At 71.7% G+C, this 54,672-nt stretch carries 54 protein-coding genes (1 of these 54 only partly in view); 24 read left to right on the forward strand and 30 right to left on the reverse strand.

The annotated features are described in order from the left end of the window. Positions 1-461: 461 nt before the first annotated feature. The gene (locus tag CRP50_RS21375) at positions 462-1,349 is read left to right on the forward strand and encodes a DUF72 domain-containing protein (RefSeq protein ID WP_097281235.1); all 888 of its coding nucleotides are present in this window, start codon (positions 462-464) and stop codon (positions 1,347-1,349) included. Between the two features lie 112 nt (positions 1,350-1,461). Continuing rightward, positions 1,462-1,791, forward strand: coding sequence for a hypothetical protein (locus CRP50_RS21380; protein WP_097281236.1), 330 nt, complete (start codon positions 1,462-1,464; stop codon positions 1,789-1,791). On the opposite strand, the gene CRP50_RS21385 is transcribed toward CRP50_RS21380, so the two are convergent. The 3 genes from CRP50_RS21385 to CRP50_RS21395 all read right to left on the reverse strand — a co-directional run bounded on the left by CRP50_RS21385 (position 1,788) and on the right by CRP50_RS21395 (position 4,604). Next, on the reverse strand, positions 1,788-2,180 hold the full coding sequence (locus CRP50_RS21385) for a hypothetical protein (RefSeq protein ID WP_097281237.1): 393 nt from the start codon (positions 2,178-2,180) through the stop codon (positions 1,788-1,790). The genes CRP50_RS21380 and CRP50_RS21385 overlap by 4 nt on opposite strands. 41 nt (positions 2,181-2,221) lie before the next feature. Further along, positions 2,222-2,446 carry a DUF3126 family protein gene (locus CRP50_RS21390; RefSeq protein ID WP_097281238.1) on the reverse strand — a complete coding sequence of 75 codons (225 nt, stop codon included), beginning with the start codon at positions 2,444-2,446 and terminating at the stop codon, positions 2,222-2,224. A 169-nt stretch (positions 2,447-2,615) separates the two neighbouring features. Further along, positions 2,616-4,604, reverse strand: coding sequence for an acetyl/propionyl/methylcrotonyl-CoA carboxylase subunit alpha (locus CRP50_RS21395; protein WP_097281239.1), 1,989 nt, complete (start codon positions 4,602-4,604; stop codon positions 2,616-2,618). A gap of 47 nt (positions 4,605-4,651) precedes the next feature. Here CRP50_RS21395 and CRP50_RS21400 point away from each other — a divergent pair, with 47 nt between their 5' ends. Next, positions 4,652-5,065: a GxxExxY protein gene (locus CRP50_RS21400; protein WP_097281240.1), complete on the forward strand. Its 414-nt coding sequence runs from the start codon at positions 4,652-4,654 to the stop codon at positions 5,063-5,065. Between the two features lie 80 nt (positions 5,066-5,145). On the opposite strand, the gene CRP50_RS21405 is transcribed toward CRP50_RS21400, so the two are convergent. From CRP50_RS21405 to CRP50_RS21425, 5 genes are all read right to left on the reverse strand, one after another. Beyond that, positions 5,146-6,678: an acyl-CoA carboxylase subunit beta gene (locus tag CRP50_RS21405; protein ID WP_097281241.1), complete on the reverse strand. Its 1,533-nt coding sequence runs from the start codon at positions 6,676-6,678 to the stop codon at positions 5,146-5,148. Positions 6,679-6,820: 142 nt separating this feature from the next. Continuing rightward, positions 6,821-7,546 (reverse strand): ATP12 family chaperone protein, encoded by a 726-nt coding sequence (locus tag CRP50_RS21410; protein WP_097281242.1) that lies wholly within the window; start codon positions 7,544-7,546, stop codon positions 6,821-6,823. A gap of 22 nt (positions 7,547-7,568) precedes the next feature. Continuing rightward, a complete protein-coding gene (locus CRP50_RS21415; protein ID WP_097281243.1) occupies positions 7,569-9,626 on the reverse strand; it encodes an AsmA family protein in 2,058 nt (685 codons plus the stop codon). Then, positions 9,626-10,324, reverse strand: coding sequence for an HAD-IA family hydrolase (locus CRP50_RS21420; protein ID WP_097281244.1), 699 nt, complete (start codon positions 10,322-10,324; stop codon positions 9,626-9,628). The genes CRP50_RS21415 and CRP50_RS21420 overlap by 1 nt, the downstream gene beginning before the upstream one ends. 120 nt (positions 10,325-10,444) lie before the next feature. Next, entirely contained in the window at positions 10,445-11,185 is a 741-nt protein-coding gene (locus tag CRP50_RS21425) for a response regulator (RefSeq protein ID WP_097281245.1), read from the reverse strand. A 213-nt stretch (positions 11,186-11,398) separates the two neighbouring features. On the opposite strand from CRP50_RS21425, the gene CRP50_RS21430 reads away from it, so the two are divergent. Further along, a complete protein-coding gene (locus tag CRP50_RS21430) occupies positions 11,399-12,295 on the forward strand; it encodes an alpha/beta fold hydrolase (protein WP_176525294.1) in 897 nt (298 codons plus the stop codon). A 51-nt stretch (positions 12,296-12,346) separates the two neighbouring features. Here CRP50_RS21430 and CRP50_RS21435 read toward each other — a convergent pair whose 3' ends face one another. The 3 genes from CRP50_RS21435 to CRP50_RS21445 form a co-directional block, all read right to left on the reverse strand. Continuing rightward, on the reverse strand, positions 12,347-13,180 hold the full coding sequence (locus CRP50_RS21435) for a helix-turn-helix transcriptional regulator (protein WP_141415219.1): 834 nt from the start codon (positions 13,178-13,180) through the stop codon (positions 12,347-12,349). Beyond that, complete coding sequence (locus CRP50_RS21440; protein WP_097281248.1) at positions 13,177-13,602, reverse strand: hypothetical protein; 426 nt, start codon at positions 13,600-13,602, stop codon at positions 13,177-13,179. Before CRP50_RS21440 ends, CRP50_RS21435 begins: the two co-directional genes overlap by 4 nt. A 153-nt stretch (positions 13,603-13,755) precedes the next feature. Next, the gene (locus CRP50_RS21445; protein ID WP_097281249.1) at positions 13,756-14,382 is read right to left on the reverse strand and encodes a hypothetical protein; all 627 of its coding nucleotides are present in this window, start codon (positions 14,380-14,382) and stop codon (positions 13,756-13,758) included. Positions 14,383-14,644: 262 nt separating this feature from the next. Between CRP50_RS21445 and rimO the strand changes: the two genes are divergently transcribed. The 4 genes from rimO (at position 14,645) to CRP50_RS21465 (ending at position 18,973) form a co-directional block, all read left to right on the forward strand. Further along, positions 14,645-16,012 (forward strand): 30S ribosomal protein S12 methylthiotransferase RimO, encoded by a 1,368-nt coding sequence (rimO, locus tag CRP50_RS21450; protein ID WP_097281250.1) that lies wholly within the window; start codon positions 14,645-14,647, stop codon positions 16,010-16,012. 59 nt (positions 16,013-16,071) lie between these two features. After that, entirely contained in the window at positions 16,072-16,596 is a 525-nt protein-coding gene (locus tag CRP50_RS21455; RefSeq protein ID WP_097281251.1) for a hypothetical protein, read from the forward strand. Between the two features lie 107 nt (positions 16,597-16,703). After that, positions 16,704-18,551, forward strand: a complete 1,848-nt coding sequence (locus tag CRP50_RS21460; RefSeq protein WP_097281252.1) for an ATP-binding protein — start codon at positions 16,704-16,706, stop codon at positions 18,549-18,551. Then, positions 18,551-18,973 carry a response regulator gene (locus tag CRP50_RS21465; protein WP_097281253.1) on the forward strand — a complete coding sequence of 141 codons (423 nt, stop codon included), beginning with the start codon at positions 18,551-18,553 and terminating at the stop codon, positions 18,971-18,973. Before CRP50_RS21460 ends, CRP50_RS21465 begins: the two co-directional genes overlap by 1 nt. On the opposite strand, the gene CRP50_RS21470 is transcribed toward CRP50_RS21465, so the two are convergent. The 4 genes from CRP50_RS21470 to CRP50_RS21485 form a co-directional block, all read right to left on the reverse strand. Continuing rightward, positions 18,970-19,443, reverse strand: a complete 474-nt coding sequence (locus tag CRP50_RS21470; RefSeq protein WP_245913606.1) for a DUF2141 domain-containing protein — start codon at positions 19,441-19,443, stop codon at positions 18,970-18,972. The genes CRP50_RS21465 and CRP50_RS21470 overlap by 4 nt on opposite strands. Before the next feature lie 7 nt (positions 19,444-19,450). After that, positions 19,451-19,873: a type II toxin-antitoxin system VapC family toxin gene (locus CRP50_RS21475; protein ID WP_097281254.1), complete on the reverse strand. Its 423-nt coding sequence runs from the start codon at positions 19,871-19,873 to the stop codon at positions 19,451-19,453. Beyond that, complete coding sequence (locus tag CRP50_RS21480; RefSeq protein WP_097281255.1) at positions 19,870-20,124, reverse strand: FitA-like ribbon-helix-helix domain-containing protein; 255 nt, start codon at positions 20,122-20,124, stop codon at positions 19,870-19,872. Before CRP50_RS21480 ends, CRP50_RS21475 begins: the two co-directional genes overlap by 4 nt. A gap of 69 nt (positions 20,125-20,193) precedes the next feature. Further along, positions 20,194-21,630: an aldehyde dehydrogenase family protein gene (locus tag CRP50_RS21485; RefSeq protein ID WP_097281256.1), complete on the reverse strand. Its 1,437-nt coding sequence runs from the start codon at positions 21,628-21,630 to the stop codon at positions 20,194-20,196. A gap of 141 nt (positions 21,631-21,771) precedes the next feature. On the opposite strand from CRP50_RS21485, the gene crtI reads away from it, so the two are divergent. The 5 genes from crtI to CRP50_RS21510 all read left to right on the forward strand — a co-directional run bounded on the left by crtI (position 21,772) and on the right by CRP50_RS21510 (position 28,749). Further along, positions 21,772-23,301 carry a phytoene desaturase family protein gene (crtI, locus tag CRP50_RS21490; protein WP_097281257.1) on the forward strand — a complete coding sequence of 510 codons (1,530 nt, stop codon included), beginning with the start codon at positions 21,772-21,774 and terminating at the stop codon, positions 23,299-23,301. A gap of 20 nt (positions 23,302-23,321) precedes the next feature. Beyond that, positions 23,322-24,887, forward strand: a complete 1,566-nt coding sequence (locus CRP50_RS21495) for a phytoene desaturase family protein (protein WP_245913609.1) — start codon at positions 23,322-23,324, stop codon at positions 24,885-24,887. Between the two features lies 1 nt (position 24,888). Next, a complete protein-coding gene (locus CRP50_RS21500; RefSeq protein WP_097281258.1) occupies positions 24,889-25,701 on the forward strand; it encodes a lysophospholipid acyltransferase family protein in 813 nt (270 codons plus the stop codon). Continuing rightward, positions 25,698-26,798 (forward strand): glycosyltransferase, encoded by a 1,101-nt coding sequence (locus CRP50_RS21505; RefSeq protein WP_097281259.1) that lies wholly within the window; start codon positions 25,698-25,700, stop codon positions 26,796-26,798. The genes CRP50_RS21500 and CRP50_RS21505 overlap by 4 nt, the downstream gene beginning before the upstream one ends. A gap of 85 nt (positions 26,799-26,883) precedes the next feature. Next, positions 26,884-28,749 carry a cation:proton antiporter gene (locus CRP50_RS21510; protein WP_097281260.1) on the forward strand — a complete coding sequence of 622 codons (1,866 nt, stop codon included), beginning with the start codon at positions 26,884-26,886 and terminating at the stop codon, positions 28,747-28,749. A 3-nt stretch (positions 28,750-28,752) separates the two neighbouring features. Here CRP50_RS21510 and CRP50_RS21515 read toward each other — a convergent pair whose 3' ends face one another. From CRP50_RS21515 to CRP50_RS21525, 3 genes are all read right to left on the reverse strand, one after another. Next, positions 28,753-28,950 carry a hypothetical protein gene (locus CRP50_RS21515; protein WP_097281261.1) on the reverse strand — a complete coding sequence of 66 codons (198 nt, stop codon included), beginning with the start codon at positions 28,948-28,950 and terminating at the stop codon, positions 28,753-28,755. 79 nt (positions 28,951-29,029) lie between these two features. Next, a complete protein-coding gene (locus CRP50_RS21520) occupies positions 29,030-29,758 on the reverse strand; it encodes a hypothetical protein (protein ID WP_097281262.1) in 729 nt (242 codons plus the stop codon). A gap of 10 nt (positions 29,759-29,768) precedes the next feature. Further along, entirely contained in the window at positions 29,769-31,586 is a 1,818-nt protein-coding gene (locus CRP50_RS21525; RefSeq protein WP_097281263.1) for an aminopeptidase P family protein, read from the reverse strand. A 246-nt stretch (positions 31,587-31,832) separates the two neighbouring features. Here CRP50_RS21525 and CRP50_RS21530 point away from each other — a divergent pair, with 246 nt between their 5' ends. Together CRP50_RS21530 and CRP50_RS24890 are read left to right on the forward strand one after the other, a co-directional pair. Then, positions 31,833-32,228, forward strand: coding sequence for a DUF1127 domain-containing protein (locus CRP50_RS21530; protein WP_097281264.1), 396 nt, complete (start codon positions 31,833-31,835; stop codon positions 32,226-32,228). 241 nt (positions 32,229-32,469) lie between these two features. Next, on the forward strand, positions 32,470-32,655 hold the full coding sequence (locus tag CRP50_RS24890; protein WP_101614038.1) for a DUF1127 domain-containing protein: 186 nt from the start codon (positions 32,470-32,472) through the stop codon (positions 32,653-32,655). 50 nt (positions 32,656-32,705) lie between these two features. On the opposite strand, the gene CRP50_RS21540 is transcribed toward CRP50_RS24890, so the two are convergent. Beyond that, positions 32,706-33,602, reverse strand: coding sequence for a 50S ribosomal protein L11 methyltransferase (locus CRP50_RS21540; RefSeq protein WP_097281266.1), 897 nt, complete (start codon positions 33,600-33,602; stop codon positions 32,706-32,708). Positions 33,603-33,801: 199 nt separating this feature from the next. Between CRP50_RS21540 and CRP50_RS21545 the strand changes: the two genes are divergently transcribed. Next, the gene (locus tag CRP50_RS21545; protein WP_097281267.1) at positions 33,802-33,984 is read left to right on the forward strand and encodes an RSP_7527 family protein; all 183 of its coding nucleotides are present in this window, start codon (positions 33,802-33,804) and stop codon (positions 33,982-33,984) included. 151 nt (positions 33,985-34,135) lie between these two features. Here the strand turns inward: CRP50_RS21545 and CRP50_RS21550 are convergent, their stop codons facing one another. Both CRP50_RS21550 and CRP50_RS21555 read right to left on the reverse strand, forming a co-directional pair. Further along, complete coding sequence (locus CRP50_RS21550; RefSeq protein WP_097281268.1) at positions 34,136-35,371, reverse strand: MFS transporter; 1,236 nt, start codon at positions 35,369-35,371, stop codon at positions 34,136-34,138. 32 nt (positions 35,372-35,403) lie between these two features. After that, a complete protein-coding gene (locus tag CRP50_RS21555) occupies positions 35,404-35,640 on the reverse strand; it encodes a glutathione S-transferase (RefSeq protein ID WP_097281269.1) in 237 nt (78 codons plus the stop codon). A 160-nt stretch (positions 35,641-35,800) separates the two neighbouring features. On the opposite strand from CRP50_RS21555, the gene CRP50_RS21560 reads away from it, so the two are divergent. Then, a complete protein-coding gene (locus tag CRP50_RS21560; RefSeq protein ID WP_097281270.1) occupies positions 35,801-36,826 on the forward strand; it encodes a GlxA family transcriptional regulator in 1,026 nt (341 codons plus the stop codon). Here CRP50_RS21560 and CRP50_RS21565 read toward each other — a convergent pair. Together CRP50_RS21565 and CRP50_RS21570 are read right to left on the reverse strand one after the other, a co-directional pair. After that, entirely contained in the window at positions 36,823-37,605 is a 783-nt protein-coding gene (locus CRP50_RS21565) for a DNA alkylation repair protein (RefSeq protein ID WP_097281271.1), read from the reverse strand. The two genes, CRP50_RS21560 and CRP50_RS21565, sit on opposite strands and share 4 nt — an antisense overlap. 178 nt (positions 37,606-37,783) lie before the next feature. Next, positions 37,784-38,812: an aspartate-semialdehyde dehydrogenase gene (locus CRP50_RS21570; RefSeq protein WP_097281272.1), complete on the reverse strand. Its 1,029-nt coding sequence runs from the start codon at positions 38,810-38,812 to the stop codon at positions 37,784-37,786. Between the two features lie 244 nt (positions 38,813-39,056). Here CRP50_RS21570 and CRP50_RS21575 point away from each other — a divergent pair, with 244 nt between their 5' ends. Continuing rightward, entirely contained in the window at positions 39,057-39,278 is a 222-nt protein-coding gene (locus CRP50_RS21575) for a hypothetical protein (RefSeq protein ID WP_097281273.1), read from the forward strand. Positions 39,279-39,353: 75 nt separating this feature from the next. Then, positions 39,354-39,704: a zinc ribbon domain-containing protein YjdM gene (locus CRP50_RS21580; RefSeq protein WP_097281274.1), complete on the forward strand. Its 351-nt coding sequence runs from the start codon at positions 39,354-39,356 to the stop codon at positions 39,702-39,704. A 32-nt stretch (positions 39,705-39,736) separates the two neighbouring features. Here the strand turns inward: CRP50_RS21580 and CRP50_RS21585 are convergent, their stop codons facing one another. Both CRP50_RS21585 and CRP50_RS21590 read right to left on the reverse strand, forming a co-directional pair. Beyond that, the gene (locus tag CRP50_RS21585; RefSeq protein ID WP_097281275.1) at positions 39,737-40,369 is read right to left on the reverse strand and encodes a LysE family translocator; all 633 of its coding nucleotides are present in this window, start codon (positions 40,367-40,369) and stop codon (positions 39,737-39,739) included. A gap of 80 nt (positions 40,370-40,449) precedes the next feature. Then, positions 40,450-40,911 carry a glyoxalase superfamily protein gene (locus CRP50_RS21590; protein WP_097281276.1) on the reverse strand — a complete coding sequence of 154 codons (462 nt, stop codon included), beginning with the start codon at positions 40,909-40,911 and terminating at the stop codon, positions 40,450-40,452. A gap of 324 nt (positions 40,912-41,235) precedes the next feature. Here CRP50_RS21590 and CRP50_RS21595 point away from each other — a divergent pair, with 324 nt between their 5' ends. Beyond that, positions 41,236-41,472: a hypothetical protein gene (locus tag CRP50_RS21595; protein WP_097281277.1), complete on the forward strand. Its 237-nt coding sequence runs from the start codon at positions 41,236-41,238 to the stop codon at positions 41,470-41,472. Between the two features lie 16 nt (positions 41,473-41,488). On the opposite strand, the gene CRP50_RS21600 is transcribed toward CRP50_RS21595, so the two are convergent. The 4 genes from CRP50_RS21600 to CRP50_RS21615 form a co-directional block, all read right to left on the reverse strand. Then, positions 41,489-41,767 carry an acylphosphatase gene (locus CRP50_RS21600; protein ID WP_097281278.1) on the reverse strand — a complete coding sequence of 93 codons (279 nt, stop codon included), beginning with the start codon at positions 41,765-41,767 and terminating at the stop codon, positions 41,489-41,491. Between the two features lie 55 nt (positions 41,768-41,822). Continuing rightward, complete coding sequence (locus CRP50_RS21605) at positions 41,823-44,147, reverse strand: NADP-dependent malic enzyme (RefSeq protein WP_097281279.1); 2,325 nt, start codon at positions 44,145-44,147, stop codon at positions 41,823-41,825. A 121-nt stretch (positions 44,148-44,268) separates the two neighbouring features. After that, positions 44,269-46,608 carry a xanthine dehydrogenase family protein molybdopterin-binding subunit gene (locus tag CRP50_RS21610; RefSeq protein ID WP_097281280.1) on the reverse strand — a complete coding sequence of 780 codons (2,340 nt, stop codon included), beginning with the start codon at positions 46,606-46,608 and terminating at the stop codon, positions 44,269-44,271. A gap of 85 nt (positions 46,609-46,693) precedes the next feature. Further along, the gene (locus tag CRP50_RS21615) at positions 46,694-47,386 is read right to left on the reverse strand and encodes a GntR family transcriptional regulator (RefSeq protein WP_097281281.1); all 693 of its coding nucleotides are present in this window, start codon (positions 47,384-47,386) and stop codon (positions 46,694-46,696) included. 72 nt (positions 47,387-47,458) lie between these two features. On the opposite strand from CRP50_RS21615, the gene CRP50_RS21620 reads away from it, so the two are divergent. The 4 genes from CRP50_RS21620 (at position 47,459) to CRP50_RS21635 (ending at position 52,398) form a co-directional block, all read left to right on the forward strand. Next, complete coding sequence (locus CRP50_RS21620; protein ID WP_097281282.1) at positions 47,459-48,676, forward strand: benzoate/H(+) symporter BenE family transporter; 1,218 nt, start codon at positions 47,459-47,461, stop codon at positions 48,674-48,676. A 59-nt stretch (positions 48,677-48,735) separates the two neighbouring features. Then, positions 48,736-49,209, forward strand: coding sequence for a VOC family protein (locus CRP50_RS21625; protein ID WP_097281283.1), 474 nt, complete (start codon positions 48,736-48,738; stop codon positions 49,207-49,209). A gap of 194 nt (positions 49,210-49,403) precedes the next feature. Further along, positions 49,404-50,636, forward strand: coding sequence for a multidrug effflux MFS transporter (locus CRP50_RS21630; protein ID WP_097281284.1), 1,233 nt, complete (start codon positions 49,404-49,406; stop codon positions 50,634-50,636). Between the two features lie 145 nt (positions 50,637-50,781). Continuing rightward, positions 50,782-52,398: a sensor histidine kinase gene (locus CRP50_RS21635; RefSeq protein ID WP_176525295.1), complete on the forward strand. Its 1,617-nt coding sequence runs from the start codon at positions 50,782-50,784 to the stop codon at positions 52,396-52,398. A gap of 27 nt (positions 52,399-52,425) precedes the next feature. Here CRP50_RS21635 and CRP50_RS21640 read toward each other — a convergent pair whose 3' ends face one another. Next, a protein-coding gene (locus CRP50_RS21640) for a matrixin family metalloprotease (RefSeq protein ID WP_097281286.1) crosses the window boundary here: on the reverse strand, positions 52,426-54,672 show its 3' portion. It continues 807 nt past the right edge of the window; 2,247 of the gene's 3,054 nt are visible here — the last part of the coding sequence; its start codon lies off the right edge, out of view; the stop codon is at positions 52,426-52,428.

Consider the following 54,672-nt stretch of genomic DNA (forward strand, 5'->3'; position numbering starts at 1 on the left):
GCCGCGATGGCTTCCTCGCTGTTCGGCAGTCGCGCGCCTGAGCCGCCGAGGTGGTCGGAAACGTCGATCCAGTCCTTCGAGACGTCGACACCGTAATAGAGCTTGTCCGTCATTTCGACCTCCCGCACCATAGGGGAAGGGTCCGCACGCCGGATTGTATGCGGGTTATGCCCAGACTTCCGTTCGCGTGTAAGACCGTGATGCCGGCGGCTTTCGAGATGCCCTCGGTCGCAAGACCAATCCACGTCCGAAATGCCGCCGGCATCCTACTCTCTCATCTCAGAGAGCGACGCCAACATACAATCCGCGGCGTGCACGACGCTGGCCGTGGAGGGCGGTGTGGACAGGCGGCAGAAGCCAGTGGAGCCGTGGATGGCCGGATCAAGTCCGGCCACGACAATGCAGGGGAAGGGGGCCCCCTCGCCCTGCATCCCCGCCGGCCGCTCCGGCATTCTCCCGGCATGATCCACCACGGCGACATCCGCATCGGCGTGTCCGGCTGGCGCTATGCCGGGTGGCGCGGCGTGTTCTACCCGCCCAAGCTCGCCCAGCGGCGGGAGCTGGAGTTCGCCTCGCGCGCCTTCCGCACGCTGGAGATCAACGGCACCCACTACAGCCTGCAGCGACCGGACTCCTTCGCCGCCTGGGCCGACGCGACGCCCGACGATTTCGTCTTCACCGTGAAGGCGTCGCGCTACCTCACCCACATGCTGCGCCTGAAAGGGATCGAGGAAGCCGCCGCCAACTTCTGGGCGCAGGGGCTGCTGCGCCTCGGCCCCAAGCTCGGCCCCGTGCTGTGGCAGTTTCCGCCCAGCTTCCGCTACGACCCTGCGCGCCTGGAGACCTTCTTCGCCAGCCTGCCGCGAGACACCGAGGCCGCCGCCGCCCTCGCCGCCCGCCACGACCAGCGCCTGGAGGGCCGCGCCTGGACCACCACCGACGCCCGCCGCCGCATCCGCCACGTCATGGAAATCCGCCACGACAGCTTCCGCACGCCCGACTTCGTCGCCCGGTTGCGCCGCCACGACGTCGGGCTGGTGGTGTCGGATTCCGTGGACTGGCCCTGCCTGATGGACGTGACGTCAGACCTCGTCTACCTGCGCCTGCACGGCTCGGAAGAGCTTTACGCCAGCGGCTACGACGATGCGGCGCTCGACCGCTGGGCGGCGCGGGTGGCGGCCTGGGCGACGGGCGCCGAGCCCGACGACGCCGTGCGCCTGTCGCCGGACCCGCCGCCGGCGGCGCGCAGCCGCGACGTCTTCGTGTTCTTCGACAACGACCGCAAGGTCCGTGCCCCCTTCGACGCCCAGGCGCTGGAAGCCCGTCTGCAGGCCCGCTTCACCGGGTGAACTTTCGGACATTGCTCGTCCTGAGGGAGCAGTCGGAAAAGCTTCGCTTTTCTCGCACGGCGTAAGCGGAGAGACTTGCGGCCAAAGCACCCTAAAGAGAGGAGCACGCCGCATGTCGCAGCCGCACATCGTCCCGCAGGAGATCATCGCCCACCTGCGCGCGCGCTTCATCGACCAGGGGATCGACGCCAAGCCGGTGTTCGTCATCGGCCCCGACCGCGAGGACGGCCAGATCGAGTTCTTCACCGGCGACGGCCGCCTGTGGCCGGTGGTGATGCGCGTCGGCGCCGACGGACTGGTGCCGGTGGCCGACCGCGCCGCGGCCGACGATGCCCGTCCGGCGGCCTCGCTGACCGAGGCCGTGGACGGCGTGCTCGCCCTGCTCGGGGCTTCGGCGCCGCAGCCGCTGCGCGATCGCTCCGCCGAACTGGCCGACGCCTAAGGAGTCGCTTCCGGCGGGGGCGGCAGGGTGACCGGGCAGTCCTCGCCGTCGCCGGTGGTTTCGGCGTGGATCATCAGGGCCGCCACGGTCTCCATGGACGTGTCGATGACCCAGCGCACCTGGCGCTCGCCCACCGCATTGCCGGCGGCCACCACCTCCGGCAGGATCTGCTGCTGCAGGAAGCCCGCCAGCCCGGCCAACGCCCGCGCTGTGACGCGCAGGCGTTTGGCCGGCACGACGTAGCTGCCGCGGCCGGCCGCGATGCCGTCGGCGACGCGGTTCAGCTGGTCCATCATCACCGCCACCACGGTGTCGCCGTGGGCGGCGGTGCGCGCCATGAAGCGCAGATGGCGGACGTAGAAGTCGTACGAGCCGGCGGCGGTGGCCATGGCTGGCTCCCCTTGCTTCCCCTGTTCCCTGGTTCGGCCGATCAGCCGCGCGGGGCCGGCGGCAGGTCCATGTCGAGGATGGTCATGTGCAGGTCGAAGGAGACCTCGCCGTCTTCCTCGTCGCGGTGCAGGACGCCGATGAATTCCTCGCCGCAGAACACTTCCACCGGCTGGCCGGCCTTCTTCGGCGCGTTGACGGAGATCTTGGCATTGCCGAAGGTGCGGCGCAGGTATTCCTGAACCTGGGCGATTTCGGTCTTGGTCATGGGCGGCGCCTCCTCTTCGGTGTCCGTGTCTGGGTATCGTTCAGGCAAAACAGGAAAGCCCCGTCAGGACCAACCCGACAGGGCTTTCTCCGTTTCCGTCATTCCGGATCCTGACTTACGGCGGGATTCCCCTCAGGTCAACCCGCCGCACGCCCGGACCGGCCTGCCGTCACTCGAACTCGATGATGATCTGGTCCACCGAGAGCGAGGCGCCCGGCTGGGCGTGGATCTTCTTCACCGTGCCGTCCTGCTCGGCCTTCAGCACGTTTTCCATCTTCATGGCCTCGACGACCGCCAGGGTTTCGCCCGACTTCACGTCCTGGCCCTCGGCCACCGCCACCGAGACCAGCAGGCCCGGCATGGGGGACAGCAGGAACTTGGACAGGTCCGGCGGCTCCTTCTTCGGCATGACGCGGGCGAGGTCGGCCCCGCGCGGGGTATAGACCACCGCCACCGCCTGGGCGCCGTTGTGGAACAGGCGGAAGCCGGTGCCGAGCGCGTCGACCTGCACGGTCACCTCCTCGCCCTTCACCGTGCCGCGGAACAGCGGCTCGCCGAAGGTCCAGTCGGAGACGACGCCGTAGGCGGTGCCGTCGATGGTGACCTCGTAGTGCTCGCCGTCGGCGGCGCGTTCCACGTGGACCGGGGTGTACTCGTCGTTGAGACGGACCACCCAGTCGGTGCGGATCTCCATGCCGTGGCCGGCCAGCTGGCCCGAGACCATGGCGGCGCGGTCGGCGTGCAAGCGGTTGATGACCGCGGCCACCGCCACCAGCACGGTCGGGTCGTCGGCCGGCAGGTCGTCGGCGGAGAAGCCGTCGGGGTATTCCTCGGCGATGAAGTTGGTGGTCAGCCGGCCGTCCACGAAGCGCTGCTTGCTCATCAGCGAGGCGAGGAACGGAATGTTGTGGCTGACGCCGCGGATGTAGAACTCGTCCAGCGCCCGGCGCATGTGCGCGATGGCCTCGTCACGCGTCGCCCCGTAAGTGCAGAGCTTGGCGATCATGGGGTCGTAGAACATGCTGATCTCGCCGCCGTCGTAGACGCCGGTGTCGACGCGCACCGTGTCGCTCTCGGCCGGCGGCAGGTAGCGCACGAGGCGGCCCGTCGACGGCAGGAAGTTGCGGTACGGGTCTTCGGCGTAGATGCGGCTTTCCAGCGCCCAGCCGTTCAGCTTGATGTCCGACTGCTGCACGGTGAGCTTTTCGCCGGCGGCGATGCGGATCATCCACTCCACCAGATCGAGGCCGGTCACCAGTTCGGTCACCGGATGCTCCACCTGCAGGCGGGTGTTCATCTCTAGGAAGTAGAAGTTGCGGTTGGCGTCGACGATGAACTCGACGGTGCCGGCCGAGCGGTAGTTCACCGCCTTGGACAGCGCCACCGCCTGCTCGCCCATGGCCTTGCGCGTCGCCTCGTCGAGGAAGGGCGACGGCGCCTCCTCGATCACCTTCTGGTGGCGGCGCTGGATGGAGCACTCGCGCTCGCCGACGTAGAGGCAATTCTCGCCGTCGGACAGCACCTGGATCTCGATGTGGCGCGGCTGCTCGATGAACTTCTCGACGAACACGCGGTCGTCGCCGAAGGACGCGCGCGCCTCGTTGGTGGCCGAGGTGAAGCCGTCGGCGGCTTCCTTGGCGTTCCAGGCCAGACGCATGCCCTTGCCGCCGCCGCCGGCGGAGGCCTTGATCATGACCGGGAAGCCGATTTCCTCGGCGATCTTCACGGCTTCGGCCGAGTCCTTGATGACGCCCATGTAGCCGGGAACGGTGGAGACACCGGCTTCCTTGGCGAGCTTCTTGGACTCGATCTTGTCGCCCATGGCGTAGATGGCGTGGGCGTCGGGGCCGATGAAGGTGATGCCCTTCTCCGCCAGCGCCTTCTGGAAGGCCTGGTTCTCCGACAGGAAGCCGTAGCCCGGATGGACGGCCTCGGCGCCGGTGTCGACGCAGGCCTGCACGATCTTGTCGATCAGCAGGTAGGACTGGGCGGACGGCGGCGGCCCGATGTGCACCGCCTCGTCGGCCATCTGCACGTGCAGGGCTTCGCGGTCGGCGTCCGAGTAAACGGCCACCGTCTTGATGCCCATCTTCTTCGCCGTCTTCATGACGCGGCAGGCGATCTCGCCGCGGTTGGCGATCAGGATCTTCTTGAACATGATATTGCCTATCCCCTCATCAGCTCGCGGCGGGAGGTCGTGCTGTTGTGAACCACCAAGACACCAAGACACCAAGGGATCCGTTGCACCCCGACCTCGATCGGCTCGCCCGGGCGGTGGTGGATGCGGCGTATCGCGTGCATTCCACGCTCGGTCCGGGCCTGCTCGAATCGGTCTACGAGGCCTGCCTGTGCCACGAGTTGACCAAGCGCCGCATTCCCTTCGCGCGGCAGGTGGTCTACCCGGTGCTCTACGACGGCATCAGGATCGAAGGCGGGATGCGGCTCGACCTGCTGGTCGATGGCCGGCTCATCGTCGAACTGAAGACCGCCGAGCGGCACAATCCGGTGTTCGATGCCCAACTTCTCACCTACCTCAAGCTGACCGGGTGCCGCCTCGGCCTCCTGATCAACTTCAACGTACCGCAAATCAAGCAGGGTATCCGTCGCCTGGTTCTCTAGGTGCGCCAGGCGACGCCCTCTTGGTGTCTTGGTGTCTTGGTGGTTCCTCACTCTCCCGCCAATCCGTCGGACGCTCGCGCTTACAGCGGAATGTTGCCGTGCTTGCGCCACGGGTTCTCCAGCTGCTTGTCGCGCAGCATGGCGAGCGAGCGGCAGATGCGCTTGCGGGTGTTGTGCGGCATGATGACGTCGTCGATGTAGCCGCGCGAGCCCGCGACGAACGGGTTGGCGAACTTCTGGCGGTATTCCTCGGTCCGCTCGGCGATCTTCTTCTCGTCGCCGATGTCGCCGCGGAAGATGATCTCCACCGCGCCCTTCGGACCCATGACGGCGATTTCCGCCGTCGGCCAGGCGTAGTTCACGTCGCCGCGCAGGTGCTTGGAGCTCATGACGTCGTAGGCGCCGCCGTAGGCCTTGCGGGTGATGACGGTCACCTTCGGCACGGTCGCCTCGGCATAGGCGTACAGCAGCTTGGCGCCGTGCTTGATGATGCCGCCGTATTCCTGCGTGGTGCCCGGCATGAAGCCCGGCACGTCCACGAAGGTCACCAGCGGGATGTTGAAGGCGTCGCAGAACCGCACGAAGCGGGCGGCCTTGCGCGAGCTGTCGATGTCCAGGCACCCGGCCAGCACCATCGGCTGGTTCGCCACGATGCCGACGGTGCGGCCCTCGAAGCGGCCGAAGCCGATGAGGATGTTCTTGGCGAACTCGGGCTGGATCTCGAAGAAGTCGCCTTCGTCGACGACCTTCGTGATCAGCTCCTTCATGTCGTAGGGCTTGTTCGGGTTGTCCGGGATCAGCGTGTCGAGTGACCAGTCGGGGCGGTCGCTGGGGTCGCTGGTCGGACGCACCGGCGGCTCTTCGCGGTTGGAGGCCGGCACGAAGTCCATGAAGCGGCGCAGCTGCAGGAGGGCCTGCACGTCGTCCTCGAACGCAAGGTCGGCGACGCCGGACTTGCTGGTGTGGGTGACGGCACCGCCCAGTTCCTCGGCGGTCACCACTTCATGCGTCACCGTCTTCACCACGTCGGGGCCGGTGACGAACATGTAGGAGCTGTCCTTCACCATGAAGATGAAGTCCGTCATGGCCGGCGAGTACACCGCGCCGCCGGCGCAGGGGCCCATGATCATGGAGATCTGCGGCACCACGCCCGAGGCCATGACGTTGCGCTGGAACACCTCGGCATAGCCGCCGAGGGAGGCGACGCCTTCCTGGATGCGCGCCCCGCCGGAGTCGTTGAGGCCGATCACGGGCGCGCCGACCTTCATGGCCTGGTCCATGATCTTGCAGATCTTCTCGGCATGGGCTTCCGACAGGGAGCCGCCGAACACCGTGAAGTCCTGGCTGAACACGAAGACGAGGCGGCCGTTGATGGTGCCGTAGCCGGTCACCACGCCGTCACCCGGGGTCTTGCTGTCCTGCATGCCGAAGTCGGCGCAGCGGTGCTCGACGAACATGTCCCATTCTTCGAAGGACCCTTCGTCGAGCAGCAGCTCGAGACGTTCGCGCGCGGTCAGCTTCCCCTTCCCGTGCTGGGCGTCGATGCGCTTCTGGCCGCCACCCAGGCGGGCCTGCGCACGTTTTTCCTCGAGCAGACGAATGATCTCTTGCATTGGCTCCCTCAACTTGGCGGAGGTCCCACCCGATTTGGCGGGAAATCGGGATAGCACCTTCGCCGTCGGGACGCCACTGAAAAGAGCCCAAAAGCCGCAGGTTTCTGCGGCTTTCAGCAACTTGTTTGCTCGTTTGTCGGACTTACGAACCGACCAGCGCCAAAAATTCCACCGCGTCCGAAATATCCTTGCGCAGGCGGTCCAGACGGGCCTTCGCCTCGGCGTCCTCGCCCCATTGCTCGATCTGGTAGGCTTCGTCCAGGAAGGCTACGTCGGCGGCCTGGTCCGCCGTCACCCGCCCCTCGACCAGCGCCAGCGCCAGCACCAGCGAGCCGAGCGGCGCGGCGGCGGCCTGCAGGGCGGTCAGGCGCCAGTCGTCCAGCTCCTCCACCGCCAGGCGCAGGGCCTTCAATGCCTGCGGCGATTGGCTGACCGGCATGAGGCCGGCGGTGACGCAGAACTCGGCGTCGTAGCGCGTGCGCGCCCAGTCGAGCAGCGGCTGCCACGTCGCCGCCTGACGCTCCTGCAGCGGCCGCTGCGACTCGTCGGCGCGGTAGCACAGCAGTTCCGTCTCGGCGAAACGCAGCAGCTCGTCGACCATCTGCGCCCGCATGCGGCCGACCTGATCGATGGCGGTATTGGCGAGCTGGGTGAGCGGCATCTCGGCCAGCTTCAGCGTCTCGCCCTGGGCGTTCCACTCGGCGGCGACGGCGGCCGCCAGACGCTCCGACGGCACCGCCAGTTCCGCCTTCGACGGCGTACGCACGGGCCGGCCGTCCAGGCGCACGGCGTGGCGGCCGTCGCCCGTCGGCACCGCCTCGGCGGTCTTGTAGAAGCGCTTCATGGGACGGTTTTCGATCGAACTCATCGGTCTTCTGTCCTTGGAAAGATCACTGGCCGAACAGGCCCTTCAACGCATTGCCGATGCCCTGCACGGGGTCGGCAGGCGCCGCCTCGGCGGGGGCCGGGGCCGGCGCGATCTGGCCGGGGGCCGGCGCGGGAGCGGGCGCCGGGGCCGCCTTGCCGAGCGCGACGTCGCAGGCGCCGGCATCGCCGGTGGTGCGGTCGATCAAGGTCTCGGCTAGCAGCGACAGCCCGCCCGAGGCGATGGCGCCGCCGATGGAGACGGCCGTGCGCGCCGCGCCCAGCGGGTCGATGCCGATGCCCGGCTTCAGGATCGGCCCCTGCACCCGCACCAGGTTGGCGAGGTTGGCGGTCGCGATGCCGGTGCCCTCGCGCACCGCCGTCTTCACCGCCAGGTCGAGCGTTTCCGCCCCGAGGTCGATGGTGCCCGAGCCGGCGAGCGAGAACTTGGGCGTTTCCACCGCGATGCCGCGGTCGGCGGTGGCGATGCCGTCCTTCACCGTCAGGTTCACCACGCCGCACTGCATGACGGTGTAGCGTTCCTTGGCGGCGAAGGGGTTGAGGCTGTCCACCAGCCGCAGGGCGATGTCCTGCGTCCACGACTGGATGGCCTGGTTGTCGATGGTGCCGGCGCCGACCGTCACCGTCACCGTGCCGTCGAGCGTGTCCATGATGCCGTGCACGCTGGTGCCGCGGCCCGAGACCTTGATGGTGGCGTCCAGCGGGCCGTCCTTGACGGCGCCGCCCTGCCCCACCTGCTCCAGCAGGCTGCCGAGCACGACGCCGCGGGTGGTGAGGTCGAGGGCCAGCACCGCCTCCTTGCCGCGCGAGGCGTCCAGCGCCCCCACCACGCTCACCGTGCCGCCGCCGAGGCCGGCGTCGAGCGGCTTGAGGTCGAGGCGACCGTTGCGCAGCGCCACCGTGCCCGACAGCGGCGCGATCTGCGTGCCGTCGGGCAGCACCAGAGTCTGCACGGCCAGTTCCAGCTCGGCGTCGGCGAGCTTCATCAGCCCGAACGGCAGGGGCTCCGTCGGGAACACCCGCACCGGCGGCCCGCCCGCCGTCTCGGACGCCGGGCCGAGGATCTTCGCCAGGTCGATGCGCGGCGACGACAGGCTGCCGGCGATCTGCGGCCGGGCACCCTCCAGGGTGGCGCGCAGGCTGCCGGCGAGGCTGGTGTCGCCCAGCGACGCCGCGAGGTTCTCCACCGACCAGCCGCCGGGCACGTCGCGGACGCGGCCGTCGAAGCGCAGCGGCGGCGCGTCGTCGGCGAGGACGAGCCCCGCCACCGCCGCCAGCCGCTCGGGCTCCGGCGCGTTCAGGCTCACCGTCATGTCGATGCCGGTGCCCTCCAGCGGCTGGGCGAGCGTCCCGTCGGCGGCCAGGGTGGCGCCGGCCATGCCGAGCGTCACCGCCACCGGATAGGGCGCCCCGCCCGGCGTCGTCAGGGCCGCGAGCGGGCCGAGGCGGCCTTCCAGGGTGAAGGCGGCGTCGTCCAGCTTGCCCGAGCCGGCGACGGCGAGCGGCGCCGCCCAGCCGTCGGCGGCGGCCTCCAGGGCGGCCAGTTCCAGGCGCCGCGTGGTGCCGGCGGCGCGGTCGGCCAGGGTGACGACGGCGTCCTCGATGCGCACCAGCTGCAGGTCGGGCAGCGTCTTCGCGCCCTCGGTGGCGGGCGCCTCGGCGGCGGCGGGGGCGTCGAGCACCCAGTTGCCGGTGCCGTCCTCGCGGATCTCCAGCAGCAGGTCGGGGCTCACCAGCACCAGGCGGGCGACCTTGATCTCGCCGCGCAGCAGGGGCAGCAGTTCCACCTCGGCCTCGACGCGGCGCGCCTTCAGCATCTCGGGGCGGGAGCCCCAGGCGGCGTTGGCGAAGGTCACGTCCTCGATGACCACCGCCGGCGTCAGCGACACCGACAGGTCCATGCCGCCGCCGATCACCAGGTCGCGCCCGGTGGCGGCCTCCACCTGCTGTTCCACGAAGCCGCGGTACTGGTCGACGTCGACCGCCATGATCATGGCCGCGCCAGCGACGCCCAGCGCCACCACGCCGACGCCGGCCGCCTTTAAGAATGTCCCGATGCGCATCAGCCGCCCTCCCCTGCTCCTCCGCACCACAGGCGCTGCGCCGCCGCGAGCAGGTCCGCGTAGTCCTCGATGACGACGTGGGCGCCGGCGGCGTGCAGTTCCTCCACCGGATGATACCCCCATGCGACGCCGAGCGCATGGCATCGTGCCGCCCGCGCCATGGCCATGTCGTAGGTGGTGTCGCCGACCATCACCGTGTGCTCGGACGCCGCACCGGTTTCGGCCATGGCGCGCAGCAGCATGCCGGGGTGCGGCTTGCCGGGGTTGTCGTCGGGCGTCTGGATGGTGAGGAAGCGGCCTTCCAGCCCGTGGCGGGCCAGCATGGCGGCGACGCCGCGGCGGCTCTTGCCGGTGGCGATGCCGAGGATCACGTTCTGCGCCTCCAGGGCCGCGATGGCGTCGACGGCGCCGGCGTAGAGGTTCTCGACGTGGTCGGGGGCGGCGCGCAGCACCTGGAACGAGCGCTTGTAGCTGTCGGCGACGGCGCGGTGCAGGGCGTCGTCCAGATCCGGGAACAGGGTGGCGACGGCCTCCACCAGCTCCAGCCCGACGACGCGCCGGCAGCGGGCCGGCGGCGGGCAGACGATGCCGTGGTCGGCGGCGGCCATCTCCATGGCGGCGACGATGTTGTGGAGGCTGTCGACGATGGTGCCGTCCACGTCGAGGACGAGGAGGCGAAGCGGAGTCTCGGCGGTCATGGCTCTGCGCGGTGATGGAAAACGGGCGCCCGGCGGCGCGTGCGGCGGATCATAGCCGAGGGGGTGGCCGAAGCGGGGATTTTTTGCCCGCCGTCAGCCGCACGTCAGGCGACGCGGCCTTTAGCCGCCGGGCACGTAGATGTAGCCGGCGCCGCGCACGGTCTTGATGACCTGCGGGTGTTCCGGGTCGGGCTCGATCTTGCGGCGGATGCGGGCGATGCGGATGTCGATGGAGCGGTCGAAGGGCTCCCACTCCTTGTTGTGCGCCATGTCGAGCAGCTGGTCGCGCGTCAGCACCCGGTTGGGGTGGGTGGCGAAGGCGTGCAGCAGGTCGAACTCCATGGCCGTCAACTTCACCTCCTCGCCGTCGTCGCGCAGCAGGCGGCGGGCGTCGAGGTCGAGGCGGGCGACGCCGAAGCGCACGCTGCGCCCGCCCGCCGCCGGGCCGGCCGTGGCGGCGGCGGCGGGAGCGCTCACGGCGGCGGCAGCGGCCTTGCGGTGGCGGCGCAGCACCGCTTCCATGCGGGCGCGCAGCTCGCGGAAGTCGAAGGGCTTGGTGACGTAGTCGTCGGCCCCGACCTCGAGCCCCACCACCCGGTCCACCACGTCGCCCGAGGCGGTCAGCATGATGATGGGCGGCCCGTTCTCGGCGTGCAGGGCGCGCGCGATGGCGAAGCCGCTCTCGCCCGGCAGGTTGACGTCGAGCAGCACGAGATCGGCCGGCTCCTCGGCCAGGGCGGCACGCAGGGTGGTGCCGCACCCGGCGGTGCGCACCTTGTATCCGTGTTCCAGCAGGTAATCCTCGACCAGCTCGCGCAGGTGCGGCTCGTCGTCGACCACGATGATGCGTTCGCCGGCCATTCGGCTCCGTCCGTCAGTCCGTCCTCAGCCGAGCAATATCCGACAAAGCGGCACGGGTGAAAAGCGGGCGCGATGCAACGGCGGTGTTTCGCGGCTGAAACCTTCGAAACAATTTCCCTCCGGCGGCGCCATACAGCCGAAACACGAGCGAGGCACTCTGCCACTCACAGCGGCTGTGCCCGCGACTCGAAACGCCACCCGGAGAGCCCGACCATGCCCAGCGACACCCTCGAACTGCGCGATGCGCCGATCGGCGACGCGCTGACCCTGCACGGCGCCCGCATCGCGCTGGCCGAAACCGGCAGCGGCGAGCCGGTGGTGGCGCTGCATTGCTCCGCCTCGGCCGGCGGCCAGTGGCGCGGCCTCGGCGGCGTTCTGGCCGGGCTCGGCTACCGCCTCGTCACCCCCGACCTGCACGGCTGCGGCGGCTCCGCCCCGTGGCCGGGCAAGAAGCCGCTGCAACTGGGCGAGGAAGCCGGCATCGTGGCCGAGATCGCCCGCCGCCTCGGCCGCCCGGTGCACGTGGTCGGCCATTCCTACGGCGGCGCCGTGGCGCTGCGGGCGGCCATCGACCATCCCGGCGCCGTCGCCAGCATCGCCGTCTACGAGCCGTCGCTGTTCCACCTGCTGCGCCAGGGCAACGACGCCGACCGCCGCCTGTTCACGGAAGTCGCCGGCCTGTCCGCCGCCGCCGTGCGGGCGGCCACCAGCGGCGACTGGTACGGCGGCATGGCGGCCTTCATCGACTACTGGAACGCGCCCGGCACCTTCAAGACCATGCCCGAGGACCGCCGCGCCGCCTTCGCCGCGCAGCTGCCGCGGGTGTCCATGGACTTCTGGGCGCTGTTCTCGGAACAGACGCCGCTGGTCGACTACACCTGCATGCTGTCCATGCCGGTGCTGATCGTGGAAGGCGACCAGTCGCCGGCGCCGTCGCGCCGCATCTGCCGCCTGCTGGGTGCGGCGCTGCCCTGTATGATGCTGCACACCGTGCCGCGCGCCGGCCACATGGGGCCGGTGACCCACGCCGAGACGGTCAACGCGGTGATCGCGTCGTTCCTCGAAGACGTCTCGCGCGGCAGCCGCCGCCAGTACGCCACCAGCGCCTGACGGGCAACCGACGAGGAGGTACAGGCGCCTCCCGGTTCGCCCCCGCCGCCGTCAGCCGTCGGGCCGACGGCGGCGCGGCTGTTTCTGGCGCGGCGCCTGGCGGCCCAGGTCGACCAGGGTCAGCGGGCTCGCCAGCAGGCGGGCGACGGCATGGCCCTGGCGGCCGCAGCCCATCTTGAACAGCGTGTTGCGCAGGTGCCAGCGGGCGGTGCCGCGGGTGATGCCGTGGTCGCGGCTGAAGTCCTCCAGCGTGTTGCCGCCGGCCAGCGTCTGCACCAGTTCCGCCTCCCGCCGGGTCAGGCCGAAGGCGCCCATGAGCAGGGGCACGACGCCGCTCAACCGCCGGTCGAGGCGCGGGCAGAGCAGCACCGCCACCTGCGGCGGCGCCGCCGTGCCGAGCGGCACCAGCAGGGCCGCCGTATGCTCTTCCGGCAGCAGGCCGCGCGGGCTGAACACGCCGACCGCCGGCTGCCGACCGGCCGCCAGATCGTCGCGCACGGCATCGAGGGCGGCGCTGAACAAAGCGGCGTCGCGCGGCGTGCGGCCACACAGGCGGTCGCGCACGGTCATCAGGCTCTCGCTGTCCGCCAGCATGGCGGCGGCGGTGCTGTTGCTCCAGTGGACGACGCCGTCGAGGCCGATGGCGACGACCCCGAAGGCCAGCCAGTCGAGCAGCCCGAGGGCGGCGTGCTGCAGGGGTGCGGGAAGCGGGGGAGAGCCGCCGGAGGATGGCGGTCCCTCCCCCGCGCCGCCCCGGGATGCGTCGTCGCTGCTGCGGGGGGAACGCGACGCCCCGGGGCCGCCGGCTCCGGCCGCCGCGCCCGCCGCTCCGGTGGAGGAGACGACACCGCAGGCGAGCGGGGAGGTGAAGCCGGCGCAGGTCATGCCGCGGGAATCCATAGGCGGTCCCCGGCGGCCGGAATGGCGAATTGCGGATTGTCGCGCAGGCCGAAGACGCGGCCGGCGAAGGTGTCGCGGCCGAGGATCTCCAGTAGCGCGGCGGCGAAGTCCGGCACCGTGGCGCCGGCGGCCAGATGCACCCGGCCGTGCCAGCGGGCCGGCAGGAGCGGCCGCACCATGTCGGCGAGGGCGGCGGGCGTCCAGCGCGCGTCGTCGAGGAAATCGGTGAGGGCACCGTCGCGGCAGGCGGCGGCCACGAACAGATGCTCGTCGCGGTCGAGGAGTTCCGGCGCGGCGGCGCATGTCGGGTCGGCGGCCGTCCGGATCGAGCCGAACAGCCCGCGCGGGCAGTCGGCGTAGAGGGCGCGCGCGGTGGCGCGGCACGCTGTCAGCAGACACAGGATCATGGCGGGTTCCCGGCAGGCGCCCGGCGGCGCGGGGATGAAGAAGGACGAAGCGGCGCGCGGAGGCGGGCGGAACGGCCGGCGCAGTCGGTGCCCCGGCCGCCCCTCCCCCCGCACGACCCGCCGGCGGTTGCGCGGCGGGCCGTGACGGCGCGATCAGACGTTCCGGCGGTCGCGCAGCTCCCAGATCTTCTGGCCGGTGCCCGGGGTGCCGTTGACCAGGGCGACCGTGATGCTCTGCAGGTTGGTCAGGTCGATTTCCTTGGTGTGCTGCGAGGCGGTGTCGCCCTTGATCAGCTCACCCTCGGCGATGTCGCGGGTGTAGACGACGTAGAGCTTGGGCGTGAGCTGGAACACCGCCTGCTCGTCCAGGCCGAGACCGCGCTGCACCAGCAGCACCTTGCCGTCCTTGGCGAGGCCGGCGTCGATGCGTTCCGGCGCGTTGTTGCGCAGGATCACCTCGCTGCCGTCGCTCTTGCCGTCGGTCTCGATGTCGGCGAAGTCGCCCTTGGTGATGAACTTCCAGGCCTGGCCCTGGTCGGTGTCCTGGTAGGTCAGGCGGTTGGCGGCGTTGTAGACCGGCGTGTGCTCCTGCGCCGTCACCTGCAGGTTCACCGGGTAGACGATGGTGGAGGTGCTGTTGTGGCCGAGCGGCACCACCCGCCAGGCGACCGGGAAGACGTCGCTGTAGATGCGGTTGGGGTTGGCCAGCTCCGGCTTCTGGAAGAAGAGGATGTAGGCGTCGTCGTCGGACTCGTTGACGACCTTGATCTGGATATCCATCGAACGAAAACTCCGGATGAAGTGGATCGGTCTGCACGTCTGGCGTGCCCAATCTTGTTACTTCATCCCATGCGCGCTTTCCCCTGCCAATCGGAAGGGTTGTGAAGCATCACGTTTCTCGCGTGCACCCCAACCTGAGTCGACGGCAGGGACTTGCGCCGCGCGCCGGATGCCCTATTGTCCCCGGCCGAAGGACGTGCGACGCCCTGCCGGCCGCGAGCCCGCCGGCGTCGCCCTCACCCGCTCCCCCGGAACCCTGCGCATGACCAAGACCGCCGCCCCCGCTCCCGGCTCCGCCACCGCGTCCAAGCCGGCCGCCCCGAAGATCGGCATCGTCAGCCTCGGCTGCCCGAAGGCCCTCGTCGATTCCGAACGCATCCTCACCAAGCTGCGGGCCGAGGGCTACGAGCTGAGCCCGAGCTACGAGGGCGCCGAGGCGGTGATCGTCAACACCTGCGGCTTCCTCGACAGCGCCAAGGCCGAAAGCCTGGAGGCCATCGGCGAGGCCATGAAGGAAAACGGCCGCGTCATCGTCACCGGCTGCATGGGGGGCGAGGAACAGACCATCCGCGAGCAGTTCCCGAACGTGCTGTCGGTCACCGGGCCGCACCAGTACGAGCAGGTGATGGACGCGGTGCACGAAGCGGTGCCGCCGGCGCACGACCCCTACACCCATCTGGTGCCGGCCGAGGGCATCAAGCTGACGCCGCGCCATTACGCCTATCTGAAGATTTCCGAGGGCTGCAACCACCGCTGCAGCTTCTGCATCATCCCCTCCATCCGCGGCGATCTGGCCAGCCGCCCGGCCGCCAAGGTGCTCTATGAAGCCGAGCGGCTGGTGCAGGCGGGCGTGCAGGAACTGCTGGTCATCTCGCAGGACACCTCGGCCTACGGCGTCGACCTCGGCTACGAGGAAAGCCCCTACAAGGGCCGCCCGGTGAAGGCCCGCATGCTCGACCTCTGCCGCGAGCTGGGCGACCTGGGCGCCTGGGTGCGGCTGCACTACGTCTACCCCTACCCGTCGGTGGACGAGGTCATCCCGCTCATGGCCGAGGGCAAGATCCTGCCCTACCTGGACATCCCCTTCCAGCACGCCAGCCCCGACGTGCTGCGCGCCATGAAGCGCCCGGCCCACCAGGAAAAGACCCTCGACCGCATCAAGGGCTGGCGCGAGATCTGCCCCGACCTGGCGCTGCGCTCCACCTTCATCGTCGGCTTCCCCGGCGAGACGGAACGCGACTTCCAGGTGCTGCTCGACTGGCTGGAGGAGGCGGAGCTGGACCGCGTCGGCTGCTTCAAGTACGAGCCGGTGGAAGGCGCCACCGCCAACGCCCTGGCCGGTGCGGTGCCGGAAGAGGTGAAGCAGGAGCGCTGGGAGCGCTTCATGGCCGCCCAGCAGAAGATCAGCGAGCGCAAGCTGGCCCGCCAGGTCGGCCGCACCATCGAGGTCATCATCGACGAAGTCGACGACGAAGGCGCCATCGGCCGCTCGTGGGCCGACGCGCCGGAGATCGACGGCAACGTCTTCCTCAACGGCGAGACGCGCGTCGCCCCGGGCGACATCGTCCAGGCCAAGGTCGAGTTCAGCGACGAATACGACCTGTGGGCCGCCCTGCCCGACGAAGACTGACCCGGCACCCGCGGCCGCCCTCCGGCGTTGGCTCCCGTAGCCACCGCCCGGGAGCCAGCATGCCGACCGATGCCATCGCCTTCCTCGACGTCGAGGCCTCCAGCCTGAGCCACGGCTTTCCGCTGGAGGTGGCGTGGTGCAGCGCCGACCTGCTGCACGGCGCCAGCTACCTCGTCCGCCCCGCCCCCGGCTGGCTCGACCGCTTCGCCTGGACGCGCGAGGCCGAAGCCCTGCACGGACTGACGCGCGAGCGGGTGGCCGCCGAGGGCCTGCCCGCCGACGAGGTCGCCGACCGTCTGGCGGCGGACCTCGCCGGGCGCATCGTGCGCAGCGACAATCCGTCCTTCGACGGGGGCTGGCTGCGGCTTTTGCGCGATCCGCCGCCCGTCGCCCTCGACCACGCCACCGCCCCCGGCGGGCCGGCGCTCGGCGCCAAGTCGGACCTGACGCCACACCGCGCGCTCGACGACGCCGTGCTGCTCGCCATGGCCTTCGCCAGCTTCGGCGACGGCGCGGCACCGCTGCCGCCGGAAGAGGCGCTGACGCGCGGCCACGCCCTGGTGGCCCGCTGCGGCCGCCGCTGACCGGATCGGCCGGATCGGCGGCGGGCTGGCCGGAAGACAGGCTTTCCTTCGCGGCGCCCCCGCGCTAAGACGCTCCTGCGTAAGCTGCGACGGAGGAACGACCCGTCATGAGGAGCAGGCGGTTCCGCTTCGGCACGGAGCGCCGATGGCTGATGGTCCTGGTGGCGGTGGTGCTCGCCCCGCTGGCCGGCTATCAGGCCGTGCACGTGGCCGAACAGCGCACCTTGATGCTGGCGCACGAACGCGAGTCGATGGCCCGCACGGCCGCCTCCGTCAGCCAGCAGCTGACCGTCGAACTGACCCGCGCCGCCGAACTGCTCGCCTCCCTCACCGCCGTGCCGCAGCTGGCGACGCCGGGCCACCCGGACTGCCCGGCGGTGCTGCGCGGCATCGCCGCCGGCCAGCGGCGCTACACCAACTTCTCGGTGGTCGACGCGAGCGCCTACATCGTCTGCAGTTCCGGCCCGCTGCCGGCTCCTGTCTTCGTCGGCAACCAGATCAACATCGGCGAAGCCTTCGAGACCGGCGGGCTCGGCCTGTCGGGGTTCAAGCTCGGTGCGCTGTCCGGTAAGCCGGTGGTCGTGCTGTCGCAACCCCTGCGCGATGCCGGCGGACACGTGGTCGGCACCATCAACACCGGCCTGTCGCTGGACTGGCTGCAGGACACGCTCACCGCCCGCAGCGGCCGGGCGGGGGCCCGCATCGTCGTGTTCGACCGCAGCGGCCTCGTGCTCGGCGCCAGCGACCCCGCCCTGCCGCCCGGCGCAACCCTGCCGGCGGCGGAGCTGCGCCGGGCCCTGGCCGCCCTCGCCGGCGGCGGCGGCGGCGCCGAGGACGATCCGGAGCGGCTGACGGTGCATGTGGCGCTGTCCGGCCTGCCGCGTGGCGCCATCGTGTCGGCCAGCGTCGCGAACGACGCCGTGGTCGGGCGCATCGACTCGCACGCCCGCCTGTGGTTCGCGGCCTTCGCCGTGCTGGTGGCGGTGTCGCTCGGCGGCGTCTATCTGGCGGTCGACCGGCTGCTGCTGCGCCGCCTCGACCACCTGTCGGACACCGCCCGCCGCTTCGCCCAGGGCGACTACGACGGCCGCGCCGACCGCTGGCACGACCGCAGCGGTCTGGCGGCGCTCGGCCACGACCTCGACGTCATGGCCGACGACCTGGAAGCGCGCGAAAAGAACCTGCGGCAGACGCTGGAGGACATGGCCAAGGCGCGGGCGGAGACGGCGCGCTTCGCCTACATCGCCGCCCACGACCTGCAGGAACCCTTGCGTGCCATCGGCGGCTTCACCCAATTGCTCGCCCGCCGCCTGGGCGACGACATCGACCCGCAGACCCGCCACTACATGACCCGCATCACCACGGCGGCGGAGCGCATGCGCGTCATGTTCAAGGAATTGATGGACTACGCGGTGCTCGACGCCAGCGCGCGCAGCCTCGCCCCGGTGGCGCTCGCCGATCTGGTGCACGCCGCCGCCCGCCGCCATGCCGGCGTCCACATCGCTGCCGAGCACCTGCCGGTGGTGGCGGGCAACGCCGCGCAGCTCGGCTGCCTGATGGACCACCTGATCGACAACGCCGTCGCCTTCGCCGCCCCCGACCGGCCGCCGCGCATCACCGTGCGGGCCTGGCGGCGCGGCGAGGTGTGGGAGGTTTCGGTGCGCGACAACGGCATCGGCGTGCCCGATGCGGCACGCGAGACGGTGTTCCACCTGTTCAAGAAACTCGCCCCCGACAGCGGCCAGGGCGGCACGGGCATCGGCCTTTCCGTGGCGCGGCGAATCGCCGAGATCCATGGCGGAAGAATGTGGATTTGCGCCGCCAACGGTGTAGGGTGCGACGTCCGCTTCACCCTGAGCGCGGTTCCCCCGACGGGCCCGGTCCCCGCGCCCGCTGCCGCCGCTCCCGACTTACCCGCCGATGCGGCCGACCCGGCCGCGGGAGTTCCTGCCTGATGACCCGAGCCCCCCTCTTCCTGCTCGCCGACGACAACCCGGACGACGCCGAGCTGACCCGCGAGGCTCTGAAGGAAGCGGAACCGCGCGTGGCGCTGCACTGGGTGCGCGACGGGCAGGAGTGCATCGACTACCTGCGGAGCGGTCAGCCGCGGCCCGACCTGATCCTGCTCGACCTCAACATGCCCCGCAAGGACGGCCGGCAGACCCTGCTGGAAATCAAGGAGTCGCCGGACCTCTGCGACCTTCCGGTGGTGATCCTGACCACCTCGGAGGCCGAACGCGACGTGGTGGAGAGCTACCGCCGCCACGCCAACGCCTACATGGTGAAGCCCATCACCATCGACGACCTCATCGACATCATGAAGCAGCTGTCGCAGTTCTGGCTCGGCAGCTTCCTGCGCCTGCCTCAGTCGAACTAGCGCAGGGGCACCACCACGTCGGCGCCCTGCGGCCCGACGTCCACCGCCGCCTCGGCGAAGTCGGGCGGGCCGAAGCGCATGGGCGCGCCGTTGCTGAACCCCATGCCTTCCTTCGGCATGCCGAACAGGCTGCGGTCGATGGTGCGGTTGCCGTTCTCGTCGTGGAAGGCCTGCACCGCATAGCGGCCCGGCGGCACGGCGGGCAGGGTCAGCGTCACCGCGCCGAAGGCCGCCGGCGCCGCGGCCCGCAGGGTGCAGCGGTCGGACAGGAAGTCCGCCTCCGGACAGACCGCCGCCAGCACCTCGCCGCGGTCGTTGTGGATGCCGAACACCGTCACCCGCACCGGCACCCCCTGCTGCGCTGTCGCAGGCACGGCGGCGACCGCCAGGGCGGCGGCGGCGATCATGAGACTGCGCAGGGCGGGCCGCCGCGCTGGCCGGCGCGTCGTCTCTTCCTGGCCACTGTGCATGGGTTCCTCAGCCTCCATACGTCCACGGATCGATGACGGGCAGGCCCGCGCCTTCGAACGGGCCGGTATCGCGGGTCGCGACGGAAAAGCCGTGCGCGGCCGCGATGGCGGCGATGTAGCCGTCGGGCGTCGGCAGGCCGCGGCCGGCAGCCCGGGCCGCCACGGCCAGATCCGCATAGCGCAGGGCGGCGGGCGTGTCGAAGGGCAGGATGCGCCCCGCGAACAGCCCGAGCACGCCGTCGAGAACCTCGCCGAGTTGCTGCTTGCGGCGGCCATCCGGCAGCGCGCCGACGCCGAACCGCAACTCGGCGATGGTGACGCTGGTCAGGAACAGCGTTTCCGCCGCCTGCGCATCCAGCCAGTCGCGCACGGCCGCGGCAGGCGCCGGCTTCATCGCCTCGGACACGACGTTGGTGTCGAGGACGATCATTCGAGGCTCATGGGCACGGCGGGGATCCGGTCCCGCGCCTCGGCGAGGGCGTCGACGTCGGCATTGGTCAGGCCCGCCTCCCGGCTCAGGGCGGAAAGCGCGGTGCCGAGGCGCAGGCGGTCGGGCGGGCGGACGGCGGCCGCCAGGATCTCGCGCATCTCCGCTTCGGTGCTGCGGCCGTGGCGGGCGGCGCGCACCTTCAGGGCGCGGTGCACCTCGTCGGGCAGGTTGCGGATGGTGACGGCGGGCATGATGGCACCCTGGCTCCTGTGCTGGCGATGCTATCAACCTAATCCCCCCGCCATCATCACACAACACCGTCACCGCCCGAGCAGCCCGCGCCAGCCGCCGTGGGCGAGGCGGAGGTAGAGGGCGAAGAGGCGGGCGTCGCCGTCGCGCGGCGGTCGCAAGTGGGGGCGGAAGCGGCCGCGGCGGACGCTGATCGCCTTCGGCCGCGTCATCTCCAGCAGTCCTTCCGGCCCGCGGGTGGCGCCGAAGCCGCTCCAGCCGCGGCCGCCGAAGGGCAGGCGCGGGTCGGCGGTCGGGACGATCAGGTCGTTGACGGTGACGCTGCCGACCCGCAGGCGCGCCGCCACCGCTTCCGCCGCCTTGCGCGGGCCGAACACGCTGGCGCCGAGGCCGTAGGGGCCTTCGTGCGCCACCCGCAGGGCCGCCTCGGCGTCGGCCACCGCCACCAGGGTGGTCACCGGGGCGAAGACGTCGGACTGCAACAGCTCCATGGACGGATGGGCGTCGGCCACCAGCACCGGCGCCATGGCACCCTCGGCCGGGTCGAAGGGCGGTGTCGCGAGCCGCGCCCCTTGCTCCACCGCCGCCCGCACCAGCGTCGCCGCCTGCCGCCGCACCCGCAGCGGCACCGCCGCCGGCGGCACCTCGGCGAGGCGGGCGAGCAGACGCGCCTCCAACTCCGCCGCCTGATCGCGCGGCACGACGATGCGGCGCGGCGCGATGCAGGTGGCGCCCGCGTTGAGCCGCAGCCCGTAGGCGACGCTGCGCGCCACCAGATCCAGGTCGGCCCCCGGCAACACGATCACGGCGTCGGAGCCCGACAGTTCCATGGTCGCCGGCACCACCGCCTCGGCCAGCCGGCGCAGCACCGCCCGCCCCGTCTCCACCGAGCCGGTCAGCACCACCTTGTCGACGCCGGCGGCGATGGCGGCCTCGGCCTCCGCCACCCCTTCGCCGAGCACCTGCACCAGCCCGTCCGGCAGCCCCGCCTTGTCGAGCAGCGCCGCCAGCCGCAGCAGCGCCACCGAGCCCTGCGGCGGCGGCTTCACCGCCACCGCATTGCCCGCCGCCAGCGCCTGTATCATCTGGATGCCCGGCAGCATGAGGGGGTAGTTGCCCGGCGCGATGACCAGCACGACACCGAGCGCATCGCGCCGCACCTCCGCCGTCACGCCCGCCAGCCAGCGCGGCCGCCCCTCGGCCCCGAGGCGCCGCGGCGCCAGCAGGGCCTCCGCCTCGCCTTCCAGAAACCGGCAGGCGGCGACCAGCGGCAGGATCTCCGCCGCCAGGGTCTCGGCCGGCGCCCGCCCGGCGTAGGTGTGGACCAGCGCCGCCAGATCCTCGGCCTCGCGCGCGATCAATCGCCGCAGCCGGCGTACCACCCGCAGCCGCGCCTTCACCGGCTCGACCGCCCATGTCGCCTGCGCCCCACGCGCCACCGCCAGCCGCCGCGCCACTTCGGCGACCGGCGACACGGCCAGGGCGCTGCGGCTCTCGTCGTCGGGCATCGTCACCTCCGGGTGAACTGTACGGAAAAAATGTGCGTACCGGTTCAACGTCTGTTGCTGGCAAGCGTCACTTTTCCAAAGGCCGGTGACGCCTCGCCGACTGCGATTGGCCTTCGCACCCGAACGGAGGAGATAGGAGCGATGGCGCGACGCGTCACCATCGTGGGAGCAGGCCCGGGCGGACTCGCCGCCGCCCTCCTGCTGGCCCGAAGAGGAGCCGACGTCACCCTGATCGAGCGCCGCGACCGCGTCGGCGGCCGCAGCGCCGTGCTGGAGCGCGACGGCTTCCGCTTCGATACCGGGCCGACGTTCTTCCTCTACCCGCGCATCCTGGAAGAGATCTTCGCCGCCTGCGGCGAGCGCCTGGCGGACCATGTCGACCTGCGCCGCCTGGACCCCATGTATCGCCTGGTGTTCGAGGCCGGCGGCGAGTTGCGCGCCTCCGACCGGCTGGAGGAACTGCAGCGCCAGGTGGCCGCCCTCAACCCGCACGACGCCGCCGCCCTGCCCGCCTTCCTGGAGGACGGCCGGCGCAAGCTGGAAGCCTTCCGGCCGGTTCTGGAGAACCCCTTCGCCGGCGTCGGCGACTACCTGCGGCCCGACGTGATGAAGTCGCTGCGCTACCTGCGGCCGTTCTCCAGCGTCGACCGCGACCTCTGCCGCTTCTTCGACGACGAGCGGGTGCGCCTCGCCTTCTCGTTCCAGAGCAAGTACCTGGGCATGTCGCCCTTCCGCTGCCCCAGCCTGTTCACCATCCTCGCCTACCTGGAATACGGCCACGGCGTCTACCATCCCATCGGCGGCTGCGCCGCGGTGATGGAGGCCATGGCCGGCCTCGCCCGCCGCATGGGGGTGGACATCCGCCTGCAGACGGAGGTGACGGGCATCGAGTTCGCCGGCCGCCGCGCCAAGGCCGTGGTCACCCCCGACGGCCGGCACGAGACCGACGCGCTGGTCATCGGCGCCGACTTCGCCAATACCATGACCCGGCTCGTGCCCGATGCCCTGCGCCGGCGGTGGACCGACGCGCGGCTGGAGCGCAAGGCCTTCTCGTGCTCCACCTTCATGCTGTGGCTCGGGCTCGACGGCACCACCGATCAACTCGACCACCACACCATCTTTCTGGCCGAGGACTACCAGCGCAACATCCGCCAGATCGAGGACGGCCGCGAGCTGCCCGACCGGCCGTCGTTCTACGTGCAGAACGCCGGCGTCACCGACCCGACGCTCGCCCCGCGCGGCGGCAGCACGCTCTATGTCCTGGTGCCGGTGCCGCACCGCTCGCCGCACATCGACTGGAGCCGCGAGCGCGAGCGCTACAAGGCGCTCGTCTACGACCGCCTGGCCGAGACGCTCGGCCTGACCGACCTGCGGCGGCGGGTGCGCAGCGAAACCGTCTTCACCCCCGACGACTGGCAGGCCCGGCTGCACGTTTACCGGGGAGCGACCTTCAACCTCGCCCACACGCTGGGGCAGATGCTGCACCTGCGGCCCAACAACCGCTTCGAGGACCTGGACGGCGTCTATCTGGTCGGCGGCGGCACCCATCCGGGCAGCGGCCTGCCGGTGATCTTCGAAGGCGCCCGCATCACCACCCGGCTGGTGGCCGAGGACCTCGCCCTCTCGCCGCTCGCCCTGCCCGAGATCGGCGGCCTGCGCGCCGCCGAATGACCCCGACGAAGGAGCCCGCGATGACCCGGACCATGAGCGACTCCCTGCCCATCGCCGTCATCGGCGGCGGCCTCGGCGGGCTGGCGGCGGCGGCGACGCTGGCGGCGCGCGGCCGCAAGGTGGTGCTGTTCGAGCGCAATCCCTGGCTCGGCGGCAAGGCGGCGGTGCTGGAGGACGGCGGTTGGCGCTTCGACATGGGGCCGACCATCCTCACCTTGCCGCGCGTCCTGCGCCGCATCTTCGAGGAAGCCGGGCGACGCCTGGAGGACCGGCTGGACCTCGTGCGCCTCGACCCGCAGTGGCGCTGCTTCTTCGACGACGGCAGCGTGCTCGACCTGGTGGAAAGCCCCGACGCCATGGCGCGGACCCTCGACACCTTCGCGCCGGGCAGCGGCTCGGGCGACGGCTACCGGCGCTTCCTCGGGCAGTCGGAGCGCCTGCACGAGATCAGCGAGCGGTTCTTCTTCTGGAAGCCGGTGGAAGACCTGCGCGACACCATGACCATGAAGGGCAGCTTCGACGTCAAGGTGCTGTCCGACGTGCTGGCGCTGCGCATGGGCTCCACCGTCGCCGGCACCATCCGCGGCCACGTGCCGGAGAAGCGGGTGGCGCAGATGCTCGACCACTTCGTGCAGTACGTCGGCTCCTCCCCCTACGGCGCGCCGGCCGTGCTGTGCGGCATCGGCCACATGCAGACGTCGGAGGGCATCTGGTACCCGCGCGGCGGCACCCGGGCGGTGCCCGAGGCGCTGGCGGGCCTCGCGGCCGACCTCGGCGCCGACCTGCGGCCCGGCACCGGCGTGCGCCGTATCGTCAGCGAGGACGGCCACGTCACCGCCGTGGAGACCGACACGGGCGAGGTGGTGCCGGTGGCCGCCGTCGTCTCCAACATGGACTCGGTCCGTACGTATCGCGAGCTTCTCGGCGGCGAGCCGGCGCGGCGGTTCGCGCGGCGGCGCAGCTACGAGCCGGCGTGCTCGGGTGTCGTGCTCTACCTCGGCCTCGACCGCGCCTACGAGCACCTGGCGCACCACGACTTCGTGTTCTCCCGCGACCCGGAGGAGGAGTTCGACGCTATCTACCGCAAGGGCGAGCCGGCGCCCGACCCGACCTGCTACCTCGCCGCCCCCGCCCGCACCGAGCCGGGCGTGGCGCCGCCGGGGGGCGAGGCGCTCTACGTGCTGGTCCACACCCCCTACCTGCGCCCCGGCCACGACTGGTCGCGCCTGCTGCCGCAGTACCGCCGCACCATCCTCGACAAGCTGAAGCGCACCGCCGGCCTGACCGACATCGAGGACCGCATCCGAGTCGAGCACGTGCTGACGCCGCAGGACATCCACGACCGCTACGCCGTGCTGAACGGCGCGATCTATGGCCTGGCGAGCCACGGCCGCTTCCTCGGCGCCTTCAAGCCGGGCAACCGGTCGCGCGACCTGAAAGGCCTCTACCTGGCCGGCGGCGCCGCCCATCCGGGGCCGGGCATGCCCATGGTGATGATGTCCGGCTGGATCGCCGCCGACGCCCTCGACGCCGACCTCGGGGCCGGCACGGGCGCCGCCGCCGCCCGCCGCGCCGGAGCCGCCTGACATGGCGGCGGCGGGCAGCCCTGCGCCGGAGGTCGTGCGCCTGCGCCAGCCGGCGCTGGTGCGCTTCTTCACGGGCGTCATGACCCGCCGCCTGCGCGGCGCCTTCCATGCCGTGCGCCTCGCCCGCGAGGGCCATCCGCGCACCGAGCCGGGGCGGCCGGTGGTGGTCTACCTCAACCATCCGTCCTGGTGGGACCCCGCCCTCGTCATGCTGCTGGCCGGCCGCCTGTTCCCCGGGCGCGCCGGCTTCGGCCCCATCGAGGCCGAGGCGCTGGCCAAGTACAGGTTCATGGCCCGCATCGGCCTGTTCCCGGTGGAGCACGGCCGGCCCGGCGCGGTGAACTTCCTGCGCCAGTCCCTCGGCGTGCTGAGCGATCCCGACGCCATGCTGTGGATCACGGCTGAAGGCGCCTTCACCGACCCGCGCCGCCGCCCCGTCCATCTGCGCCCAGGCATCGCCCACCTCGGCCGCCGCCTGCCGCAGGCCATCCTGCTGCCGCTGGCGGTGGAATATCCGTTCTGGGACGAGAGCACGCCCGAGGCGCTGGTGCGCTTCGGCGCCCCCATCGACGCCGCCGACCACGTCGGGCTCGACGTCCTGCGCTGGCGCGAGTTGCTGGAGGACCGCTTGGCCGACACCATGGACGCGCTGGCCGCCGACGCCCAGAGCCGCGACCCCGCCCGCTTCACCACCCTGCTCGGCGGGCGGGTCGGCGTCGGCGGCGTCTACGACCTGTGGCGCCGCACCGCCGCAACCTTCCGCGGCCGCCGCTTCCACGCCGGCCACGGCGCGGCGGAGGACGGCGCGCCATGAGCCTCGTCGCGGAGATCATCCTCGGCCTCGCCCTGCTGCCGCTGGCCCTGACGCTGGTCAACCTCGCCTTCTTCCGCAAGGCGCCGCCGCCGCGGGCGTGGGAGGACCCGGTGTCGGTGCTGATCCCGGCGCGCGACGAGGCGGCCAACATCGAGGCGGCCGTGCGATCGGTGCTGGCGGGGGCCGACGGGCCGCTGGAGGTGGTGGTGCTCGATGACCACTCGGCCGACGACACCGCCGCCATCGTCCGCCGCCTCGCCGCCGAGGACCGTCGCGTCCGCCTGGAGCACGCCCCGCCCCTGCCCGCCGGCTGGGCCGGCAAGCAGCATGCCTGCAAGGTGCTGGCGGAGCGGGCGGCGGGCGAGGTGCTGGTGTTCATGGATGCCGACGTGCGGCTGGAGCCGGGCGCCGTCGGCCGCGTGGTGCGCCTGCTGCGCCGCCGCCGCCTCGCCCTGCTCAGCGGCTTTCCGCGCCAGATCACCGGCAGCCTGGGCGAGCGGCTGATCGTGCCGCAGATCACCATGCTGCTGCTCGGCTACCTGCCCATGATGTTCTCCCGGCTGTTTCCGCGCGTGCCTGGCTTCGCCGCCGGCTGCGGCCAGCTGATGGCGGTGCGGCGCGAGGCCTACGACGCCGTCGGCGGTCATGCCGCCGTGCGCCGGTCCTTCCACGACGGCATGACCCTGCCGCGGGCGTTGCGCCGGGGCGGCCACGCGACCGACCTGTTCGACGCCTCCGACCTCGCCCGCTGCCGCATGTACGCCGGCTTCGCCGCCACCTGGGCCGGGTTCTCCAAGAACGCGACCGAGGGCATGGCGACGCCCGTCGGCCTGCCGGTGTGGACGGTGCTGCTGCTCGGCGGCCACGTCGGGCCGTGGCTGCTGCTGGCGGCCGGGGAGACGGCGGCGGGCCTGCTCGGCATCGCAGCCACCCTCGGCCAGCGCCTGCTGCTGGCGGTGCTGCTGCGCCAGAGCCTGCGCGCCGTGCCGTGGCATCCGGTCGGGGTGGTGGTGCTGCTCGCCCTGCAATGGGGCGCGCTGATCGGTGCGGCGCGTGGTCGCCGGCCGTCGTGGCGCGGGCGCAGCGTCACCGAGTGAACCTCTTCTTCTTCCGCCGCGTCGTGGACAGGCGGCCCGGCGATCGTCACCATGGCCGCACCCGACCGACTTGCGAGGAGTCCCCATGGCCGAGGGCCTGGTATTCGACGTGGCGCTGATCCTGGTGCTCGGGCTCGGCGCCCAGTGGGCCGCTTGGCGCTGGCAGATCCCCGCCATCGTGCTGCTGAGCGTCGCCGGCATTATCGCCGGCCCGGCCACCGGCGTGCTCGACCCGCGCGCCGATTTCGGCCAGCTGCTGCAGCCGGCCATCGCCGTGGCGGTCGCGGTGATCCTGTTCGAAGGCGGCATGGGGCTCGACGTCAAGAGCCTGCGCGGCGTGGCGACGGCCGTGCGCCGGCTGGTGATCGTGGGCGCTCCCGTCGCCTGGGCGCTCGGAGCCGCGGCCGCGCACTATCTCGGCGGCCTGTCGTGGCCGGTCGCCATCGTGTTCGGCGGCATCCTGGTGGTTACCGGGCCGACGGTCATCGCCCCCATGCTGCGCCAGGCCCGCCTGAGCCAGCGCCCCGCCGCCGTGCTGCGGTGGGAGGGTATCGTCAACGACCCGCTCGGCGCCCTGTTCGCCGTGCTCGCCTACGAGGTGGTGCTGCACCTGCAGGCCGACGCGCCGCTGGCCGGCATCGCCGGCAGCCTGGCGCTCGGCGTCGGCATCGCCCTGGCGCTCGGCGTCGCGCTCGGCTGGAGCTGCGCCCAGGCTTTCCAGCGCGGCTGGGTGCCGGAGTTCCTCAAGGCGCCGGTGCTGCTCGGCGTCATCCTGGCGAGCTTCGCGCTGGCCAACATGGTCTACGAGGAGGCCGGGCTGCTCGCCGTCACCGCCCTCGGCATGACCGTCGGCAATTCGCGCATCGCCGCGCTGGACGAGTTGCGGCGCTTCAAGGAGTACGTGACGACGGTGCTGGTCTCGAGCGTCTTCGTGGTGCTGACGGCGACGCTGACCTGGGCCGACGTGACGGCCCTGACGTGGCAGCACGCCGCCTTCGTGGTCGCCATCCTGGTCGCCGTACGGCCGCTGTCGGTGCTCGCCTCCACCCTCGGCACGGAAACGACGTGGCGGGAGCGCGCCCTGGTCGGCTGGATCGCGCCGCGCGGCATCGTCGCGGTCGCCGTCTCCGGCCTGTTCGCCGGCAAGCTGGTGGCGGCGGGCTACGAGGACGCGGCGCTGCTGGTGCCGCTCGCCTTCGCCATCGTCTTCGCGACGGTGGTGGCGCACGGTTTCTCCATCCGCGCCCTGGCGCGGGCGCTCGGGCTGGTGTCGACGGCGCGGCCGGGCATCCTGGTGGTCGGCGCCTCCCGCTGGACCACGGGCTTCGCCAAGGCGCTGCAGGACCTGGAGGTGCCGGTCATCGTCGCCGACAACGACTGGTACCGCCTCGGTCTCGCCCGCCGCGACGGCGTGCCGGCCTATTTCGGCGAGGTGCTGTCGGAGGTGACCGAGCACCACCTGGAATTCAACGCCTTCGGCCATGTGGTCGCGGCGACGCCCAACGACGCCTACAACACCCTCGTCTGCACCGACCTGGCGCCCGAGATCGGCCGCGCCAACGTCTACCAGACCGGCAGTCCGGCCGGCGAGGACAACCCGCGCCGGCCCTCCTTCACCATCGGCGGCCGCACCCTGCTGCGCTCCGGCGCCGACCTCGACGACCTGGACCGCCGCCTCGCCGCCGGCTGGAGCTTCCAGAAGACGCGCCTGACCGAGGAATACGACTTCGACCGCTACCTCGAAGCGCGCTCGCCGGATGCCGAGATCATCCTGGTGTTGCGCGAGTCGGGCCGCATCGTCTTCGCCACCGCCCGCGACCGCCCCAAGGCCTCGCCGGGCGATACCATCCTCACCTTCGTGCCGCCGGAGGAGCGCAAGCTCCGCGAGGACCGACGCAAGCAGGACTCCGCCGCCCGCGCCGAAGCGGCCGCCCGGGCGGCGGAGACGTAGGGGTCAGTCGTGGCGATCACCGGCGGGTCCGCCTCGCGTGGCGCGCCTGCACCAGTCCCGGTCCAACAACGCCGCTGCATCGGGATCGGCCGCGACGTTGGCCGCGATGTCCGCGTCCGACTGCCGCTCCACGGCATGCCAATCCGTCTTACCCTGGCGGCTGTCGTTCAGCGACCGCCGCACGACACGTTCCTCTGCCATCGCGCCTTTCCTCCTACCTGATCCGGCGCCGCCTGCGCCCGCCAGTTTGAGGAGCCGCGGCCGTAAATGGCAAGCCCCCTTACCCCACGGCCCCCATCTGCCCCAGGATCGCCGCGAGCCAGGCGTCCTTGCCGGCCTGCATCATGGGGCTCGGGTGAGCGTAGGCGAGCGGGCCTTCCGGGGCCTGTACGCCGAATACCGGTCGCCCGGCCAGCGCCGCCAGGCACTGCTCGGCGAGCGGGAACAGCGCCTTGTGGCGGCCCCAGCCGAGGATCACCGGCGGCGAGCCCTCCGCCGGGCCGATGCGGCGCAGCAGTTCGTCGCGGCGCGTGGCACTCCAGATGGAATGGCCGTCGCCGCCGGGCAGGCCGGCGAGGCTCTGGACGTGGCGGAACAGGTTGGGGCTCTTGGTCTCGCGCAGGTCCGACAGGTTGAGCACGCGGGCGTGCCGCCAGCCGCGCGCCGCCATCACCTTCATGATCTGGTACTGGGTGGTGTCGGGGATGGTCTCCACCAGCCGCCGCACTGCCGCGATGCCGGCCACTCCCGCCACCTGCGGCGGCGTGAAGCCGGGCTCGACGCTGCGCGAGGAGCCGGGGTTCATCATCACCACCAGCAGGTCGGGGCGGCGGTCGAGCACCGGCGAAGGGTCGCCCGCCGGCACCAAGTCGTGGGCGATCAGCTCCAGGATCGAGCGGCACGGCCACACCGCCCCGCCGAGCGGCAGGTCGTAGAACAGGCCGTAGACCCCGAAGCGCTGCTTGCAGTCGGCGGCCCGCAGGGCCTGCGTCGCGGCGACGTCCAGCATGGCGGCGCGCTCAGCCCAGCGCCAGCGGACGGCAGGCTTCCGCCAGCCAGCGCTGCACCTCGGGCTCGCCGGCCAGCAGCGGCGCCAGGGTGTCGAGGACGCGGCGGTGATAGGTGTCGATCCACGCCACCTCGTCGTCGGTCAGCAGCGCCGGCTCGATGAGCAGGCGGTCGAAGGGCGCCAGCGTCAGGGTCTCGAAGCCGTACATGGTGCGCTCCGCCCCGGCGACCTCGCGCCGCTCCACCGCCACCAGGTTCTCCAGGCGAATGCCGTAGGCGCCGGTCTTGTAGTAGCCGGGTTCGTTGGACAGGATCATGCCGGGCTTCAGAGCGATGGCGTTGCCGATCTTGCTGATGCGCTGCGGCCCTTCGTGCACCGACAGGTAGCTGCCGACGCCGTGGCCGGTGCCGTGGTCGTAGTCGACGCCGTCCTGCCACAGCGGCATGCGCGCCAGCACGTCGAGCTGGCTGCCGGTGGTGCCGTCGGGGAAGACGGCCGTCGCCAGCGCGATGTGGCCCTTCAGCACCAGGGTGAAGCGCCGCCGCTCCTCCGGTCCCGCCGCGCCGACCGAGAGCGTGCGGGTGACGTCGGTGGTGCCGTCGAGGTACTGGGCGCCCGAATCCAGCAGGAACAGCTGCCCCGCCTCCACCTTGCGGCTGGTGGCCGGGGTGACGCGGTAGTGGACGATGGCGCCGTTGGGGCCGGCGCCGGCGATGGTCGGGAAGCTGAGGCCGCGGAACAGGTCGCCGGTGGCGCGGAAGCGCTCCAGTTCGTCGGACACGGTCAGCTCGTCGAGACCGCCCTTGGGGGCTTCGGCGGCGAACCACGCCAGGAAGCGCACCAGGGCGGCACCGTCGCGGCGGTGGGCGGCGCGGGTGCCGTCCAGTTCCACCGGGTTCTTGGCTGCCTTGGGCAGGGCGCAGGGGTCGTCGGCGCGCTGCACGGTGGCACCCGCCGCCTCCAGCCGCGCCCGCACGGCGTCGGGGGCGACGCCGGCATCCAGCCGCACCGTCGCCTTGGCCGCGCCGAGGGCATCGAGCGCCGCCGGCAGGTCGCCGGGCTCGCGCAGGGTGACGGCGGCACCCAGGTGGTCGCGCGTTTCCTGCGCCACCTTGCGGCCGTCCATGAACAGGTCGACGCGCGGCCCTTCGGCATGGACGACGGCGTAGCCCAGCGGGAAGGGCGCGCAAGGCACGTCGGCGCCGCGCACGTTGAGCAGCCAGGCGATGCTGTCGGGCGTCGTCAGCACCACGGCATCGGCTTTGTCCTTGCGCAGCGCCGCCGCCACCTCGGCCAGCTTGTCGGCGGCGGCCTTGCCGGCGAACGCCTGCGGGTGCGGCACCACGGGCGCCAGCGGCGGCCCCGGCCGGTCGGCCCACGCGGCGTCAAGCGGATTGCCGTCGGTCGCGACCAGGGTGCCGCCGGCCTTCTCCACCGCCCGGCGCAGGCGCGCCACGCCGTTGGGCGTGTGCAGCCAGGGGTCGTAGGCGAGCGCCGTGCCGGCGGGCAGGTGTTCGGTCAGCCATTGTTCCACGGACACGTCCGTCGTGTGGACGATCTCGAACAGGGCCGTGTCGACCTCCGCCGCCGCCTGCAGGGTGTAGCGGCCGTCGACGAAGACCGCCGCCCGGTCGGCCAGCACCACCGCCGCCCCGGCCGAGCCGGTGAAGCCGCTCAGCCAGGCCAGACGCTCCGCGTTGGGCGGCACGTATTCGCCCTGGTGCTCGTCGGCGCGCGGCACGACGAAGCCGCCGTGGCCGCGGCGGGCGAGCTCGTCACGCAGGGCGCGCAGGCGGTCGGCGGGCGGCAGGCGGGGGCTGTCGGTCATCGGGGCTCCTGGGTCGGCTGCGAGGGCGCGTTCCCGCCAAGCTAAGGGGCGGCCGGCGGGGCGGCAAGCGCCGGTTATAGTCGCCGCCGCGGGACGCTTCGGGACAGGTCGCCGATCCATGCGGAAAAGGCAGTGCTGCGATGCAACAAAGCCGCTGGTGTGCCCTCGGGGCTTCCACCACATTCCCGCCACCGCGCCGGAGGTTAACCGGCGATCGGCAAATCAACTGTAAAACGAGATAGTCCCATGTGGCCCTATGACGACAGCGAAGCCGACTGGCTGGGTGCGTCCGCCCCCGCCGTGACGGTGCCGTCTGCCGCGACCGTCGTTTCCCTCGACACCGTCCGCAGCGAGGCCCGCAAGGCCGCCGCGCCGACCGTCGAGATCCCCGCCGCCGAGGCCGGCCTGGTCGGCCGCCTCATCGGCCGCATCCGTTCCTGGCGCGACCGCCAGGACGCCCGTGCCCGGCTGTACTCCATGAGCGACCGCGAACTGGCCGACATCGGCCTGACCCGCGACGCCATCGACTACGCCGTCGGCACCACCGAAACCGCCCGCAAGCCGTCCTACGACACGGGCGTGCTGGGTGGTGCGGTGCACGGCCTGACCCGCGGTGCCACCAACTGGTGGCAGGCGGCGTAACCCGCTGCGGCGCAGTCTCCTCTCTCGCGCCGATGAAGGCCCGTCCGGACCCTGGTCCTGGCGGGCCTTCTCCTTTTCGGTCCCGCCGTGACGATGGTCACGCCGACCAATGCAGGCGCCGCATTGCAGACCGGCGGTTGAGCGGGGTGGTCGAAATCGGCCGCGAGCGTATCTTTCCGGACAGACGATGCGGGATTACCGCACCTGCACACACAGTCCGAGAAAGCCCACGGAGAGTGCCATGAAACCCCTGTTCCTCATCGACCGCCTCGCCGACAGCCTGCACGCCTGGCACGAACGCCATCTGGTGCGCGACAGCCTGGCCGGCATGTCCGACCGCGAGCTGGCCGACATCGGCCTGACCCGCGACGACATTGACGCCGTCGCCGACGGCCGCTTCGGCAAGGACGCCGAGCGCCTGCACTGAGGCGCCCCCGAGGCCGCCGCCGTCCGGCGGCGCCGGCCTCGGTCGCAGCCTCAGCGCGTCAGCACCAGCGTCGCCCACGGGTCGAGGGCGTAGCGCTTTTCCAGCACCAGCCCCTGCAGACGATAGGCGTTGAGCACCATCGGCTCCTGCCGGCGCAGCAGGCCGGCGAGGATCACCTTGCCGCCGGGCGCCAGGGTGGCCGCCACGTCCTTGGCCATGCGCACCAGCGGACGCGCCAGGATGTTGGCGAAGATCAGGTCGTAGGGGCCGTTGCGCGGCACGTCGCGATGGGCGAAGCCGTTGCCGGCGAAGCTGGTGACCAGCCGCTCCACGGCGTTGCGGCGGGCGTTGATGTCGGTCACCCGCACCGCCTCGGCGTCGATGTCGACCGCCGTCAGCGGGCAGGCCCAGGTCTTCACCGCCGCGATGCCGAGGATGCCGGTGCCGCAGCCCATGTCGAGCACGTTGCGGAAGCGGCGGCGCTTGGCCAGCGTGTCGAGCGCCAGCAGGCAGCCGTAGGTGCTCTGGTGCTCGCCCGAGCCGAAGGCGGTGGCGGCGTCGACCAGCAGCGGAATGCTGCCGACCGGCGGGGCGTCCTCGTAATGGCTGCCGTGGATGAAGTAGCGCCCGGCCTGGATGGGCGGGAAGGCCTGCAGGTTCTCCGCCAGCCAGTTGCGCTGCGCCTCGCGCGCGATCTCGAACGCCGGCTCCGGCACGCCGGCGACGGCGGCGGCGAGCGCCATGGAGGCGGCGACGCCGCTGCGGTCCGGCTCCCCTTCCGCATAGCCGTCCAGGCGCCACAGGGCGTCGTCGCGGTCGTCGTCTTCCACCTCGAACTCCAGCACCGCGTCGCAGTGGTCCTGCAGCGCCGCCTCGAAGGCGGGAATGGCGAAGCGCGGCACGATGGTCTGGATGTGCCAGATGTCGGCGGAGTCCTTGCCGGTCATGGTCTCTTCCGGTGAAGCGAGGGGATGCCGTCCGTCTAGCACAGGGAACGCCGGAAGTCATGCGGAGCGCGCAGTGCTGCACCGCAAAATAGGTCAGTCCAAGATAACCGAAACGGGACTATCTTCGGGCCTGCAAGGATGCCTTCGACGGCGCGGCCTTTTCCCGGAGGCGCGCCAGAAAAACAGAGAGTAGAGTGCCATGACCGCCAAGACGCCGACCGCCCGCGACTTCCACGTCCCGACCTTCGCCGAGATCCACGAGATCGAGCGCCGCGCCCACGAGCTGCGCGCCGCCGAGATCTCCCATCTCGCCCGCGCTGCCGTCGCCTGGGTGCGCGGCGTGCTGCACATCGGCCACGGCGGCAGCGCGGTGACCCACTGACCCTCGGGGTCACTGCCGGCGGGTGACGGGACGGCCGGCCCCGGTCGCACTGGACGCCTCGCCCTCCCCGCCGACACGAAACCCGCCGATCCTGCCGTGCCCTTCCCCTTGGGCGCGGCGGGGCGGCGGGTTTTTCGTGCGCCGACCGCGCCTATTCGGCGGCGGCGGCGGGCAGCCGCACCAACTTGCGCTCGTCGATGGGCCAGTGCAAGAGCGCCGCGACGATGCCGAGCGCGACGCCCGACCACCACACGATGTCGTAGGATCCGGTGGCGTCGTACAGCACGCCGCCCATCCACACGCCCAGGAAGGCGCCGATCTGGTGCCCGAAGAAGACGATGCCGAACAGCGTCGCCATGTAGCGCGGCCCGAAGATCTGCGCCACCAGGCCCGAGGTCGGCGGCACCGTCGACAGCCACAGCAGCCCGATGGCGGCCGAGAATACCAGCACGCTGGCGGTGGAGATGGGCAGCAGGACGAAGGCGGCGATCACCACGGCGCGCGTCACGTAGATGATCGACAGCAGGTACTTCTTGCTGTAGCGCCCGGCCAGCAGGCCGGCGGAATAGGCGCCGATGACGTTGAACAGCCCGACCAGCCCCAAGGCCCAAGCGCCCAGCGCCGGGCTCAGGCCCTTGTCGACGATGTAGGCCGGCAGGTGGGTCTGGATGAAGGCGACGTGGAAGCCGCACACGAAGAAGCCGAAGAACAGCAGCACGTAGCCGCGGTGGGCGAAGGCCTCGCGCACCGCCTCGCCGATGCTCTGGTCGAAGCCGCCGGCGGCGGGCTTGGCGGGCTTGCCCTTCAGCGCCGGCGCCAGCACGGCGATGAGCAGCGCCAGCGACCCCATCAGCACCAGCGCCGTCTGCCAGCCGTAGGCGGAGATGAACCCCTGCCCCAGCGGCACCAGCAGGAACTGGCCGAGCGACCCGGTGGCCGTGCCGAGGCCGAGCGCCCACGAGCGTTTTTCCTCCGGCACCACGCGCGCCATGGCGGCCAGCGCGATGGCGAAGGACGACCCGGCGAGGCCCATGCCGACGATCAGGCCGCCGGTCAGGGTAATGGCGGTCGGCGTCGTCGACACCGCCATGAGCATGGTGCCGGCGGCATAGAGGAAACCGCCGGCCACCAGCACGCGGGCGGTGCCGAAGCGGTCGGCGATGGCGCCGGCGAAGGGCTGGCCGGCGCCCCACAGCAGGTTCTGCACGGCGATGGCGGTGGCGAAGACCTCGCGCCCCCAGCCGTTGGCCGCACTCATGGGTTCGAGGAACAGGCCGAAGCCGGCGCGCACGCCGAAGTTCAGCAGGCCGACCATGCAGGCGGCGACGATCACCACCAGCACGGCGTTGCGCACGGCGGGCGCGGAAGATGGGGGAGCAGTGCTCATCGACAGGGTTCCCGGTTCAGAATCCGACCATCCTACTGCACTTCGAGCAGCGGTCCAGCGGGGCGCTTGGCCGCTTCCGCCTCCTCCGCCGCCTCGATGACGCAGTCGAAGGTGCCGAGGGCGCGGGCGAACTTGTCGCGGCAGCCGGGATTGCAGAAGCCGACGACGCGGCCGCGGTAGAGCGTCAGGCTGTCGGCCGACACCGGATCGCCCGACCACGGGCACACCTGATTGACGCTGTCTTCGACGCGGAGTTGGGGGGCGGGCATGGGAGGGGGCTCCGGATGGATCGCATGGTCCCGCCATCCTGCCCTGCGCCCACGATGACAGGAACGACAAGGACCCCATGGATCGTGCCACCACTGTCATGGCAGGATGGATGGGATCGTCGCCCCTGTGCCACGCCGCGCCCTGGATAAGGCTCGCCTCATGGACCCGTCCGCCCGACTTCCGCGCCGCATCGCCATCCTGGCGCCCTCGGGCCTGCAGAGCCTCGACCTCGCCGGGCCGCTGGAGGTGTTCAACCACGCCGGCCGCCTGGCGCCGCGCGCCTATGCCTCGCCGGTGGCGGTGGTGGGCGTGGGCGGCGGCGTCGTCACCGCGTCGAGCGGCCTGCGCATGCTCGTCGATCCGCTGGAGGACGTCGATCCGGCCACCCTGCAAACCCTCGTCGTCGCCGGCGGCCCAGGCGTCCACGACGTCGAGGCCAATGCCGCCGCCGTCGACTGGCTGCGCCGCCACGGCCCCGGCCTGCCGCGGCTCGCCAGCGTCTGCACCGGCGCCTATCTGCTGGCCGCCGCCGGCCTGCTCGACGGGCGGCGGGCGACCACCCACTGGAAGTACACGGCCTCCCTCGCCCGCCGCTATCCGGCGGTGCGGGTGGAGCCCGACGCCCTGTTCGTCGACGACGGCAACATCCACACCGCCGCCGGCGTCACCGCCGGCATCGACCTGGCGCTGGCGCTGGTGGAGGCCGACGCCGGCCGCGCCGTGGCGCTGGAGATCGCGCGGCTGCTCGTCGTCTACCTGCGGCGCCCCGGCGGCCAAGCCCAGTTCAGCGCCGCCTTGCGCGCCCAGAGCCGCACCGCCAGCGAGCGCCTGGAAGCCCTGGTGGCCTGGATCGCCGACCACCTGGACGGCGACTTGTCGGTGGAGGCCCTGGCCGATCAGGCGGGCATGAGCCCGCGCACGCTGGCCCGCCAGTTCACCCGCGACTTCGGCCAGAGCCCCGGCCGCTACGTCGCCGCCGCCCGCCTGGACGAAGCCCGCCGCCTGCTGCTCGACGCCCCCGACCTGCCGTTGGCGACGGTGGCGGCGCGCGTCGGGCTGGAGACGGCGGAAGGGCTGCGGCAGGCCTTCCAGCGCAGCCTGGGCGTCGCCCCGGAAGCCTTCCGCCGCCAGTTCGCCACCGCCCGCCGCCGCGGCGCCGAGACGCCGCCGGTGGCGCCGGCCTAAGGCAGCGACCGGCAGGCGCGCTTGAGCAGCGCCGCCGTCTCGCGCCCCGGGCTCTCCACCGCCCAGCGCTCGGCGAGCGTGCGCAGCCAGTCAGGGCGCGTCTTGCCGGCATCGTTGAGCCAGTTGGCGACGGAATTCCGCACGTATTGGGACGGATCGGCCTTCAGGGGCTCCAGCACCGGCAACGCCGACTCCGGCCGCTCCTTGAACAGGCCGATGTGGGCGCACCATACGCCGCGCGGCCGCGTCGCCTCGCTGGCGAAGCGGCGCAGGTTCTCCGACGACTCGGCGGTCCAGGGTGTCAGCAACGCCACCGCCCGCTCCGGCTCGGCGGCGAGATGCGGCCGCACCGCCAGCCAGGCCCATTCGCGCACCCCGAAATGCCCGTCGTCGGCGAGCGGCCGGATCAGAGCCAAACGCTCGGTCAGGTCGAGCCCCGGGCGACCGCCGACGACGAAGGCCGCCCAGCCGCGCACGCAATCCGACGGATGCGCCACCGTCGCCTCCAGGGCCGCCTCCGCCCCCAGCGACTCGGCGAGCAGCGCCGCCGCCAGCGCCATGCGCCGGGTCACCCCCTCCCCCGCCGCCGCCCGCAGCGGCTCCGCCGGCACCGCCGGGAAGCAGGCCGCCATGAGCCGGGCGAAATCCATGGCGAGCGTTTCCGACAGCGTCGCCGCCTCGGCCGTGCCGGCTTCGAGGGCCGCCAGCACGGCGGGATCGACGGTGGCGCGACTGGCGGCGCCGGTGCGGCGCGCGGCAGGAGTGGCGGCAGACGGCATGGCGAACTCCGCAAGATCGGTCGGGCCGGCGCCGGGCGGCGCAGCTATGCTGCGACCATACCGCCGAAGGGAGCCGCTGGACATGATCGACGCACGCACCCGCCGCCAAGAGAAACGGCGCGGCTCCTTGCGGAACCGCGCCGTCGTCACATCGGCTCGATGAGGGGCAGGCCGCGCGTCAGCGGACCTTGCCGGCCACCACGCATTCGGCGATCTGCACCGCGTTCAGGGCGGCGCCCTTCAGCAGCTGGTCACCGGAGACGAACAGATCCAGGCCGTTGTCGCCGAACACCGCGTTCTTGCGGATGCGGCCCACCTCGACGTCGTACTTGCCCGAGGCGTTGAGCGGCATCGGGTAGACGTTGTTGGCGGTGTCGTCCACCAGCTTGACGCCCGGCGCATCGCCCAGCACCGCACGGGCGCGGGCGACGTCGACCGGCTTCTCGGTCTCGATGGTGGCGGCTTCCGAGTGGGCGCGCAGGATGGGGATGCGCACCGCGGTGCAGGAGACGGGCAGGTCCGGCAGGCCCATGATCTTGCGGGTCTCCCAGGTGACCTTCATCTCCTCCTTCGTGTAGCCGTTGTCCTGGAACTTGTCGATGTGCGGGATGACGTTGAACGGCAGCGGGTGCGCGAACACCTTGTTGCCGGCCTGACCGCCGTTGAGGGCGGCGCGGGTTTCGTCCTCCAGTTCCTTCATGCCTTCCGCACCGGCGCCCGAGGCCGCCTGATAGGTCGACACGATGACGCGCTTGATGCCGAATTCCTTGTGCAGCGGCGCCAGCGCCACCACCAGGATGGCCGTGGTGCAGTTCGGGTTGGCGATGATCTTGCTGTCGCCGATGGCGTGCGGGTTGATTTCGGGCACCACCAGCGGCTTGTCGTCGTCGTAGCGGAAGGCCGACGAGTTGTCGATCACCGTCACGCCGCGGGCGGCCAGCTGCGGCGCGTATTCCTTGGAGAAGTCACCGGACACGGCGAGCAGCGCGATGTCGCACTCGGCCACCGAATCGACGGTGAATTCCTCGATAGTCTTCGAGCCGAAGGGAGTCTCCAGGGTTTTGCCGGCAGACCGCGCAGAGGCGAACAGCCGCAGGTCGGTGAGCGGGAATTTGCGGTCGTGCAGAACGGCGACCATCTCGGCACCGACCGCACCCGTCACACCCACCACGGCGACCTTCACCCCGGGAACCATATCCTTCGTCATCTAAAACTCCTGTGGTCCTTCGTAAGGAGGGGCGCTTTCTAACAGATTTCGAAGCATCTTTGAACCGGCTTTGTTCCACGACGAACACGAGTATCGCCGTCGGATATTTCACGTGGGTACAATGGGCGGAAAATCCAGCGCTTTCCGCCTTTACGTTTTCTTTAGCCGCATGCGATAAGACCGCACTGTCGCCGCGCCCGCCGTCCGGCCGCCGCCGCGACCCTCCCGACGACAGAGACTCGGCATGATCGCTTACGCCGCCGAGGCCGCCGGCCTCGCCTCCGCCATGCCCGTGCTGCTGGCCGCCGCCGCCCTGCTGGCCGCCGGCTGGGTCGCCCTGCCGCAGGCCATGGGCGCCTTCGCCACCATCCTCGGCCCGGCGCTGCACCGGCTGCTGGGCGGCGCCGTCATCGGCCTCTATTCCGCCTGGGTCGCCACCTCGGCCATGGTGCTCGCCGGCCTGTGAGGCGTTGACGGGGGCGGCGCCGGGCGGCTACACGTCGCGCCACCGGCACGTGCCGGCAACAGCCGAGGACACCCCATGGCCGACGGATACTCCTGCCCCGCGTGCGGCTCCGCCAACGCTTATCACGACGGCTCCCTGTGGGTCTGCCCGGACTGTGCCCACGAATGGAACCCCGACACCGCCGGCGCCGAAGCGGGCGGCGAGGCCGTCATCCGTGACGCCAACGGCAACCCGCTGGCCGACGGCGACAGCGTCACCGTCATCAAGGACCTGAAGGTCAAGGGCTCGTCCCTGGTGGTCAAGGGCGGCACCAAGGTGAAGAACATCCGCCTGGTGACCGACGCCACCGACGGCCACGACATCGCCTGCAAGATCGACGGCCTGGGCGCCATGAACCTCAAGTCGGAATTCGTCAAGAAGGCCTGACGCCCCACCCCTGCGGTCGTCGCCGCCGCGCCTCAGCCCCGGCGCGACGCCGCCAGGGCGAGGCCGGCGCCGATCAGCGCCGTGCCGCTGACGCGGTTGGCGATGCGGCGGCCGCGCACGCTGGTCATGAACCGGCCGAGCCCGCCGCCCGAGGCGGCATAGAGCGCCAGCGCCACCACCTCGAGCGCCAGGAAGGCCGCCCCCATGGCGAGCAGCTGCGGCCACGCCGGCAGGGCAGAGTCTAGGAACTGCGGGAAGAAGGCGGTGAACACCAGGATGGCCTTCGGGTTGCTGGCGGCGATGAGGAACTCGCGCCGCGCCAGGGTGCCGATCACCCGCCGCCCGGCCGCCTCCGCCGCGCCGCCGGTCGCCAGCTCCGCCACCGGCGCCCGCCACAGCTTGACGCCGAGATAGACCAGATAGGCCGCCCCCACCCACTTCAGCACGGCGAAGGCCGTGGCGGAGGTCGCCAGCAGCGCACCGAGCCCGAGCACGGTCAGCCCGATCAGCGTCGCGAAGGCCGGCAACCGCCCGAGCCCGCCCGCCAGCGCCGTGGCGAAGCCGAACCGCACGCCGTTGTTCATGGCGAGCAGGTTGTTGGGCCCCGGCGACAGGTTGATGAGAAAGGTCGCGGGCACGAAAACCAGCCACATGTCCCAGCCCATGGCGGGAGCCTCCGACAGACGCGGGTGAAGGCGGCCATTGGAGCGGCGGCGGGCGCCGCTCCGCAAGGGCCATTCCGGGCTCAAGGCGTCAGGCGCAGCACCTGGGTCGGCCGCCCGCCGGCGTCGCACGACACGCCGTCGGCCGTCACCAGCACCGTCACGTTCCGGCGGAAGGCCGAGAACAGCGCGCTGTCGACCACGTCGATGGGCGTGTCGAACCGTACGCCCAGGCGGTAGAGCCCGCCGGGCAGCGCCTTGACCTCCATCACCCGCGCCGTGAACGGCCGCTTCAGGTAGACGCCACGCACCGGCGAGCCGACGGCGGGCAGCGGCGGCCTGGGGTGGTCGGGCTCCGCCGCGGGTGGGGACTCGGGCGCGGCGGCGGAGAAGGTGTTCCAGTCGCGCCGGCCATGCAGCGCGGCCACCGCCTCCAGCGCCTCGGCGTGGCTGAGCGGTCGGCCGGCGGCCTGGAAGTGGGCGCGCAGGCGCTTGGCCTGGGCCTTGGCGGCCGCGGCGGTGGGAAGGGTGTCGTCGAGGGTCATCGTCCCTCGTCCTGGCGGACGGACCGCAGCGGGTCGCGGGGGCTCGCATTGCCGCCCCGGGTCCGTCCCATGACGGAAACGACGGGTCAGGCGGAGAAACCGGACGTTCACCATCCCCGAAGGGGCGAGCGGCGGGCCGTCCGAGGCCCGGGACCGGCACCTTACGACCGGCCGAAGGGCCGGTCAACCGGGACCCGAGGGGCGGCCTTCGTCCTGCCTTTCGTCGTGCGGATTAGACCGTCCCGCTAGGTTGCCTGTCCACAGAATTAGCCCCACCATCGACGTGTGTGGGATCTGGTGCTCGCGTCCAAGGGGAGCAGGGACATGGCACTGCAACAATGGCTGCCGATCATAGATCGTGTCGGCATCTTCGCGGTGAGCCTGGGTGGGGTGGCGATCGCCTCGCAGGTCGCCGTCGCCTGGACGACGCTGCGCGCCCGGGCCAACGGGGCGACGCGCACGGAAGCGCGCGCCCGCGGCCGTGACGCCGGCATCGTCACCCTTCTGGTGGCGGTGCTGCTGCTGGCGACCGCCGCCACCCTCGGCCTGTGGGAGATGTGAGCGGCGGCGCCGGTCGTCAGACCGTCGCCAGCTGCTCGAACCCGTCGCCGTCCGGCACCTCGTCGGCGGGACGGGCGTGGACGGCCGCCACCCGGGCGGCGGGCGGGCCGTCCTTGCAGCGCGCCAGCATTTCGTCCACCACCGCCGCCGGACCGTGGAACAGCGCCTCCACCGACCCGTCGGAGCGGTTGCGCACCCAGCCCGCGAGGCCGAGGGAGCGCGCCGTCTGCCGCGTCCAGCCGCGATACCACACGCCCTGCACCTGGCCTTCGATGCGCGCGTGAACCGTCTTCATCTCCGTCGTCTCCTGCTGCTGTGTCTCGCCCATGGCAGGACTATCAACGCGCAGCTCACGCCGGATCGAGCGTCGGCGGCGGCATATGGTGCGGCGGCACCGTCGGCAGCGGGGTGTGCAGCTGCGAATCGACCACCGTCAGCGCCGTCATGTTCACCAGCCCGCGCACCGTGACCGACGGCGTCACGATGTGCGCCGGCTGCGCCACGCCGAGCAGGATCGGCCCGATGTTCAGGCCGTCGCCCAGCACCTTCAGCATGTTGAAGGCGATGTTGGCGGCGTCCTGGTTCGGCATGATGAGCAGGTTCGCCTCGCCCTTCAGGCGGCTGCCGGGGAAGATGCGGTCGCGGATGATCTGCGACAGGGCTGCGTCGGAGTGCATCTCGCCCTCCACCTCCAGGTCCGGCGCGCGGTGCCAGATGGCTTCCACGGCCTTGCGCATCTTGGCTGCCGAGTGGTCGTCGTGGCTGCCGAAGTTGGAATGCGACAGCAGCGCCGCCTTGGGCTCGATGCCGAAGCGCCGCACCTCTTCCGCCGCCAGCAGGGCGATTTCGGTGATCTGGTCGGCGTCGGGGTCGGGGTTGACGTAGGTGTCGCAGATGAAGAACGTGCCCTTCTGCATGATGAGCAGGTTCATGGCGGCAATGGTGTTCACCCCCGGCTGCACGCCCAGCACGTCGAGGATGTGCTGCAGGTGCTGTGCATAGCGGCCGGTGGAGCCGCAGATCAGGCCGTCGGCCTCGCCGCGCAGGACCATGAGCGACGCGAACACGGTGTTGCGGCTGCGCACGATGGTGCGGGCGTAGTCTGGCGACACGCCGCGGCGGCGCAGCAGGCGGTGATAGGCATCCGAATACGTATGGTAGCGCAGGTCGCGCAGCGGCTCGATCACCTCCACGTCGGCGTCGGGCTGCATGCGCAGGCCGAGGCCCTTGATGCGCTCGGCGATGACGTCCAGGCGGCCGATGAGGATGGGCTTGGCGATGCCTTCGTCGAGCACGGTCTGGGCGGCGCGCAGCACGCGCTCGTCCTCGCCCTCGGCGTAGACGATGCGCTTGGGGTGCGCCTGGGCACGCTCGAACACCGGTTTCATCACAAGGCCGGAGCGGAACACGTACTGCTCCAGCTTCTCGCGGTATTCGCGGAAGTCGGCGATGGGGCGGGTGGCGACGCCACTGTCCATGGCCGCCTTGGCGACGGCCGGGGCGATTTCCACGATCAGGCGCGGGTCGAAGGGCTTGGGCAGGATGTAGTCGGCGCCGAAGCGCAAGGATTCGCCCACGTAGGCCGACGACACCACGTCCGACGGCTCGGCCATGGCGAGATGGGCGATGGCCTCGACGCAGGCCAGCTTCATTTCCTCGTTGATGGTGGTGGCGCCGACGTCCAGCGCCCCGCGGAAGATGAAGGGGAAGCACAGCACGTTGTTGACCTGGTTCGGATAGTCCGACCGGCCGGTGGCGATGATGGCGTCGGGGCGGGCGGCCTTGGCCTCCTCGGGCATGATCTCGGGCGTCGGGTTGGCGAGCGCCAGGATCAGCGGCCTGGTCGCCATGCGCTTGACCTGCTCGCCGCTCAGCGCGCCGGGGCCGGACAGGCCGAGGAACACGTCGGCGCCGTCGATCACCTCGTCGAGGGTGCGCGCGGCGGTGTCCTGGGCGTAGGCGTCCTTGAAGCCGTTCATGCCGATCTGGCGGCCCTTGTAGACCAGGCCGTCGCGGTCGGCGAGCCACACGTTCTCGCGCTTGACGCCGAGCGCCACCAGCAGGTCGAGGCAGGCGATGCCGGCCGCGCCGCCGCCGGTGGACACCACCTTGACCTCGCCGATGGACTTGCCGGCCACGCGCAGGCCGTTGCGCACCGCGGCGGCGACCACGATGGCGGTGCCGTGCTGGTCGTCGTGGAACACCGGGATCGACATCTTCTCGCGGCAGCGGCGCTCCACCTCGAAGCACTCGGGGGCGCGGATGTCTTCCAGGTTGATGGCGCCGAAGGTGGGCTCCAGCGCCGTGATGATGTCGACGAGCTTGTCTGGGTCCTTCTCGTTCAGCTCGATGTCGAACACGTCGATGCCGGCGAACTTCTTGAACAGGACCGCCTTGCCCTCCATCACCGGCTTGGACGCCAGCGGCCCGATGTCGCCGAGGCCGAGCACCGCCGTGCCGTTGGTGATGACGGCGACCAGGTTGCCGCGCGCCGTGACTTCCGCCACCTGGGCCGGGTCGTCGACGATGGCCTCGCAGGCCGCCGCCACGCCGGGGCTGTAGGCGAGCGCCAGATCGCGCTGGTTCGCCATGGGCTTGGTGGGCGTGATGGCGAGCTTGCCGGGCGTCGGCCAGCGGTGGTAGGTGAGCGCCAGGTCCTTGAAATCGCGGGTCATCGGCCTGCCTTAACCAGATTGCAGTTAATCGCGCGAAGCGCGGGCTTCCCGGCGGCTTTATAGCCTGTTCCGCCGCCCTTGCCCATGGGGCAGACATGCGGCGGCGCAGCAAACCGACCGATCATTCGGCGGCGGCTGCCGGCCCCGCCGCCGCCTGGATCGCCCGCCACACCTTCAATGGCGTCGCCGGCATGTCGATATGCGTCACCCCGAGCGGCGCCAGGGCGTCCAGCACGGCCGACACGGCGGCCGGGGTCGCGCCGATGGTCCCCGCCTCGCCGGCGCCCTTCACCCCGAGAAGGTTGGTGCGGCACGGGATCTCGACGGTCGAGAAGTCGATGTCGGGCAGCAGGTCGGCGCGCGGCAGGGCGTAGTCCATGAGCGAGCCGGTGAGCAGCTGCGCCGTCCCCGGCTCGTAGACCACTTCCTCCAGCAGCGCCTGCCCGACGCCCTGGCACAGGCCGCCGATGATCTGGCCCTTCAGCAGCAGCGGGTTGATGACGACGCCGACATCGTCCACCACCCAATAGCCCACCACGCGCACCGCGCCGGTGCCGGGGTCGACCTCCACCTCGCAGATGTGGCAGCCGTTGGGATAGGTGGCTTCCGGCGGCGTCCAGGCGGCCTGTTCCTTCAGGCCCGTCGCTTCCGGCACCACGGCCGGATCGAAGGCGGCGGCGGCGACTTCGGCCAGCGTCTTCACCTGGTTGGTGCCGCGGGCGCGGAAGGTGCCGTCATCGAAGCTCACGTCCTCGGCCGGCACGTCGAGCAGGCGGGCGGCGATGCCCTTGCCCGTCGCGATCACCTTGTCCACCGCCTGCGACAGCGAGGCGCCTCCGACCGGCAGCGAGCGCGAGCCGCCGGTGCCCTTGCCGGTCGGTACCACGGCGGTATCGCCCTGAACCACGCGGATGCGATCCACCGGCAGACCCAGTTCCGCCGCCACCATCTGGGCGTAGGCGGTCTCGTGGCCCTGGCCGCTCGACTGGGTGCCGATGAGCACGGTGGCGCTGCCGTCGGCGTCCAGGTGCAGGTGCGCCGTCTCGTCGCCGCCACCGCCGCAGGCCTCGATGTAATAGGACATGCCGAGGCCGCGCAGCATGCCGCGGGCTTTCGCTTCAGCCCGCCGCGCCTCGAACCCGGCCCAGTCGGCGCGGCGCATGCAGGCGTCCATGAGGCGGGCGAACTCGCCCGAGTCGTAGGTCTTGCCGAGCGCCGTGCGGTAGGGCATGGCCTCCGGCGGGATGAAGTTGCGCCGCCGCACCTCCTCGCGCGGAAGGCCGAGGCGGCGGGCCGTCGCTTCCACCAGACGCTCGATCACATAGGCCGCCTCGGGCCGGCCGGCGCCGCGGTAGGCGTCCACCGGCGCCGTATTGGTGACCATGCAGCGCACCCGCACGTGCGCCACCGGGATGGCGTAGACGCCGGTCATCATGGCGCTGCCGGCCATGGTGGGCACGAAGGCGCCGTATTGCGAGACGTAAGCGCCGACGTTGGCGCGGATGTCGACGCGGATGGCGCGGATGCACCCGTCGGCGTCAACGGCGGCCTCGGCGTGGGTGAGGTGGTCGCGGCCGTGGGTGTCGTTCTGGAAGCCCTCGCCGCGGTCGGCGATCCACTTCACCGGCCGCCCGACCGTGCGCGCCGCCAGCAGCACCAGGGCCTGTTCGTGGAACAGGAACATGCGCATGCCGAAGCCGCCGCCGACGTCGGGGCAGACCACCCGCAGCGACTCCTTGTCCACCTTCAGCACCGCCGTTGCCAGCCAGTCGCGCAACAGGTGGGAGCCCTGGCTGCCGGTGGTGAGGGTGAAGGCGCCCGCCGCAGCGTCCCATTCGCCGATGGCGCCGCGCGGCTCCAGCGGAGTCGGGGCGAGGCGGCTGTTCACCAGATCGAGCGCCACCACATGCGCCGCGCCGGCGAAGGCCTCCGCCACGCCCGCCGCGTCGCCCATATCCCAATGGAGCAGCACGTTGCCCGGCGCCTCGTCCCACAGGGCCGGCGCATCGGGCGCGGAGGCTTCCGCCAGATCGGCGACGGCCGGCAGGTCCTCGACGTCGAGCATCACGGCCTCGGCGGCGGCGCGCGCCTGTTCGAGCGTCTCGGCGACGACGAAGGCCACCGGCTCGCCGACGTAGCGCACCCGCTCGCGGGCCAGCACGGGGCGCGGCAGCAGCGGCATCTTGCCGCCGTCGGAGCCGCGCGGCAGCACCCCGACCGGCAGGTCGCCGATGCCCTGCGCCGCCAGATCGTCGGCGGTGAGCACGGCGAGCACGCCCGGCATCTCCCGCGCCGCCATTACGTCCAGCTCGCGGATGACGCCGTGGGCGAAGGGGCTGCGCACCACGACGCCGACGGTTTCGCCGGGCAGGCGGATGTCGTCGGTGTAGCGCCCGGTGCCGGTGAGGAACCGCTGGTCCTCCACGCGCCGCAGCGCCTGCCCCATGCCGAACCGTCCCATGCGTCACCTCCGGTAGCCGAGCGATCGGCTCGACCATACCGGATGGCTCGCCCGGCGGGAAGGAAGCGCGCGTCCGATGGGCCGTTTACGCGCCCTCCCGCTCCGCCAGGAAGGCCTCCAGCGAGACTTGCGCCTGCTCGACGTGCGCCACCACCACCCGGCAGGCGGCCTCGGCGTCGCCGGCGCGGCAGGCGGCGAGCAGGGCGCGGTGTTCCTCCTGCGACGGCCGGTTGTAGTCGAGCGCCGCCATCTGGAAGCGCAGGTAGCGGTCCACCGCCGCCAGGTGCTGCTCCACGAGGCCCAGCAGGCGCGGCAGGCCGCAGCGGGCGTAGAGGGTCATGTGGAAGCGGCGGTTCAGCTCGCCCATGCGGCCGGCGTCGGTCTCGGCGTCCATTTCCGCCGCCAGATCGGCCGCGAGGTCGAGGTCGGCCGCCGTCAGGTGCGGCAGCGAGGCGCGCAGGGCCGCCGGCTCCAGCGCCGCCCGGATGGCGCCGATGTCGGCCATGTCGGCGGCGGAAATCTCGGCCACCACGGCGCCCCGGTGGGGGTGGAACTCCACCAGCGCGCGGGCCTCCAGCTGGCGCAGCGCCTCGCGCACCGGCATGCGGCTGACGCCGAAGGCCGTGGCGATGTCCTCCTGGCGCAACGGCGCGCCGCCCGGCACGGCGCCCGACAGGATGGCGTCGCGCAGGGCCGCCTCGATGAACTCCGTTGCCGTGCGGAAGCGCGGCCGGTGGCGCGCGACGAAGGCCGAAAGGTCGAGGGGCGGCTGGGTCATGACAGGCGGCGCACCTTGCGTGGATATTGGATCCAATATACGCTTCCCCGACTGAACAGGGGAGCACGAACCATGGCATCATCGACAGCGGGCCGCGGCCTGTCCACCCAGGCGGCCGCGACCGGCGTGCTGGTGGCGCTGGTGGGCTACGCCAGTTCCGTGGCGGTGGTCATCCAGGGGCTGACGGCGGTGGGCGCGAGCCCGGCGCAGGTGGTGTCGGCGCTGGTGGGCGTCGGGCTCGCCATGGGACTGCCGGCCATGATCCTCAGCCGCTGGACGCGCATGCCCGTGAGCATCGCCTGGACGACGCCCGGCATGGCCCTGCTGGCCGGCGGCGCGGCGGTGGAGGGCGGATTCGCCGCAGCCGTCGGCGCCTTCGTGGTCACCGGCGCGCTGGTCATGCTCGCCGGGTTGTGGGCGCCGCTCGGACGGTGGGTGGCGGCCATCCCCAAGCCCATCGCCAACGCCATGCTGGCCGGCATCCTTCTGAAGCTGTGCCTGGCGCCTTTCGTCGCCGTCGGGCAGGCGCCGGTGGTGGCGCTGCTGGTGCTGGCGACGTGGATCGTCGTCGGCCGCGTCGCCCGCCTCTACGCCGTGCCGGCCGCCGTCGCCGTGGCGCTGGCCGCCATGGTGGTGCAGGCCCCGGCCGGCGCGGCGGACGGCTTCGCGTGGCCGGCGGTGACCCTGGTGACGCCGGTGTTCACCGTAGAGGCGCTGATCGGCCTCGCCCTGCCGCTGTTCGTGGTGACCATGGCGTCGCAGAACATCCCCGGCCTCGCCGTGCTGCACACCTTCGGCTACCGCCCCAAGGTGCCGCCGCTGTTCCTGCTGACGGGTGCGGCCTCGGTGGTCACGGCGCCGCTCGGCGCCCCGACCGTGAACCTCGCCGCCATCACCGCCGCCCTCTGCGCCGGCCCCGACGCCGACGCCGACCGCGGCCGGCGCTGGCAGGCGGCCTTCGTCGGCGGCCTCGGCTACATCGCGCTCGGGGTGCTGGCGGCGGTGACGGCGGCGCTGGTGCTGCGCTCGCCGCCCATCCTCATCGAGGCGGTGGCCGGCCTCGCCCTGGTCAACGCCTTCGGCGGCGCCGTGCAAGGCGCCGTGCAGGACGAGGACTACCGCCTGCCCGCCCTCATGACCCTGCTCACCACCGCGTCGGGCCTGACGCTGGGCGGCATCGGCTCGGCCTTCTGGGGGCTGGTGATCGGCGGCGTGCTGGTTCTGCTGCACCGCCGCAGCGTGCCCGCCGCAGCGCCCGCCACCGCAACGCGAGATTCCGGAACACAATAAGAACATGCTGTGCTAGCATGGCGGCCGTCCACCCTTCATCCCCCAGAGGAGGATCCGTCATGGTCGAGCCCGTTCCCGCCGCCTACGGCGCCGTCACCGCCTATCTCACCGTCGCCGACGCCGCCGCCGCCCTCGACTGGTACGCCAAGGTCCTGGGCGCCGAGGAACTCATGCGCATGGACTTCGGCGACGGCCGCATCGGCCATGGCGAGATGCGCCTCGGCGACCGCATCGTCATGCTGTCGGGCGAGTTTCCCGAGATGGGCGCCCGCAGCCCGCAGCACTACGGCGGCAGCCCGGTCGGCCTGCTGCTCTACGTACCCGACGTCGACGCCCTGGCGGCGCGGGCGGTGGAGGCCGGCGCGAGCCTCGCCTCGCCGGTGGAAACCCAGTTCTACGGCGACCGCATGGGGACGATGATCGACCCCTTCGGCCACAAGTGGTTCATCGCCACCCACGTCGAGGACGTGCCGCCCGAGGAGATGGAACGCCGCGCCGCCGCCTGGCGGACCGAGCAGGCGGCCAAGGGCTGAGCGTCCCGCCAGGCCGGCGTCCCGCCGCGGGCGGCCCCGCCGCGGCGGCCACAACGGCCCGTGCCTCGGCGGACGACCGTGCTACCCTGAAGCCTTGCACCAGACGCAGGGGCGGCCGGCGGAACCCTCCGCCGGCCGCTGCCGTTGTCGGTCGCCGCCCCACCGCCCCCAGCCACCGCACACCAGGAGCCCGCATGGCCCGTAGCACCAGCGACACCGCCCGCGCCGAGGACATGGCCTTCGGCGAGTTCGTGGCGATCGTCGCGCTGATGATGGCCCTGACGGCGCTGTCCATCGACATCATGCTGGTGGCGCTGCCCGACATCGCGGCGAGCTACGCCCTGTCGGACCCCAACGACCGCCAGTTGGTCATCACCGCCTACCTGCTCGGCTTCGCCGCCGGGCAGCCGGTGTGCGGCCCCCTGTCCGACCGCTTCGGGCGCAAGCCGGTGCTGGCCGCCGGCATCCTGGTGTTCGGCGTGGGGTCGCTCGGCGCCCTGGCGGCGCCGGACTTCGGCTGGCTGCTGTGGGCGCGGGCGCTGATGGGCCTGGGGGCGGCGGCGCCGCGCATCATGGCCATTTCCATCGTGCGCGACCGTTTCGCCGGGCGCGGCATGGCGCGCGTCATGTCCTTCGTCATGATGATCTTCATCATCATCCCCATCATCGCGCCGTCGCTCGGCGCCCTCATCCTGCTCGGCGGCGACTGGCACTGGATCTTCGCCGCCCTGTTCGCCGTCGGCCTGCTGCTGCTCGCCTGGACCGGCATCCGTCTGCCCGAAACCCTGCCGCCGGCCAAGCGCCGGCCGCTGTCGCTCGGCTCCGTCGGCGAAGCTGCCCGCACGGTGGTGACGACGCGCCAGACGGTGGGGTACACGGTCGCCATGGGCTTCATGTTCGGCGCACTCATGACCTACATCGGCAGCGCCCAGCAGGTGTTCATGGACGCCTACGACGTGTCCGCCGAGGTTTTCCCGCTGCTGTTCGCCCTGGTCGCCTCGGTCATGGCGCTGGCGTCGCTGACCAACGCCCGGCTGGTGGAGCGCATCGGCATGCGGCGGGTGTCGCACGCCGCCCTGCTCGGCTTCGTCGCCGCCGGCGCGGTGCTGGCCGCGTTCGGCTTCCCCGGCCATCCGCCGCTGGCGGTGCTGGTGGCCTTCCTGATGGTCACCTTCTTCTGCTTCGGCCTCATCGCGCCCAACTTCAACGCGCTCGCCATGGAGCCGCTCGGCCACATCGCCGGCATGGGCTCGTCCTTGACCGGCTTCTACGGCACCGCCGGCGGCGCCGTGTTCGGCTGGCTGGCGGGCCAGGCCTACGACGGCACGGTGCAGCCGCTCACCATGGGCTTCGCGGCCTTCGGCGTGCTCGCCCTGGTCTGCGTGCTGGTGACCGAGCGCGGCCGGCTGTTCGGCGGCCACCACTAGCAGCGAAGTTTCCACGGCAGGGTCCATTTGGCACGTTCTCTCCGGCTTGCGCCTCGGCTACTCTGTGGCCGGGGCAGGCGTGGGGACGATCATGCCGAGGGGAGCGGACGACACTTCGGGAACCAGACCGGCGACGGCAGCCGACATGCCCGGCGGCCGGCAATCGGTGTTGCCGTGGATCCTGGCGGTGTTGGTGACGGTGCTGTCGCTGCTGGTGGTGCTGAAGTTCGACCAGGTGGAGCGCCAGCGCCTGCGCGAGGAAGAGCGCAACAGCCTGCTCAGCCAGCTCGACACCGTCCGCGCCCGCATGGAGGCGGCCATCAACGGCCCCATGCTGCGGGCGCGCGGCATCGTCGCCTACATCGTCACCCACGGCGACATAACCCCCGAGGTCTTCGAGAACATGGCGGCCGTGCTGCTGGACGGCCACCGCAGCGTCCGCAACATGGTCGTCAGCCGCGGCATGGTCATCGCCATGACCTATCCGCTGGCCGGCAACGAGAGCGTCATCGGGGTCGATTACAGCGCCGTGCCCGAGCAGGAAGCCATGGTGCGCAAGACCATCGAGCGCCGGGCGCCGCTGCTGCAGGGGCCGGTGCCGCTGATCCAGGGCGGCACCGGGCTGATCGCCCGCACGCCGGTGTTCCTGCCCGCCAGCGACGGCGGCCCGGAGCGCTTCTTCGGCATGGTCAACGTGGTGCTCGACATCCCCAGGGTCTGGGCCGACGCCGGCATCGACGCGCCGGACCTGCCCTTCCAGCTCGCCATCCGCGGCCGCGACGGGCTCGGCGCCGAGGGCGAGCTGATCTGGGGCGACGAGGCGGTGTTCCGCCACGACCCGGCACAGATCGACGTCGCCCTGCCGCTCGGGTCGTGGCGCATGGCCGCCATTCCGCGCGGCGGCTGGGAGGCCGTGGACGGCGGCATGACCACCCTGCGCGCCCTCGGCGGCCTCGTGTTCCTGCTCATGGCCTTCACCGCCTTCGGCACCGCCCGCCACATCACCCGCCGGGCCGCCGTCGAACAGGCCCTGCGCGCCAAGACGTTGGAGCTGGAACGGTCCAACGCCGACCTGGAAAGCTTCGCCTACGCCACCTCGCACGACCTGCAGACGCCGCTGCGCAACATCGTCAGCTACGCCCAGTTGCTGGAGCGGCGCTATCACGGCAAGCTCGGTCCCGACGCCGACGACTACATCGGCTTCCTGGTCGGCAACGCGACGCGGCTGTCGACGCTGGTACGCGACCTGCTCGACTACGCCCGCATCGCCGACCATGCCGCCCACCGCTCGGCGCTCGGGGTGGCGGAGGCGGTGGCCGAGGCGCTGCGCAACCTGGACGCCGACGTCACCGCCAGCGGCGGCGAGGTGAGCGTCGGCGCCCTGCCCGCCCTGCAGGTGGACGCGCGGGTGACCAGCGTGTTCCAGAACCTGATCGGCAACGCCCTGCGCTATGCCCGCCCGGGCGTGCCGCCGCGGGTGCGGGTGACCGCCGAGGTGGACGAAAGCGGCCGCTGGGTCTTCACCGTCGCCGACAACGGCATCGGCATCGAGCCGCAATACTTCGACCGCATCTTCGGCCTGTTCCAGCGCCTGGACGCCCCCGGCCCGGGCAGCAGCGGCGGCTCGGGCGTCGGACTGGCCGTGTGCAAGCGTATCATCCACCAGTTCGGCGGTGAGATCTGGGTGGAAAGCGCCCCCGGCGAAGGCTCCCGCTTCCGCTTCACCCTGCCCGCCGCCGGCCGCGCCGCCGCCGCCGAATAGCCGCCGGGGCGCGAGAGGGTGCGAGCATCAGGAAAAGAAGGAGGTGTCCGCCTGGAAAGCACCACGGCCTTCCGCCACGCCCCAGTGCAGATAGTGGCCCAGCGGGTCCATGCCGGCCTGTGCGACATCGGGATTGTCCCGAAGGTACCGATCGCCGTCGAACAGCGGTCCGGCATCACGCCCCTCACGCGCACCCCATGTCGTGTAGTGCTGCCAACTGGTCATTTCAGCGGCCTGCACCGCGGCCGCGACATCGGGATTGCGCGTCAGGTACCAGGCCGCGTCGAACAAGGCGTTAGGCGACCGGTTCTCCGCCGCACCGAACTGCCGGAAATGCTGCTCGGCCGAAGAAAATGACCCTGCGGCTACGGCTGCCGCCACGTCGGGATTCGTTCGCAGGTACAGGGCAGCGTCGAAGCCGTCGGCAGTCGCGTCGACCGTCGGCAGAACGACCGCGCCGTCGCCGAAGACCATGACCTCCACGTCGGTCAAGCGGTCGGTGCCGTCGATACCTCGCGCATCCACGACGACGACTTGTCCGTCCGCCCCACGCGCCATGGCGTAGGCGCTTCGAGGTCCGCTGAACACCGCGGCATCGACACCCGCACCCCCCTGAAGAACATCGTCGCCGGCCCCGCCCGCAAGGCGGTCGCCCTCGTCACCGCCGGACAGGGTGTCGTTACCCGCATCGCCGGACAGCATGTCGCGGCCGCTGGTGGACCCGATGTAATCGTCGCCGCCACCGCCGGCGAGCGTGTCGTCCCCGGGACCGAGAACGATGGTCTGGGCAGCGTCGTCTCCGACGACACGTTGCGCTCCGGCACCGCCGCTAAGGGTGACCGGACCAAGAACTGCCAGGAATTCCACGCCGTTCACAGCTACAGGGGAGCCCGCCGGAAGCCCGCGTCCGTCCAGAACGACGGCTTCGGTGGCTTCTCCGCCGGTGATGGCGATGGGCCCAAGCGGGCTCGATGCTCCTGACGCCGTAGGCGCCATGGTCGTCACAGCCACCAGGGCGCCCGCCGGCAGCGCCTCGGCGAAGGTGGCGGCCCCAGCGCCCAGACTTGCCGGCAGACCCAGCAGGGACTGCAGCACCGAAAGGGCCCCGGCAACCGGCAGAGGCTCCAGCGGACCCGCAGCGGACAAGGCCATACCCCGCGGCAACGACACCGTCAGCCCGGAACCGACGCTGGCCGCACCAAGAAGAACCACGACCGGCTGATCGTCGGGTGGTGCCGTGACCGTGATCGTGGTGCCGGCGACTCCGCCGACGGTCGCAGGCGTCCGCTGCACCGTCGACCCGCCGACGAGTTCGGTGGTCGTTCCGCCGCCGCTTCCGCCATCGGATCCGCCGCTGGAGCCCGTCGGGGCAACCCGGCGCAGATCGGTACCCTCTGCCTTCAGCTGCGAAACGTCAAAAAGCCCCTTCATGTGGACGACCACGTCGGCCTGCCCGGCTACGCCGTCGACGTCGAGGTACAGAACCGTCGTGTCACCAGGGCCCGCAGCAACCTGGACTGCCCCTGCCGCCACGGCCGTGCCGTCACCGCCGCTGATGGCGCCGCTGAAGGAGGCACCGGTGGCTCGGATACGGTCACCCATGTCGAGGTCATCGATGATATCCGTGTCGCCCGCCCCGACGATGAAGACATCGTCGCCCAGGCCGCCGACCAGCGTATCGTCGCCGTCGCCGCCCTGCAGCGTGTCCGCCCCTGCCCCGCCGTCGAGGCTGTCGGCGTCGGCGCCGCCTTCCAAAGTGTCGTCGGCGGCGCCGCCCAGCAGGACGTCGGCTCCGTCGCCGCCCACCAGGTGGTCCGTGCCGGCGCCGCCGTCGAGGGTATCGGCGCCGGCCCCGCCGATCAGGCCATCAGCCCCGTCGCCGCCGAGCAGGGAATCGTCGCCGTCGCCGCCGTTCAGGGAATCCGACCCGTCGCCGCCGGAGAGGGTATCCGCGCCGATGCCGCCGAGCAGGATGTCGCCGCCGGCATCGCCCGCCAGGGAGTCGTCGCCCGCTCCGCCGTCGAGGCTGTCGTCGCCGGCGCCGCCGACGAGGGTATCGGCGCCGTCACCGCCGAGCAGCGTGTCGTTGCCGTCGCCGCCGGACAGGGAATCGGTGCCGCCGTTGCCCTGCAGGCGGTTGTCGGCGACGTTGCCGACGATGGTGTCGTTGCCGCTGCCGCCGACGGCGTTCTCGATCAGCGAACGGGCGTCGCCCTGGTACTGGTAGGGATTGGCGATGTTGCCCGCCGCGTAGGTGCCGCCGGAATTGTCGAG

The organism is Caenispirillum bisanense (assembly GCF_900230255.1).
Taxonomy (GTDB): Bacteria; Pseudomonadota; Alphaproteobacteria; order Rhodospirillales; family Rhodospirillaceae; genus Caenispirillum; species Caenispirillum bisanense_A.

Coding starts and splice junctions, on each gene's coding strand:
- CRP50_RS21375 (WP_097281235.1), top strand. CDS start 462: ATGATCCACCACGGCGACATCCGCATCGGCGTGTCCGGCTGGCGCTAT.
- CRP50_RS21380 (WP_097281236.1), top strand. CDS start 1,462: ATGTCGCAGCCGCACATCGTCCCGCAGGAGATCATCGCCCACCTGCGC.
- CRP50_RS21385 (WP_097281237.1), bottom strand. CDS start 2,180: ATGGCCACCGCCGCCGGCTCGTACGACTTCTACGTCCGCCATCTGCGC.
- CRP50_RS21390 (WP_097281238.1), bottom strand. CDS start 2,446: ATGACCAAGACCGAAATCGCCCAGGTTCAGGAATACCTGCGCCGCACC.
- CRP50_RS21395 (WP_097281239.1), bottom strand. CDS start 4,604: ATGTTCAAGAAGATCCTGATCGCCAACCGCGGCGAGATCGCCTGCCGC.
- CRP50_RS21405 (WP_097281241.1), bottom strand. CDS start 6,678: ATGCAAGAGATCATTCGTCTGCTCGAGGAAAAACGTGCGCAGGCCCGC.
- CRP50_RS21410 (WP_097281242.1), bottom strand. CDS start 7,546: ATGAGTTCGATCGAAAACCGTCCCATGAAGCGCTTCTACAAGACCGCC.
- CRP50_RS21415 (WP_097281243.1), bottom strand. CDS start 9,626: ATGCGCATCGGGACATTCTTAAAGGCGGCCGGCGTCGGCGTGGTGGCG.
- CRP50_RS21420 (WP_097281244.1), bottom strand. CDS start 10,324: ATGACCGCCGAGACTCCGCTTCGCCTCCTCGTCCTCGACGTGGACGGC.
- CRP50_RS21425 (WP_097281245.1), bottom strand. CDS start 11,185: ATGGCCGGCGAACGCATCATCGTGGTCGACGACGAGCCGCACCTGCGC.
- CRP50_RS21430 (WP_176525294.1), top strand. CDS start 11,399: ATGCCCAGCGACACCCTCGAACTGCGCGATGCGCCGATCGGCGACGCG.
- CRP50_RS21435 (WP_141415219.1), bottom strand. CDS start 13,180: ATGACCTGCGCCGGCTTCACCTCCCCGCTCGCCTGCGGTGTCGTCTCC.
- CRP50_RS21440 (WP_097281248.1), bottom strand. CDS start 13,602: ATGATCCTGTGTCTGCTGACAGCGTGCCGCGCCACCGCGCGCGCCCTC.
- CRP50_RS21445 (WP_097281249.1), bottom strand. CDS start 14,382: ATGGATATCCAGATCAAGGTCGTCAACGAGTCCGACGACGACGCCTAC.
- rimO (WP_097281250.1), top strand. CDS start 14,645: ATGACCAAGACCGCCGCCCCCGCTCCCGGCTCCGCCACCGCGTCCAAG.
- CRP50_RS21455 (WP_097281251.1), top strand. CDS start 16,072: ATGCCGACCGATGCCATCGCCTTCCTCGACGTCGAGGCCTCCAGCCTG.
- CRP50_RS21460 (WP_097281252.1), top strand. CDS start 16,704: ATGAGGAGCAGGCGGTTCCGCTTCGGCACGGAGCGCCGATGGCTGATG.
- CRP50_RS21465 (WP_097281253.1), top strand. CDS start 18,551: ATGACCCGAGCCCCCCTCTTCCTGCTCGCCGACGACAACCCGGACGAC.
- CRP50_RS21470 (WP_245913606.1), bottom strand. CDS start 19,443: ATGCACAGTGGCCAGGAAGAGACGACGCGCCGGCCAGCGCGGCGGCCC.
- CRP50_RS21475 (WP_097281254.1), bottom strand. CDS start 19,873: ATGATCGTCCTCGACACCAACGTCGTGTCCGAGGCGATGAAGCCGGCG.
- CRP50_RS21480 (WP_097281255.1), bottom strand. CDS start 20,124: ATGCCCGCCGTCACCATCCGCAACCTGCCCGACGAGGTGCACCGCGCC.
- CRP50_RS21485 (WP_097281256.1), bottom strand. CDS start 21,630: ATGCCCGACGACGAGAGCCGCAGCGCCCTGGCCGTGTCGCCGGTCGCC.
- crtI (WP_097281257.1), top strand. CDS start 21,772: ATGGCGCGACGCGTCACCATCGTGGGAGCAGGCCCGGGCGGACTCGCC.
- CRP50_RS21495 (WP_245913609.1), top strand. CDS start 23,322: ATGACCCGGACCATGAGCGACTCCCTGCCCATCGCCGTCATCGGCGGC.
- CRP50_RS21500 (WP_097281258.1), top strand. CDS start 24,889: ATGGCGGCGGCGGGCAGCCCTGCGCCGGAGGTCGTGCGCCTGCGCCAG.
- CRP50_RS21505 (WP_097281259.1), top strand. CDS start 25,698: ATGAGCCTCGTCGCGGAGATCATCCTCGGCCTCGCCCTGCTGCCGCTG.
- CRP50_RS21510 (WP_097281260.1), top strand. CDS start 26,884: ATGGCCGAGGGCCTGGTATTCGACGTGGCGCTGATCCTGGTGCTCGGG.
- CRP50_RS21515 (WP_097281261.1), bottom strand. CDS start 28,950: ATGGCAGAGGAACGTGTCGTGCGGCGGTCGCTGAACGACAGCCGCCAG.
- CRP50_RS21520 (WP_097281262.1), bottom strand. CDS start 29,758: ATGCTGGACGTCGCCGCGACGCAGGCCCTGCGGGCCGCCGACTGCAAG.
- CRP50_RS21525 (WP_097281263.1), bottom strand. CDS start 31,586: ATGACCGACAGCCCCCGCCTGCCGCCCGCCGACCGCCTGCGCGCCCTG.
- CRP50_RS21530 (WP_097281264.1), top strand. CDS start 31,833: ATGTGGCCCTATGACGACAGCGAAGCCGACTGGCTGGGTGCGTCCGCC.
- CRP50_RS24890 (WP_101614038.1), top strand. CDS start 32,470: ATGAAACCCCTGTTCCTCATCGACCGCCTCGCCGACAGCCTGCACGCC.
- CRP50_RS21540 (WP_097281266.1), bottom strand. CDS start 33,602: ATGACCGGCAAGGACTCCGCCGACATCTGGCACATCCAGACCATCGTG.
- CRP50_RS21545 (WP_097281267.1), top strand. CDS start 33,802: ATGACCGCCAAGACGCCGACCGCCCGCGACTTCCACGTCCCGACCTTC.
- CRP50_RS21550 (WP_097281268.1), bottom strand. CDS start 35,371: ATGAGCACTGCTCCCCCATCTTCCGCGCCCGCCGTGCGCAACGCCGTG.
- CRP50_RS21555 (WP_097281269.1), bottom strand. CDS start 35,640: ATGCCCGCCCCCCAACTCCGCGTCGAAGACAGCGTCAATCAGGTGTGC.
- CRP50_RS21560 (WP_097281270.1), top strand. CDS start 35,801: ATGGACCCGTCCGCCCGACTTCCGCGCCGCATCGCCATCCTGGCGCCC.
- CRP50_RS21565 (WP_097281271.1), bottom strand. CDS start 37,605: ATGCCGTCTGCCGCCACTCCTGCCGCGCGCCGCACCGGCGCCGCCAGT.
- CRP50_RS21570 (WP_097281272.1), bottom strand. CDS start 38,812: ATGACGAAGGATATGGTTCCCGGGGTGAAGGTCGCCGTGGTGGGTGTG.
- CRP50_RS21575 (WP_097281273.1), top strand. CDS start 39,057: ATGATCGCTTACGCCGCCGAGGCCGCCGGCCTCGCCTCCGCCATGCCC.
- CRP50_RS21580 (WP_097281274.1), top strand. CDS start 39,354: ATGGCCGACGGATACTCCTGCCCCGCGTGCGGCTCCGCCAACGCTTAT.
- CRP50_RS21585 (WP_097281275.1), bottom strand. CDS start 40,369: ATGGGCTGGGACATGTGGCTGGTTTTCGTGCCCGCGACCTTTCTCATC.
- CRP50_RS21590 (WP_097281276.1), bottom strand. CDS start 40,911: ATGACCCTCGACGACACCCTTCCCACCGCCGCGGCCGCCAAGGCCCAG.
- CRP50_RS21595 (WP_097281277.1), top strand. CDS start 41,236: ATGGCACTGCAACAATGGCTGCCGATCATAGATCGTGTCGGCATCTTC.
- CRP50_RS21600 (WP_097281278.1), bottom strand. CDS start 41,767: ATGAAGACGGTTCACGCGCGCATCGAAGGCCAGGTGCAGGGCGTGTGG.
- CRP50_RS21605 (WP_097281279.1), bottom strand. CDS start 44,147: ATGACCCGCGATTTCAAGGACCTGGCGCTCACCTACCACCGCTGGCCG.
- CRP50_RS21610 (WP_097281280.1), bottom strand. CDS start 46,608: ATGGGACGGTTCGGCATGGGGCAGGCGCTGCGGCGCGTGGAGGACCAG.
- CRP50_RS21615 (WP_097281281.1), bottom strand. CDS start 47,386: ATGACCCAGCCGCCCCTCGACCTTTCGGCCTTCGTCGCGCGCCACCGG.
- CRP50_RS21620 (WP_097281282.1), top strand. CDS start 47,459: ATGGCATCATCGACAGCGGGCCGCGGCCTGTCCACCCAGGCGGCCGCG.
- CRP50_RS21625 (WP_097281283.1), top strand. CDS start 48,736: ATGGTCGAGCCCGTTCCCGCCGCCTACGGCGCCGTCACCGCCTATCTC.
- CRP50_RS21630 (WP_097281284.1), top strand. CDS start 49,404: ATGGCCCGTAGCACCAGCGACACCGCCCGCGCCGAGGACATGGCCTTC.
- CRP50_RS21635 (WP_176525295.1), top strand. CDS start 50,782: ATGCCCGGCGGCCGGCAATCGGTGTTGCCGTGGATCCTGGCGGTGTTG.